Annotated in this window: 43 protein-coding genes and 3 pseudogenes (2 of these 46 cut by a window edge); 20 read left to right on the forward strand and 26 right to left on the reverse strand. The window is 44.9% G+C overall.

Annotated features, from left to right (window positions below; genetic code table 11):
* The 4 genes from ACUN2T_RS13385 to ACUN2T_RS13400 all read left to right on the forward strand — a co-directional run.
* On the forward strand, positions 1-3578 hold the 3' portion of the coding sequence (locus tag ACUN2T_RS13385; RefSeq protein WP_445493514.1) for a transporter substrate-binding domain-containing protein. Its footprint begins 31 nt before the window's first position; only the last 3578 of its 3609 coding nucleotides appear in the window; its start codon lies off the left edge, out of view; it ends in the stop codon at positions 3576-3578.
* 329 nt (positions 3579-3907) lie between these two features.
* Positions 3908-4489, forward strand: coding sequence for a nucleoside deaminase (locus ACUN2T_RS13390; protein WP_445493515.1), 582 nt, complete (start codon positions 3908-3910; stop codon positions 4487-4489).
* Between the two features lie 620 nt (positions 4490-5109).
* The gene (gene mcf, locus ACUN2T_RS13395; protein WP_445493516.1) at positions 5110-13869 is read left to right on the forward strand and encodes an insecticidal toxin MCF; all 8760 of its coding nucleotides are present in this window, start codon (positions 5110-5112) and stop codon (positions 13867-13869) included.
* Between the two features lie 230 nt (positions 13870-14099).
* On the forward strand, positions 14100-15431 hold the full coding sequence (locus ACUN2T_RS13400) for an aspartate aminotransferase family protein (protein ID WP_445493517.1): 1332 nt from the start codon (positions 14100-14102) through the stop codon (positions 15429-15431).
* A gap of 121 nt (positions 15432-15552) precedes the next feature.
* Here ACUN2T_RS13400 and ACUN2T_RS13405 read toward each other — a convergent pair.
* The 4 genes and pseudogenes from ACUN2T_RS13405 to ACUN2T_RS13420 form a co-directional block, all read right to left on the reverse strand.
* Positions 15553-15804: pseudogene (locus tag ACUN2T_RS13405) on the reverse strand (VapC toxin family PIN domain ribonuclease); the annotation flags it as partial.
* A 512-nt stretch (positions 15805-16316) separates the two neighbouring features.
* The gene (locus tag ACUN2T_RS13410) at positions 16317-17663 is read right to left on the reverse strand and encodes an ISNCY family transposase (RefSeq protein WP_445493518.1); all 1347 of its coding nucleotides are present in this window, start codon (positions 17661-17663) and stop codon (positions 16317-16319) included.
* A gap of 141 nt (positions 17664-17804) precedes the next feature.
* Positions 17805-17936 carry a hypothetical protein gene (locus ACUN2T_RS13415; RefSeq protein ID WP_445493519.1) on the reverse strand — a complete coding sequence of 44 codons (132 nt, stop codon included), beginning with the start codon at positions 17934-17936 and terminating at the stop codon, positions 17805-17807.
* A 114-nt stretch (positions 17937-18050) separates the two neighbouring features.
* Positions 18051-19226: a DmpA family aminopeptidase gene (locus ACUN2T_RS13420; protein ID WP_445493520.1), complete on the reverse strand. Its 1176-nt coding sequence runs from the start codon at positions 19224-19226 to the stop codon at positions 18051-18053.
* 590 nt (positions 19227-19816) lie between these two features.
* Here ACUN2T_RS13420 and ACUN2T_RS13425 point away from each other — a divergent pair.
* Positions 19817-21067, forward strand: coding sequence for a stiblene epoxidase (locus tag ACUN2T_RS13425; protein WP_445493521.1), 1251 nt, complete (start codon positions 19817-19819; stop codon positions 21065-21067).
* Between the two features lie 125 nt (positions 21068-21192).
* Here ACUN2T_RS13425 and ACUN2T_RS13430 read toward each other — a convergent pair whose 3' ends face one another.
* A complete protein-coding gene (locus ACUN2T_RS13430) occupies positions 21193-22887 on the reverse strand; it encodes a glycosyl hydrolase family 18 protein (RefSeq protein WP_445493522.1) in 1695 nt (564 codons plus the stop codon).
* 410 nt (positions 22888-23297) lie between these two features.
* Between ACUN2T_RS13430 and stlA the strand changes: the two genes are divergently transcribed.
* The 4 genes from stlA (at position 23298) to ACUN2T_RS13450 (ending at position 26513) form a co-directional block, all read left to right on the forward strand.
* Positions 23298-24893, forward strand: coding sequence for a phenylalanine ammonia-lyase StlA (stlA, locus tag ACUN2T_RS13435; protein ID WP_445493523.1), 1596 nt, complete (start codon positions 23298-23300; stop codon positions 24891-24893).
* Positions 24894-24990: 97 nt separating this feature from the next.
* Positions 24991-25740, forward strand: coding sequence for a bifunctional NADP-dependent 3-hydroxy acid dehydrogenase/3-hydroxypropionate dehydrogenase YdfG (ydfG, locus tag ACUN2T_RS13440; protein WP_445493524.1), 750 nt, complete (start codon positions 24991-24993; stop codon positions 25738-25740).
* Between the two features lie 116 nt (positions 25741-25856).
* Entirely contained in the window at positions 25857-26219 is a 363-nt protein-coding gene (locus tag ACUN2T_RS13445) for a DUF1283 family protein (RefSeq protein WP_445493525.1), read from the forward strand.
* Between the two features lie 21 nt (positions 26220-26240).
* On the forward strand, positions 26241-26513 hold the full coding sequence (locus tag ACUN2T_RS13450; RefSeq protein WP_445497877.1) for a DUF1161 domain-containing protein: 273 nt from the start codon (positions 26241-26243) through the stop codon (positions 26511-26513).
* A gap of 146 nt (positions 26514-26659) precedes the next feature.
* On the opposite strand, the gene bioD is transcribed toward ACUN2T_RS13450, so the two are convergent.
* The 3 genes from bioD to ACUN2T_RS13465 all read right to left on the reverse strand — a co-directional run bounded on the left by bioD (position 26660) and on the right by ACUN2T_RS13465 (position 29763).
* Positions 26660-27331 carry a dethiobiotin synthase gene (gene bioD / locus ACUN2T_RS13455; RefSeq protein ID WP_445493526.1) on the reverse strand — a complete coding sequence of 224 codons (672 nt, stop codon included), beginning with the start codon at positions 27329-27331 and terminating at the stop codon, positions 26660-26662.
* 176 nt (positions 27332-27507) lie between these two features.
* Entirely contained in the window at positions 27508-28725 is a 1218-nt protein-coding gene (mlc, locus tag ACUN2T_RS13460) for a sugar metabolism global transcriptional regulator Mlc (RefSeq protein ID WP_445493527.1), read from the reverse strand.
* A 123-nt stretch (positions 28726-28848) separates the two neighbouring features.
* Positions 28849-29763, reverse strand: a complete 915-nt coding sequence (locus ACUN2T_RS13465) for a LysR substrate-binding domain-containing protein (protein ID WP_445493528.1) — start codon at positions 29761-29763, stop codon at positions 28849-28851.
* Positions 29764-29909: 146 nt separating this feature from the next.
* On the opposite strand from ACUN2T_RS13465, the pseudogene ACUN2T_RS13470 reads away from it, so the two are divergent.
* A pseudogene (locus tag ACUN2T_RS13470) lies at positions 29910-31140 on the forward strand (MFS transporter).
* 245 nt (positions 31141-31385) lie between these two features.
* The gene (locus tag ACUN2T_RS13475) at positions 31386-32420 is read left to right on the forward strand and encodes a hypothetical protein (RefSeq protein ID WP_445493529.1); all 1035 of its coding nucleotides are present in this window, start codon (positions 31386-31388) and stop codon (positions 32418-32420) included.
* Positions 32421-32489: 69 nt separating this feature from the next.
* Here ACUN2T_RS13475 and ACUN2T_RS13480 read toward each other — a convergent pair whose 3' ends face one another.
* On the reverse strand, positions 32490-33023 hold the full coding sequence (locus ACUN2T_RS13480) for a hypothetical protein (RefSeq protein ID WP_445493530.1): 534 nt from the start codon (positions 33021-33023) through the stop codon (positions 32490-32492).
* A gap of 349 nt (positions 33024-33372) precedes the next feature.
* Here ACUN2T_RS13480 and ACUN2T_RS13485 point away from each other — a divergent pair, with 349 nt between their 5' ends.
* Together ACUN2T_RS13485 and ACUN2T_RS13490 are read left to right on the forward strand one after the other, a co-directional pair.
* Positions 33373-33591, forward strand: coding sequence for an antitoxin MazE family protein (locus ACUN2T_RS13485; RefSeq protein WP_445493531.1), 219 nt, complete (start codon positions 33373-33375; stop codon positions 33589-33591).
* The gene (locus ACUN2T_RS13490; protein WP_445493532.1) at positions 33588-33914 is read left to right on the forward strand and encodes a type II toxin-antitoxin system PemK/MazF family toxin; all 327 of its coding nucleotides are present in this window, start codon (positions 33588-33590) and stop codon (positions 33912-33914) included. Before ACUN2T_RS13485 ends, ACUN2T_RS13490 begins: the two co-directional genes overlap by 4 nt.
* A gap of 51 nt (positions 33915-33965) precedes the next feature.
* Here the strand turns inward: ACUN2T_RS13490 and ACUN2T_RS13495 are convergent, their stop codons facing one another.
* The 4 genes from ACUN2T_RS13495 to ACUN2T_RS13510 form a co-directional block, all read right to left on the reverse strand.
* The gene (locus tag ACUN2T_RS13495) at positions 33966-35504 is read right to left on the reverse strand and encodes an FAD-dependent oxidoreductase (RefSeq protein ID WP_445493533.1); all 1539 of its coding nucleotides are present in this window, start codon (positions 35502-35504) and stop codon (positions 33966-33968) included.
* 57 nt (positions 35505-35561) lie between these two features.
* The gene (locus ACUN2T_RS13500; RefSeq protein ID WP_445493534.1) at positions 35562-35930 is read right to left on the reverse strand and encodes a DUF805 domain-containing protein; all 369 of its coding nucleotides are present in this window, start codon (positions 35928-35930) and stop codon (positions 35562-35564) included.
* A gap of 303 nt (positions 35931-36233) precedes the next feature.
* Entirely contained in the window at positions 36234-37007 is a 774-nt protein-coding gene (locus ACUN2T_RS13505) for a nuclear transport factor 2 family protein (protein WP_445493535.1), read from the reverse strand.
* A gap of 15 nt (positions 37008-37022) precedes the next feature.
* The gene (locus tag ACUN2T_RS13510) at positions 37023-38453 is read right to left on the reverse strand and encodes a gamma-aminobutyraldehyde dehydrogenase (RefSeq protein ID WP_445493536.1); all 1431 of its coding nucleotides are present in this window, start codon (positions 38451-38453) and stop codon (positions 37023-37025) included.
* Between the two features lie 369 nt (positions 38454-38822).
* Here ACUN2T_RS13510 and ACUN2T_RS13515 point away from each other — a divergent pair, with 369 nt between their 5' ends.
* Complete coding sequence (locus ACUN2T_RS13515; protein WP_445493537.1) at positions 38823-40433, forward strand: ABC transporter substrate-binding protein; 1611 nt, start codon at positions 38823-38825, stop codon at positions 40431-40433.
* A gap of 98 nt (positions 40434-40531) precedes the next feature.
* On the opposite strand, the gene ACUN2T_RS13520 is transcribed toward ACUN2T_RS13515, so the two are convergent.
* On the reverse strand, positions 40532-41227 hold the full coding sequence (locus ACUN2T_RS13520; RefSeq protein WP_445493538.1) for a 3'-5' exonuclease: 696 nt from the start codon (positions 41225-41227) through the stop codon (positions 40532-40534).
* A 71-nt stretch (positions 41228-41298) separates the two neighbouring features.
* On the opposite strand from ACUN2T_RS13520, the pseudogene ACUN2T_RS13525 reads away from it, so the two are divergent.
* Positions 41299-41706 (forward strand): annotated as a pseudogene (locus tag ACUN2T_RS13525) (Tn3 family transposase); the annotation flags it as partial.
* A gap of 218 nt (positions 41707-41924) precedes the next feature.
* On the opposite strand, the gene hcaD reads toward ACUN2T_RS13525, so the two are convergent.
* Genes hcaD through hcaE form a run of 6 tightly spaced genes read right to left on the reverse strand, consistent with a single transcriptional unit; the run spans position 41925 to position 47098 of the window.
* The gene (gene hcaD / locus ACUN2T_RS13530; RefSeq protein WP_445493539.1) at positions 41925-43094 is read right to left on the reverse strand and encodes a phenylpropionate dioxygenase ferredoxin reductase subunit; all 1170 of its coding nucleotides are present in this window, start codon (positions 43092-43094) and stop codon (positions 41925-41927) included.
* A 1-nt stretch (position 43095) separates the two neighbouring features.
* Complete coding sequence (locus ACUN2T_RS13535) at positions 43096-44049, reverse strand: 3-carboxyethylcatechol 2,3-dioxygenase (protein WP_445493540.1); 954 nt, start codon at positions 44047-44049, stop codon at positions 43096-43098.
* Positions 44039-44881 carry a 3-phenylpropionate-dihydrodiol/cinnamic acid-dihydrodiol dehydrogenase gene (gene hcaB, locus ACUN2T_RS13540; protein WP_445493541.1) on the reverse strand — a complete coding sequence of 281 codons (843 nt, stop codon included), beginning with the start codon at positions 44879-44881 and terminating at the stop codon, positions 44039-44041. Before hcaB ends, ACUN2T_RS13535 begins: the two co-directional genes overlap by 11 nt.
* Positions 44881-45198: a 3-phenylpropionate/cinnamic acid dioxygenase ferredoxin subunit gene (gene hcaC, locus ACUN2T_RS13545; protein WP_350303988.1), complete on the reverse strand. Its 318-nt coding sequence runs from the start codon at positions 45196-45198 to the stop codon at positions 44881-44883. The genes hcaB and hcaC overlap by 1 nt, the downstream gene beginning before the upstream one ends.
* On the reverse strand, positions 45198-45740 hold the full coding sequence (gene hcaF, locus ACUN2T_RS13550) for a 3-phenylpropionate/cinnamic acid dioxygenase subunit beta (RefSeq protein ID WP_445493542.1): 543 nt from the start codon (positions 45738-45740) through the stop codon (positions 45198-45200). Before hcaF ends, hcaC begins: the two co-directional genes overlap by 1 nt.
* Positions 45737-47098, reverse strand: a complete 1362-nt coding sequence (gene hcaE, locus ACUN2T_RS13555) for a 3-phenylpropionate/cinnamic acid dioxygenase subunit alpha (protein ID WP_445493543.1) — start codon at positions 47096-47098, stop codon at positions 45737-45739. Before hcaE ends, hcaF begins: the two co-directional genes overlap by 4 nt.
* 136 nt (positions 47099-47234) lie before the next feature.
* On the opposite strand from hcaE, the gene hcaR reads away from it, so the two are divergent.
* From hcaR to ACUN2T_RS13570, 3 genes are all read left to right on the forward strand, one after another.
* The gene (gene hcaR, locus ACUN2T_RS13560) at positions 47235-48113 is read left to right on the forward strand and encodes a DNA-binding transcriptional regulator HcaR (RefSeq protein ID WP_445493544.1); all 879 of its coding nucleotides are present in this window, start codon (positions 47235-47237) and stop codon (positions 48111-48113) included.
* 114 nt (positions 48114-48227) lie between these two features.
* Positions 48228-49130 (forward strand): alpha/beta fold hydrolase, encoded by a 903-nt coding sequence (locus tag ACUN2T_RS13565; protein ID WP_445493545.1) that lies wholly within the window; start codon positions 48228-48230, stop codon positions 49128-49130.
* A gap of 68 nt (positions 49131-49198) precedes the next feature.
* Positions 49199-49981: a fumarylacetoacetate hydrolase family protein gene (locus ACUN2T_RS13570; RefSeq protein ID WP_445493546.1), complete on the forward strand. Its 783-nt coding sequence runs from the start codon at positions 49199-49201 to the stop codon at positions 49979-49981.
* Positions 49982-50099: 118 nt separating this feature from the next.
* Here the strand turns inward: ACUN2T_RS13570 and ACUN2T_RS13575 are convergent, their stop codons facing one another.
* The gene (locus ACUN2T_RS13575; RefSeq protein ID WP_445493547.1) at positions 50100-50492 is read right to left on the reverse strand and encodes a hypothetical protein; all 393 of its coding nucleotides are present in this window, start codon (positions 50490-50492) and stop codon (positions 50100-50102) included.
* Between the two features lie 649 nt (positions 50493-51141).
* Between ACUN2T_RS13575 and ACUN2T_RS13580 the strand changes: the two genes are divergently transcribed.
* Positions 51142-51897 (forward strand): FNR family transcription factor, encoded by a 756-nt coding sequence (locus tag ACUN2T_RS13580; RefSeq protein ID WP_445493548.1) that lies wholly within the window; start codon positions 51142-51144, stop codon positions 51895-51897.
* A gap of 121 nt (positions 51898-52018) precedes the next feature.
* Complete coding sequence (gene uspE, locus ACUN2T_RS13585; RefSeq protein ID WP_445493549.1) at positions 52019-52963, forward strand: universal stress protein UspE; 945 nt, start codon at positions 52019-52021, stop codon at positions 52961-52963.
* 79 nt (positions 52964-53042) lie between these two features.
* Here uspE and ACUN2T_RS13590 read toward each other — a convergent pair whose 3' ends face one another.
* From ACUN2T_RS13590 to ACUN2T_RS13610, 5 genes are all read right to left on the reverse strand, one after another.
* A complete protein-coding gene (locus ACUN2T_RS13590; protein WP_445493550.1) occupies positions 53043-54008 on the reverse strand; it encodes an urease accessory protein UreD in 966 nt (321 codons plus the stop codon).
* A complete protein-coding gene (gene ureG / locus ACUN2T_RS13595; protein WP_445493551.1) occupies positions 54008-54646 on the reverse strand; it encodes an urease accessory protein UreG in 639 nt (212 codons plus the stop codon). The genes ACUN2T_RS13590 and ureG overlap by 1 nt, the downstream gene beginning before the upstream one ends.
* Positions 54647-54672: 26 nt before the next feature.
* The gene (locus tag ACUN2T_RS13600) at positions 54673-55359 is read right to left on the reverse strand and encodes an urease accessory protein UreF (protein WP_445493552.1); all 687 of its coding nucleotides are present in this window, start codon (positions 55357-55359) and stop codon (positions 54673-54675) included.
* Positions 55356-55952: an urease accessory protein UreE gene (gene ureE / locus ACUN2T_RS13605; protein WP_445493553.1), complete on the reverse strand. Its 597-nt coding sequence runs from the start codon at positions 55950-55952 to the stop codon at positions 55356-55358. The genes ACUN2T_RS13600 and ureE overlap by 4 nt, the downstream gene beginning before the upstream one ends.
* A gap of 76 nt (positions 55953-56028) precedes the next feature.
* Positions 56029-57671: the 3' portion of an urease subunit alpha gene (locus ACUN2T_RS13610; RefSeq protein WP_445493554.1), read on the reverse strand. Its footprint extends 73 nt past the window's final position; 1643 of the gene's 1716 nt are visible here — the last part of the coding sequence; its start codon lies beyond the right edge, outside the window — the gene reads right to left on this strand; it ends in the stop codon at positions 56029-56031.

Genomic DNA, 57671 nt, shown 5'->3' on the forward strand with positions numbered 1-57671 from the left:
TAGCTGTATTGATACTCCTATTGCCATTATCTGGCCGGAGTCTCAATCTGTTTGAATACCGTAATGCGCAAGAATTGCCTTCAGACGGGCTACCGGTGGCGTTTTATTCGAATGTCGTCACTCAGGAATTTGCGCCATTACCCACCAAAGAGCAAGAGATTCTGGTCCCACACTTTCCAACACTAAAAGTCGGCATTCTCTGCTGCATCGGTGCGCCATTAGTGATCCATCGCTGGGATGGCAAGTTGGAAGGGATTTACGCTGACTATCTGCGCCTGATTGAAACCGTATTAAAAAGGCCGGTAGAGGTACGGCTGTTTGGTAACTGGGAATCAGCCTATGCAGCATTACAGCGTGGAGATATTCAGTTGTTATCGCATTCTGCTTCACCTCAATCTGGAAATAGGAAGGGTGACACTTACCCGATTCTGGTACAGCCGCTTGCCCTGATTGTGCGCAAAGAACACGTCAATATGCCGTTTGCACAAATGAATATTATGGCAGCACCCGGCAGTAACCCGAATACCATTGAGCAATTGCGTCAACATTACCGCAGTGTTTTGGTGGCGAAAAACCAGCAGGAGGGAGTACAAGCCGTGGTGGATGGTGAAGTCGATGCCTATCTGGACGGACAAAGCCAGATTGCCTATTTGCTGGCATTTCGTCCGTTTACAAAGCTGACTTACCGGCGGGATATTTCTCAGGGCGAGCGGTATGATTTTCTTGCCCACAACGGCGATGGCATCGTTGAAACAACAAATCTCATCCTGACTGCCATTCCTCACGAAATCAGAAATAAGGTTTATCAACGTTGGGTTTCTGGGCTGGCTCTGGGCGGCAATAACGACACCACAATATTTTCGTCACCAGAAAAAGCCTGGATTAAAAAAAATCCTGTAGTCAATGTCGCGATTAGCCGTACTGCGCCGCCTTACTCATTTCTAGATAAAGATGGGCAACTCGCTGGCCTGGATGTGGATATTTTACGCCTGCTGGGAGAGAAAAGTGGCATTACCTTTAATTTTATCCCGGCAGATGGCGCGGTGGGGGTCAAAAAACTGTTAAAAGATGGCGAAGCTCAAATGACTTCTTTGGTCAGTACGCCAGAACGTCGTCGCTGGCTCTCTTTTAGTCATCCCTATGGTACGGTGGAATGGGTGATGATCACTCGCAATGAACGTAATGCTCCCTATGAGTTTGAACAACTTAAACACCATCGGGTAGCAATTCAGCGTGGTCATGCTCTTCTGTCGGTATTAAAGCAATATCCGGAAATCTTCGTCATGGAAGTTGATAACGTGACGCAAGGTGTTGATATGGTGCTGGCCGGGGCAGCAGATGCAACTTTTGATAGCTTGATCAGTGCTGATTATCTGCAAGCAAGCCACTATGGTACCAATATTTCTATTCAGTTTTTTGAAGATTCATTGCAACCGGAACAATACGCCATCATACCCGCTTATCCTCAATTGGTTGATATATTAAATAAAAGCATTGATGCATTACCGCCAAATGAGCTGCGGGTGTTGCGCCTGAAATGGTTATCTATGGGAAATATAACACCCTATGCTGACAGTAAAATTTCTCCCTGGGCGAAATTGTGGGGAGGGGCGTTATTTGTCATTGCGTTGAGTTCAGCCTTTTGGGGGAGTTATCTCGCCCATCAGATCAGACGACGTAAAAGAGCGGAAAACAACTTACAGGATTTGCTGACGTATTGGGAAACCCTATTTAATAACATGCCTACGCCAATGTTTGTCTGCGATCCGACCATGTGCGTTACGGCAGCGAACCTCTATTTTCGCCGCGAGATGAACACGCTCGGATCTGATGTAATTGGTCGGAGTCTCTTTTCTCTGTGCTTTTTAAAACCTGCCGATGAGCAAGATATTAGTATGATTTTTCTGCGCTGTTTGGAAGGGGCGTCGGCGCATTTTTCCGATCGTAGCATTGCCATCCAAGGGCAGGACAGAGATGTTTATTTGTGGCTTGAAAGTTACAGCAATACCGAAGGCGTTGTTCAGGGAATAATTGGTGGCTGGTTTGATGTGACCGAGCGTAAATTGTTAGCGCAAGAACTACGTCAGGAGCGCGATAAGGCTGAACTTGCCAGTTTGGAGAAATCAGATTTTCTGGCACACATGAGTCATGAGATCCGCACTCCCTTGCAAGCAATTATCGGTATTCTCGATCTAGAGGTAAAACAGCAACCTCTGCCATCTGCGCCATTACATATCGCATGGCACGCTGCGATGTCTTTACAGGGAATCATCGGTGATGTGCTGGATTTTTCCAAGATAGAATCTGGACGTATGGTGCTGAATCTAAAACCGGAATCATTGCAGGATGTTCTGGGAAGTTGTGTGGTGGCATTTAGTCATCGCGCTAAGGAAAAGGGGTTGTTTTTTGCCCGACAATTCGATTTACCGTCTGAATATTACCATCTGCTAGATGCAACACGTGTCACTCAGGTAGTCAATAACTTACTGGGTAATGCTATTAAATTTACTGAACAGGGCGGTGTGCAAATCAGCGTCAGCTATCGGCATATTCCAGAGAGTAACCAAGATGAAATCACGCTGGTGGTTGCAGACACTGGTTGCGGCATCCCGGAAACCATGTATGAAGCTGTTTTGCTACCCTATGTACAAGTGACGCAAAACAATGGTGGTAAAACCGGCACAGGATTAGGGTTACCCATCTCAGTACAGTTAGTTGAATTAATGGGTGGCAGCCTGAAAATCACCGGTGTACCCAGTGGCGGCGCACAAGTTACAGTGCTGTTACCTCTTATGCGCAGTGTTATTGAGAAGGAAGCGGTGAGCGAAAAAACTGAAAATATTGAAGGAGAAATTCATGAATCGCTGAATATCTTAGTTGTTGATGACTTACCTGCCAATTTACAGGTGTTATCGTTGCAGTTAGCCCCATCGGGTCATCATGTTGTATTAGCTGAAAGCGGTGAACAGGCCATGAATCTGATGGAAGAGGGATATTTTGACCTCGTGCTGACGGATTGCCAGATGCCGGTAATGAATGGTTATGAACTGGCTCAGTTATTGAGAAAACATGAGCGACTACGGCAATTACCACCGTTTATTATTCTGGGGTGCACCGCGAATGCATTTTCTACTGAGCAAGCCCGTTGTCTGGACGCGGGAATGGATGGTGTCTTGACCAAGCCGCTGGTGCAAAGCAAATTGCTGGCAGAAATCAACCGTTATTACCGACAGGTGAATGATGAAATCACGTTGCAGTTTGATGAAATTCAGGCCCTGGCCCAGCGAGATGTTACTGTAGAGTACCAATTACTCAGTGCAGTGTGGCAAGGGATGTCGGAAGATATTGCAGAACTGAAACAACCGGAAAATCAACAACTACATGAAAAAGTTACGCACCACGCACACCGTATGAAAGGCGCTTTTGCTCTGCTGCAATATCAGCAAGGAATACGTATATGTCTGCGTATTGAAAAGGGTGAACGTTATGATGGAAAGACGATTGAGGCTTTGTTGACTCGTGCGGAATATTTCCAACAGCAGATTAAGCAGCAATTGGAAATATTGCAAAGTGAGTGATGTGTATCCCTGACGTAAATAATTCGCCCGCGTTATCCGGGCGATGCTCCTCCTATCTGCCCCATTGGAGCGGTAAGTTTATTTTACTAATATCATGGTAGTAAAAATATCCCTTAAGATTTTTGACAATTTCAATGACTGAATATAGGGTTTATATATCAGTGGAAAATTGATATGTCACAACATATATTTAATGTTATTAGAGTTAAATATAAAGCAATAATGTTATTTATTTTAAATCATATTATTGAGTTGTATATATTATTCAAACTGAAATTTTTATTTTTTACTCCATTGCAATAAGATTACAACCAAGAAAAGGATTAATCATGAATAAAACCAGAAGAAAATTATTGGCAACGCTTGGTATTATGAGTATCAGTATGTCTTTTATCACACAAGCAGGAGAGAAAAAAACACAGGTCATTAATAACATATTATCAAAACAGGAAATTACCGAACATGAAAAATATATGCGGGAGGCAATAAAAGAGGCCATAAAGAACCCAAATTATCCTTTTGGCGCTGTAATAGTTAACAGAAATAGCGGGGAAATATTAAGTCGTGGTGTGAATACAGGTAGAAGTAATCCTATCCTGCATGGGGAGATTCAGGCAATAAATCATTATGTTACTCAATATGGTAACCAAGGATGGGAGAATGTTGCGCTGTATACCACGGGAGAGCCTTGCTCGATGTGCATGAGCGCCTTAGCCTGGATTGGAATCCGTGAAGTGATATGGGCAACATCTATTAGTGTGATTCGTAATGCAGGGATCCGTCAGATTGATATTTCTGCCCATGAGATTGCAGAAAGAGCATCTTCATTTTACAGTCCGTTAACTCTAATCGGTGGGATCTTGGCAAATGAAACAGATAAGTTGTTTCTTGAACGTAAGAGAGGTCAGTAGTTGAAACTATTTTATACCCAGGATTTACACGTCGCCAACAAAACTGGATTGCCAATGTTGAATACATATGAGTGAAGATTTTTGAGCGGCTAATGACAAAGTAAGATCATATTAAGGGTGAAGGTTTGACCAGTAAGTTACAAATCCGCCTTGAAGGTTATCTGCTCGCCCAATCTTTTGACCTGAAATATCCAACCTAGAAAAATCAGCTATAACAATTCGCTAATAAATAACCTGCCTAAAATTCGTCATTATTTATTCAATGTCTTATAAAAAACGCAACAATATGACTGAAAAATATGTTTACATGGGAATAGTTATATCAATAAATAATTTAATATATTAATTATTAATATGTAAATATATGTAAGGATGATTATAATCCGGCGTTATCATTCATGATTCTGCAATATAACCGAAAAACAAAGGAGATAATTTATGACCACAACTACAGAGCAAATCAGCTGGTTTCCTCTTTCTTCTAGTCACAATACACATGCCAAATATGTTCGTACCTACGGTTATGGTCGTTAGGCCGGAGAGGATGTCAAATCCGTATCGATAGACATCCTTTCGCGGCGCGAAGGGCTTCGCTTAAAAACAGACAAAGGATCACTACAATGACTTTTATATCCAAAGACTTCACGCGCCTGCTTAATATCTTGATCGATCGACAGATCAAGACGGCAGGTCGTCAGACTGAATGGTTCAACATGAGCGCCGACGAGCGTGCCGACTACATCAGGCAGGTAGACGAACGGCTACAGGAAATACAGCAGAGCACCCTGAGTGTACTGGCTGCCCAGCATTTTCAGATGCAGGACAACCCTATTTCTGTCGGCGACCAGTTGCAGACATTGCAGCAAAGACGGCAACAGATGAACAATGTACCCAGCACGCAGGCGATCAACGCCTACAAACAGCAACTGGACCGCGACATCCGGTTATACCGCCGTCAGCAGACGGCCATCACGCACTTTGACAGCACTTGGGGCAAGGCTTTGACCATGCTCAATTCTGGCGACGCCAAAACCCTGAATGCGCCGACCCTAAGGAATGACGCAGCGGGCAAACAGGCCAATCTGAATACCAAGATCAGACATCTGGAACAGCAACTGATCACACAGGTGGCCAATTCCACGTTTAGTCAAGAATACGTGACGCTGTTTTCCGAGCTACAAGCCTATAAGGAGATCAATGCCCGCTACAACACCTTGCTCAATACACCTTCTACGGAAGAGGCCACAGCCCTCAGCGCGTTGACCAAGGTGCCGAGGGCCTCCGATGATCTACCGGTAAATATTTCACTGCTGATGATGGAGGAGCGTCCCGGTTACATCCGCATGAACGTCGCGCTGGTCAATGCCAGCACCGATGGCCGCTTCAAGGACTTCTTCCTGGAGAATGGTAGGCTGGTTGTGCCGACGGACGGGGTGCTCAACTTCTCCTTTGGTACCGCCGCCCGCTCCCTAGCCTGGCAACAACAATACCGGCTTAAGAGTGAACCGCCATCCTTTCGCTCGCCGACTTATGCGCCAATTCGCTCGGTGCTGGTCAAAACCAAATTCGTCGAAAAGTACTTTGCCAATCACTTGGTTTCGGAAAGCACCTTACGCGAAGGTTTCAAGGCGCAGTTGCTAAGTAACGGTCACAAGATGCTACTGACCAGCGTTGACCGCAAGGTGCCGAATCAGGTTGGGATTCAGGTATCCGGCCAGTCTCCGAATACCACCATCACCCGCGAGGTGCCATTGGCAAGTGCCTTGAGTGACCTAATCAACCAAAATGCTGATATCACCAGCTTCCAAACTATCGGCTTGGAGGGGTTCCGCCAGAACAGTTACCACCCGGACCGTGACGGGCTTTTCGTCAATATCCATGAGCTGGAACGCTCGGTTGGTTTTGCCAATCGCCAGTACTTGCTGGAAATGCCTCAGGGCAACAGCTATCTGTCCGCGACGCCCTTTGGGGTGATGAGCGTTGACGGCGACAAGGTCAGCAGCAGTCACTTGAGCAAAGCGCAGACTGACGCACTGTATCAATACAACGCCGCATTTTTCGAAAAACTGGAACAACTGCGTGACGGCGGTACAAAAGCAAGTCGCCTGTTCGAAGGCAGCAGCGAGCGCACGGCATTCGAGCAGCAGCTGGTGCGTTTGCTCGAACGCAACCATATTACCCCCGCTGGGGTGTTAGCGCCGGAGCATACCCTTGGCAGCATGCGCGATATCAAGGGCAATAACCTAAACAAAGTGCTGTGGGAACAGGCATTCGCCGCTTCGGTCTGGCAGAGCATTGATAATGATCCGTTGCTGTTCGGAATGGCGATGAACTTGGTAGAGAACCAGGCTATGGCTAAGGTCCTGCAAAGTGGCTATGTACAAAGTGACATCGCCCAAGCCAAGGGCCTGCTGGCACCGCTGTACGAACAATGGCGCACTCGAGCCGTCGAAGCGGAAACCCGTCGGGTCACCAGCGCCAATGCAGCACAGCATCCAAACAACCCGAAAGTACAGATTTTCGATAAAGCTACGGTTGAGCGCTCGCTGGATGACAAGCTGTTCACCCTGTTGTTAACTGGCCCCCAGGGCCTTGAGAGCGCCGATGCGCAGCTGCGTCCAGTGGTTAAGGAAGCACTGTTAAGCAATGAGGGCCGGAGCCTGCGCAAACAGGCCTTGTTTCATGCCTTGCGTCCGGTCGCTGATAGCCTTTCCAAGGCCGCAGTCCCGGTTAATCCTCATGCTATGCTGGGTGCAGGCAGAGTCATAATCAATAACCGGCTGAATCAACCCGACCCGTATCTGATCCTTAATACCAGCCCTGAGGAGCACGATGGCTCGTACCTGATCAAGGACGATAAGTATCGCAGCTACAACCAGTTCCGTCCGGACCCCAAGAATGACGCCACGCGCTACATGAATGATCTGGACATCCCGTTCGTGGGGGGGATTTCCGGGACCACCCAGACTGTCAGCAATGCTTTGCCGGAATTGTTCGGTGGCGCGTTGAGCATCAAGCAGTACTGGCAGTTCCAGATGACCAATGCGGCCTTCATGATCCGTAACGGCTATCACTCGTTCTTCGAAACCCTCTACGTTGCCGCGCGTTACGAACCGGAGAATACGGGCAGTATCGGCAAGGACCTGTTGCAAATGTTCGACAAGTACCGCGTTGAAGGCAGCAAGAGGGCGTTGCAGGGTGAACTGTATGACGGAGTGATGGCGCGAGTCTTGCCGATCATCAATCAGGGATTGCCCGCAGCTGACGAGTTCCATCCACCACGTTTTACCCGTATTGGTCCAAGGCCAGCGCTGCTGGGGCAGGCGGTGAAAGATCTCGAACTCAAGGCTGGGCTGGCGTCTGTAGGTGATGAACTTAAACCCCGTCAAGGCAGCATCGACACCCATCAATTTGCCGTCGATCCTGTACTGTTTGCCAAAACCCATACCATCAGTGCCGAGGTACTGGTCAAGTCGGGCCGCCTGCCGGCAGAGGGTAATGCCCAGTTAGTGAAGGTCGCGCCCAACCTGTATGAGTTAGAATACACCGGGCAAAGCGCCAATGATATATCCGCAAAAGTGCCAGCGTATTTCCTCGGTAACAACGGCCCGAACCAAGCCAATCCAGTACCTGCCTATGTGGACATACCCAAGAAAGCAGCAGCATCGGGCAGCTTCCTCTTCACGGGTACGTTATCGGGTTGCTCACTGGTAGTGACCAATCTCGACGCCAATACCTACCGGGTTTACCACGATGGCCGGATCAACAGCTCGCTGCTGTACGACAACGTGGTGATGGCGGTCGACTACAAGGATTACCAAGTATCCGGTACCGCCGAGGGCCTTGCGGCGGCGTACATGCAGTTCGTCAATGACGAATGGCAACTGGTGTTCCAGCGCCAAGAATATCAACGAGACGGACAGATAGTTTGGCTGGAACTGCGCGATGGTGCGGAGTCACTCTCGATCCAAGTCGCCGACCGTCAGGTGGTGGAGCGCAACCAGGCTGAGTTCGCCACTTACCGTGAGCAGGTTCATCAACAGCTGAAGAAGGTAGCGACGCAGTTTGGGGTGTCGGTCAAAGGGGTTGCCGACGGTGTCTACACAGAGGGCGCGTTTTCTCTTGAGCATCCGGCGATTGCCGCATGGACCCGGTTGCGCGAAGCGGTTCAGGCCAAGGTCAACGCTGACATCGACTTGGTGGCGGACAAGCGCTACCAACTCCAGAAAACACGACACACCTCAAGCGATACGGCCTTGATCGACCAGCAGATCAAGCAACTCAATCTTACACAGGACTACTACAGGGCGCGGTACGATACGGTATTGCGTGAAGCTAGCGCTGTCGAAAAAACCTGGCTCTGGCAGCAGATCAAGGCCAAAGACGGCAGTGTTGCGGTGGTAAGAATTGACGATACGGCCATTCAAGGCGAGGAGCATACCAGCAGCGTGGGCGAGCGTTATGCAACCTCCGAGACTTATCAGCTCGGGGCTCAGGGCACCGGGTTCAGAGATAGCTTGCGCAACTTCCGTGAGATTAAGATCCCTGGGGTAGATGACAAAATGTCGGCCCTGGAGATGAAGCGCCTGTTTCTTGATGGAAAACTCACCCACGAGCAACAGGGTGCCTTGAGCGGTCGCATCACCGAAACCAGCCAGGCCGAGTACATCGACAAGGTACTGCGGCAAACTGCGGTGTTCAGCGAGAACTTCCATGACGCTGGCAGTGTCTTCGAGCGCTTGGTGCCACAGGACTTTTATCTGTCGCTAGTTGGTGACCGATCTGGTGGCCGTTGCTACCCCTTGGTCAGGGCCATGGCCGTGGCATTGGGCAAGGGTGGTGAAGCGGGCATCGACAGCTTGGTACAAAAGCTGTTCTTCGCCTCTGCCGACCCGCAAGCAGGCAGTTCCACGCTGCTTAAGAACAGCCTGCTCAGGCTGCACGCCAATGTTGAAGCCGTTCAAGCCTCCACGGAGCTGGGCCAGTTCAATTTGTCCGAAGTCGTGTCGCGGCTGGCCGCAACGACCCGCACCTCAATATTCGCGCTCAATACCCAGAATCATTCAATGATGGTAGGAAGCGCTGTCACAGCCGAAAGCCGTCGCTACTACTTCTATGACCCAAACGTCGGGATCTTTGCTTTCGACAACACCAAGAGTCTGTCCAAGGCCATGGAGAAGCACTTGGTGGAGAGTAATCTGGCCGCGCACTACGGCTTGTTCGGCAGTAACTCGGCACCAGCTTTCAGCCTGATTGAGATCGATACCGGCAAGATGGCTGAGGTACCTGTGAGCAATGGCCTGAACGTGATCGATCTGACCCGGTTCGAGGAACTGGTCAATGTCATCTGGCAACGGCGTCAGGTCGAACAGGTGGTGAGTACACAAGAGCCGGTCACGGAAAACTTGCAACTGGGCACCGCACTGAAAACCTTTGATGCCGAGCAATGGGGCGCACGGTTCAAAGCCGCCAGCACCCGACTGGTGCAAAAACACCAACTGGACAACCACTGGCTACCGATCATCGCTACAACCGAATACCAAGGGGAAGGTCGCTACCGGGTCCAGTTCATCAACCGTGACCAACCCGAGCAGACCCGCTGGCTAGTCACCGACGATAGCACCTTTGTCGAATTTCGGCGCTTCGTCGATGAACACATAAGTGTGCTGAATGAGCACTTTACCCTAGAGCATGGCCGGATGCGGCCTCGCGGCGGGGTTGGCGAGGTCGCGCCGGTGGACGGGTTGAACGCAGGGTTTGCAGTCCAGACGCTGATCCAGTGGTTTGCTGACAAGAACCGTCACGATGCAGCAAGCGGAGTGGCTTCACCTGATCTAGCCACCGCGCTCAAGGTCCACAGCTACCTCAATTTTGTCCAGATGGCTCACGGTGGCGTACAGGATGTAGTCAAGGTCACCGCGCTGGTACGTACGGCGCTACGGGGTGAAGTGGTGGCCGCCGAAACCTCGCTCAAGGGCTTTGCCTTAAACCTAGGCCACACCGTCAACGAAGGCGCCGGTTTGTTATTTGGCGGCACCATGATCGGTCTGGATGCTTATGAGCTGGCCCATGCCGAGAACGATGTGCAAAAAGCCGTGTTCGGTACCCAGCTGGCGTTCGACTCGGCTAGCTTCGTCACCGGTGCAGCCGGGGTGGGCGCTGGGTTAATCGGTGCCTCGACAGCCGGGGCAGTACTCGGTGGAGCAGGGGTGATCCTTGGTGGGCTTGCAGTGGGCTTTACGGCACTGGCGCAGGCCTTTGGTGCAGTCGCCGAGGATGCCAAGGCGGTGGGCCGTTACTTCGACATGGTCGACAATGCGTACAAAAACAAGGGTTATCGTTATGACGACAAGAACAAGGTACTGGTGCCCCTTGCCGGGGCGGTGGTCAAGAGCATCGACCTGCGCAAGAACCAGATTGGCTTCGATAGCCAGTACATCTACCGTACCCATTCCGGCTCTACCGGTTCGGGGAAAATCAATTATTTCTTCTGGGTTGGTGACTTTCCGCGAATGGTCCACGACTATGACCAGGCAATTGAGGTGCGCAGTGGCATTGGTTACAAGGATGTCCTCCAGCCCCTCGAACATGGCGACAGCAATGTTGTGATCCTGCCGGGCACGCCCAAGTCCTACATCAGTTACGAATACATGCTGCTCCCCGGTGCCACCACACGCCACGACACCGGCTTTGACGTGATCCGCAGGCTTGAGGAAGACAAGCGGTTCGACTACGATTTCTACATTTTTCCGGGTGAGGAGACGATCCGCAGGATTCATCATGAATACATCGACACGCCGATCGAGGTGATGCTCGATCAACGCAACCGGCAACTGGTGGTGCCCGAGCTGCCCAAGGAGCTGCACGGCTTTCTGCGCTACGAGATCAAGGGAGCGGGGGGCGAGTACCTAATCGGCCTCAACAAAGGCACCCGAGTTAAGCTCACGAGCGATGTCGCCAGTAAGTGGATCATCGACAGTAGCCAACTTGCCAGTGACAACATCAGCGTGTCGAAGGACCAACTGGTGGTCGGCGGGGTGGTGGTAGAACTCGATTCGGCCCAGAACGGGCAGGTATTGATAGTCAACGGCAAGGGTGAGGTGCGCAAAGTCGATCTCGCCAGCCTGACAGCTCAAGTGGTAAGCGAAGATGCAAGCAAGTGGCAGGTGCCTGGCCAGAAAATCGAGCAGCATCTGAGTGATTTGGCCAAGGCGCATCAGTTGCACGGACAGTACGTGGTGGTGGAAAACTACCGCCACAATGGGCGTGATGTTGGTCGGGCTTTCTACGACGTAAACAAGGACCGCATGCTGTTTACCGACACCCGCGAGGAGCAGGCCAGACATGCCCAATTGGGTGCAGTGATGGGCGACCATGCCTATTTCTACGACGCCGACAACGCGGTGGCATGGCGGGTAGACATCGCCACCGGGCAGGTCGACGCGCAGTTTGAGCCATGGTTCAACAGGAATGCGGGCAAGATCAGTCGGCTATGGCAGGAGGATGATGCGGTTTACCTGGCGCGCCGTTATCAGCTAAAGGAGAGGGAGGCTGAGTTGAGCTATCGGATCTTCGGTGACCGAATGGAGTTGGTTAGTGCGGTGGGTGATAATGCGCTGCTCCAGCTTTCGGCACGCACCGGTCGGCATAGTGATGAGCTTAAAGTCATACTCCAGAGCTACGAGAACAATAGTACCAAACGTGAAACCCCGATGTATACGCTGGGTGCACGGCTGATCAAGCCAACCAGTGCGGCGCTGGTTACTGTGTTCGGCGTGGACGCGGCTGGCGTACCGCACCGCTACTGGATACGCACCAGCGACGGGACACTAATCAAGCCGAATCTGGCACCACCGGCGGATCAGATCTTGAATTTCGGGGCACACGAACAGACCCGCAGTGCCTGGAAGATCCCCGCCGACTTAGTGTTGGCGGGGAGCATGCCGCAGCCTGGAGGCAAGGAAGTGTTTTTCTTCTACAGTAAGGAGCAAAAAGCCCTATTCCGCCAGGAAGGCGCAGGGCAGGCGGTACTCGACGCCAACCAACCGAGCGCATTGCGGGTCACCATTCCGGCCTTGGTCAACGTGATTAATTTGAACGGTCACCTGGTCGCGATGACCGAGGACGGCCGTGTGGCCCAGCTTGATGCACTGGGACAATTTAGCTACGCAGCCGTCAACGAGCATTGGCTCAAGGGACGTACCCATTGGTGGCAGGACCTGCCCAGCGTCACTGGCAGCAGTGCCACCCTGGCTGTGTTCGGCGTTAAGGACACCGACGGCAAGAGCGTGCTGCCGGTGTGGTACCACAACGGTCAGGTGGTCGTGGCTTCCCTGCAAGACAAACATTTGCAGTTCCTGGGTTTTGAAGCGGACGGCTCCAGCGCGCGACTATTTGAACCCGGCAGCGGCAAGTTGTATCGTCAGCCGCCGATGACTGCCGATGCGCTGGCTGCCGCGTTTGGTACCGACGAAGTACTTGAAGTCTCGGCGCAGCTTCCCGCTGCCAGTGAGCTGACGCCTGAACTGCACCTCAAGGCGGCGGAGCAAGTCGATGTCGGGCTGCGTCTGACCACCGTCAAGGGCGAGATCCTGCTGCGAACCAATGACGGAAAATTACAGTTGGTTGCCGTCGACAAAGGTTGGAAACAGGACAACCTCGCCCGTCTGCCACAGGCACTTGCCGAGGTTGCCAGTCAGTGGCGAGCCAAAGGCGTGCTGACCTTGCAAAGCGATGATACGCAAGGCTGGTTCGATGTCGACAGTGGTCAGGTGTTCTCCTGCGGTGACATTCCTACCGCAGATAACCTGCGTTTTATCGGAATCGCTGTCGGGAAGAAGAGCGCTTACGTGTACAGCCCAACGGACCAAGTGCTGTACTGGGTCAAGGCCGCCGGTGCGCAGAAGCTGAATCATTACACTGGTGTCGAGCGCATGGGGTCGTCGCTGTTGCTTCAGGGCGGGAGCGAGGACGATATAGCCCCACCGTTGATCGCTGGTGTCGACAACGTGGTGCTGCATGGTGGTGCCGATAACGATACCTACCGCCTCAGCCAGGCGATATGGTCGCATTACCGCATAGTCGTCATTGACAACGATGACCCAGGCCAAGCCATGGACCGCTTGATCATACCGGTGGCTGATGCGGAAAAAATCTTCGTCAGCCGCCATGAGGATGACCTGATGCTGACCGACTCGGCCAATGGCACAGTCTTGGTGATACGCAAAGTGTTTGGTAGCCAAGCTGTGACGCACCGGCATCTGCAAATCAAGCTGGAAGGTTCTTCGTCGGTGATCAGCGTTGATTACTTAGTCAAGGGCTTTGCCAAGATGGGAGAGGCCAAGGGTGGCTTGTTCGAACTATCCTGGGCCACCCAGTAGCTTCATTATCTTGAGCTAGCAGGAAAAACTACAGGAAGGGCACAAAGCCCTTCTTGTCTCTAAAACCCGCATAGGACATCACGACTTAAGTGGTAAATAATAACTAAGGCTTGCGAGGTAATTACATACTAGGTCATGGTATATCTCCATAACAAATCGGGCAATTATTGTTGGCAAAAACTGGAGGTTGAACTAAACTCAAATTTTACTTTTGTGAGAGGAAGTTAACTATGTCTGAGACCCGTTTTTCTGAATCGTTAAACCTGAAATCTCACTGGATGCCATTCAGTGCTAACCGAAATTTCCACCGCGATCCGCGTCTTATCGTTGCTGCCGAAGGGCAGTGGCTGAAGGACGATAAAGGGCGCCAGATTTATGACAGCCTGTCAGGTCTTTGGACCTGTGGAGCGGGTCATACCCGGACAGAAATTCAGAAAGCAGTCGCTACCCAATTGAGTACACTTGATTACTCACCAGGCTTTCAGTTCGGTCATCCCTTGTCGTTCCAGCTAGCAGAAAAAATTGTCAATTTGACACCTGGTGATCTTAATCACGTCTTTTTCACCAGCTCAGGTTCTGAGTCTACAGACACCGCCGTCAAAATGGCGCGAGCCTACTGGCGAGTGAAAGGCCAGCCTGCAAAAACCAAACTGATTGGTCGTGTACTTGGCTATCATGGTGTCAATATTGCTGGTACCAGTTTGGGGGGGATTGGTAGCAACCGCAAAATGTTCGGACAATTAATGGATGTAGATCACTTACCCCATACGCTACAGACCGATATGGCGTTTACGCCAGGTATGGCGGAAACCGGCGGGGTGGAGTTGGCCAATGAGATGCTCAAATTGATCGAACTGCATGATGCTTCAAACATCGCGGCGGTTATTATCGAACCGCTGTGTGGTTCCGCCGGTGCGATTATTCCGCCTAAAGGGTATCTACAGCGTCTACGTGAAATTTGCGATCAGCATAATATTTTGTTGATTTTTGACGAGGTTATTACTGGCTTTGGTCGCATGGGGCGCTGGACCGGAGCTGAATATTTTGGTGTGACACCGGATATTCTCAACTTTGCCAAACAAATTACCAATGGCGCCATTCCTTTGGGAGGCGTAGTAGCAAGCAGTGAAATTTACGAGACCTTTATGTCTCAGCCACTGCCGGAACACTTTGTAGAATTTAGTCATGGTCATACCTATTCGGCACACCCTGTAGCCTGTGCCGCCGGGTTAGCAACCTTAGATCTGCTGGATAAAGACCATCTCATCCAGCGTTCTGCCGAGCTTGCCCCTCATTTCGAAACGGCCCTTCATGCTCTCAAAAACTGTCCAAACGTGACTGACATCCGCAACTGTGGCTTGGTGGGAGCAATTGAGTTGGCTGCCCGTGACGGTGATACCGCTGTACGTCCTTTTGATGCTGGCGTGGCGCTTTGGAAAGCGGGTTTTTACGTACGCTTTAGCGGAAATACGCTGCAATTCGGGCCTATGTTCAACGCGGAAAGGGCAGATTTGGATCGTCTCTTTGACGCTGTTGGTGAAACATTGCATCACATTAAATGATGATAGAACGTGCGTGAATACGGGTATGAAGCCCAATGAAGCGCAGCCTGAGCAGTAGCACTAAAGGTCGTGGTAATACTCTCTTCTCCATTCTGGTGGAGAAGAGAGGCTTTGAATTCTGTCAATGAATCGGCTGATAACTCGCATTAAGACGTTTAGCCTGTTTCTCAAGCCGCTTATCCAGCGTCCAAAGTCTTGCTCCTGGTGTTATCAGGGTTGATGCCAGCAATGTAATATCAACCAAACCACATCCAAGCCCGTACAATTTTTTATTTTCAATAAATGTCATCACTTCAGCAATACTGGCCTGATGGCTCTGTGGTAACAAACCTAGATCACCAAGCGTTCGCAGTCTTGGAACCGGAGGGGTACCCCTCAAGAGATTCACATTATGATTCAATTATGCATCAAAAATAGAATCACGGCAATTCACAAGAAAATAATAAGTTACTTATGACTTTAGGATAGATGATGATTCAGGTGATTATTATTTTATCGAAGATGATAAAGATTCATCAATTCAGAATGCAATATAAGCGTGATGATCAAGAGGGTTATTTTTGTAAGGCCGATAATTTAATTTGTCTTGATATCTGCTAAAACCTGTGATCTCTGTAAGCGTAGAGCTGAAAAGAATGATATTGAATTTCATGAGTTTTTGACTCTCGATCGCAAAGCGGGTTATGGCTCTATTTTTGGTGATAGCAAACACCTGAGACTGGACTTATGTCAGCACTGCGTTCTCTGAACAAACAAACTTACCGCACCAAAGTGACCAGCCAGAACGCCAGACTCTGCCATCCTTACCATTTGTTATTGCAAGTTTAAAATGTCACCTAATTCCCCAAAATAGAAATGTCACTTTTATTCAGGAGAATAGGGTGATTATCGCCTTAAGCTGGCTCTAAACTCCTCTGGGTTAGCTAATACTGGATTGATAGCTCTGAGTTGTTCTTGAACCCTTACTTGGGCTCTTCTTTTTGGCATTCTCTGGCTTCTATCTCGTTTACCTTGGCGTTCCATGTCATCCATCTTGTCTTGAGCTAGTTTTAGTACTGTTCCAAGCCGTTTGTTATCAACGATTTGCCCTTGGTCGATACAATCCAGTTTATCAAACACCTGATAACGTAATGAGCGGTGTCCATATTTAAAAGCTAACGTACCATCAGGATAGTCATAGACTTTGATATTTTCGCCAGCAAGGCGAGAGTTTTCTTCTGTTGGTTCAACAAGATATATCATCTTGTCATAGCGGAATGTGAGGGCTTTCGTGAGTTTACGCGTTTCTTGCCATGAGAAGATATCATCGATTTCCTCAGGGTTTTCAGTCACTGGACGATGGAGATTTTTCGGGTATCGAGGAGCGCGAGCAAAGCGTTGGTTAAAATCATTCACAAAGGTTTCTAGCCATGCATTGGCTTCTTCAATGCTGCTGATGCCTTCTAGTCGCATCTCTTTAATTAGTCGGTCTTGGAGCGTTTTATTAGCACGTTCTACACGACCTTTTGCCTGTGGACTGTTTGCACAAATTAATTCGACTCCAATATCATGGAGAACTCGACCAAATTGGGTTGTGCCTGTTGTGGCGCCATTTGGGTGATTCACGCGAAAAACGCCGTGCTTATCACTGTAGAATGCGAGAGGTTTTCCATGTTTTTCAATGTATTCTCGTGTTGCCAGCATATAATCAAAAGCAGATTCTGTTTCACCAAAGCGCAGATGCATTAAGCGCCCAGTAGCATCATCAACAAATACCAGTAAGCAACATTTTGGTGCTCGACCTTCAAACCAATCATGGTGAGAGCCGTCTAGCTGTATCAACTCACCAAGGCAATCACGACGGCTACGAGGTTGATAAACACGCGGTTTTCGCCGAACATAAGGGATCCAGAGACCATCTGCAATCATCCATTTTCTAATGGTTTCGACAGATACAATAATATTATGTTTTTCATGAAGTTTTTCGGTTGCGAGCGTTGGACCAAAATCACTGTAGTTCTGGTGAAGCAGCGCCATAACGCGCAGTTTAAATGCGTCAGGAAAGCAGTGGTTGCCTTGTTTTCCACGCTGCGCATGAACCAGCCCTGAAAGACCCAATTCACGGTACTGATTAACAAGCCGCTGTATCTGCCGTTCAGTCAAATTCAGTTGAGATGCCGCATCGCGCCGCCGTAATCGTTTTTCACAAACCGCCTGAATAACATTGATCCGACTTAATTCTTTATCTGACATAGTCACCAACATTTTGAATGTCCTTATCGCGGCAAAAAGTTTTCTCCTTTATGCCTCAAAAAGTGACATTACTATATTGGTGTTATAGCATTGGTGCGCATAATGTATATTATGTTAAATTGAGTTTGTCGGTCGCTTAGTTCATGGCCTGCCATTAAGCTCCGCTAACCTAGCAGAGCTTGCCGTCATATTAAGTGCGATAAATCCCTCTTCCAACCCATGAACCTCCATACCTTCTGGAATAGCCACCCCAACAGTCCCCCCATTAAGCATTACAGAATATCTTGGCCCAGCAAAGGCATCTGCTGAACCAAGAACCTTTAATCAAAGTCGATAACTCGTTTCTTTTCAAATCGAAGTTTCAGATCGAACCTGAACTAATATATTTTAGATGACACTCAGTACATTATATTTTTTTAATATTTCTTTAACTCTATCTTTAGGGATAGGATACGAAGTATTATCATTTCTCCCAACCATTTTTTTGGCGGCGATCATAGCATTAATTATTGCTTCTTCTGTTGCATTGATTGTTGCCTCATACAAAGGATCTAACTTGTCATTTGGCAGTATTTTTATTGTCCTTGCCTCCTCTCTAGAGAATGCATCATTATTTGCGGTTGAAAATGCAATAAATATCTCGCCACTAGTATTCCTAGCTACGCCACCTACTTTTGCAATCCCAAGAGATACTCTTTTAGCTATTTTTTCTAATTGGTGAGGTGCTAATGGTGCATCTGTGGCTACCACTGCTATTATAGAACCGGCATCCTTTATTTTTTTCTTGTCTCCATGATATACCGGCTTGAGATCTTTTATTTCTTTACCAATTGGAACCCCAGAAATAATCAAGTCATCCCTATCACCAAAGTTGCCTTGAACAAGAACGCCAATAGTATATCCTCCATCTTTTTTATCTAAAATTCTTGATGACGTACCTGTGCCTCCCTTAAACTTAAACAGGTTCATTCCAGTTCCCCCGCCGACATTACCTTCTTCTATCGCTCCTGATTTAGCACTATTCAACGCATGATATACATGTTCTTTTTTTACATGCATACCGTTTATATCATTTAATATTCCATCCCATGTTTCTGCAACCACAGGTAATAACCAAAATAAATCATCTTTTAGTGGTGATGTTAGATTATTATCAATCATCCAGCTAATTGTTGAGTCTCTAACAACACCAACACTATGAGTGTTGGTTATTAATATTGGTGTTTCCAAAAAACCACTTTCTTTGATCCATTGATTGCCTGTCATATCTCCATTTCCATTTAAAGAGAATGTACTCGAAAATACAGGGCTAAATTTCTTTCCTCTTGGTAATATAGCTGTTACGCCCGTTCTTATTGGACCTTTTCCAATCTCTAGTTTTCCATCACCTTCTATTATGGTTGAATAGCCAACTTCTACACCACTAACATCTGTGATCGCATTATATTTTCCCGTTATTCCAGAGAAAGGAATACCTAAATCTCTTGCTCTAGTCTCATTGGCTACAGCATTAGAGGCTATCGTTGTCGATATAAATAAGATTATAATATTCAATATTTTCATAAATACTCCTTGTTATACAACATTAACTTGATGCCGACAGGCAAAGACTGCTCAGTCTTTCGATTACGTTACGCTTTTCATAATGATTTTGAAAGTACAGAAGCAGGAATTGATGATAAGATACCAGTTTCCCTGCTACCTCTAACTCAAGTAGTAAAATCATTTCAAAACACATTTATAATCTTTTGGTAAAAATTTAATTTGAAAAAAGATAAATATTACATTATTTATTAAATAATTTTTAATTCATGTAGTTATAAATAAAATACTAAACAAGTTTAATATTTTCATTAAGGTAAAAAATTAATCACATGAAAAATCAGAAAATAAAAATATCAAAAAAAATAATTAACTAAGATAACTTAATAATTTAAACAATTTTTAAATATCATTTGGCAAACAATAAGATAGATCCACTTTAAGAAAATTTTTATTAATAAAGAAAAATATTTCTTGCTCGTTTTCTATGTAAAGTATATTTTCACGTCAAATACTATAATACAAGTAGTCGCCGTAAATGAATAATATCAGGTAAATATATTACCACGACTTATCCAGAATCGTTCATATACTACAATGGGGTAAATACGATGCATGTTGGTATCATTGGTGCCGGGATTGGTGGTGCATGTCTGGCACACGGCTTACGCAAAAATGGCATAAAAGTGACAGTCTACGAACGAAACCCTGCCGCGTCATCCGAGCTTCCCGGTTATGGCATTCATCTTAATACATTCGGCCAGCAGGCGCTGTACGAATGTCTCCCAGATGTAAACTGGCTAACCTTTAAAAAGGCGTCAAGGTACATTGGGGGGCAATCAAGATTTTATAACGAACGTCTGCGTCTCCTTGCCGTTCAGGGCGGTATTTCTCCAATGAACGGGCTGATCATTTCCGAGCAGCGCCTGTCAATCAGTAGAACTGAACTTAGAGATATATTAATCAAGGGACTTTCAAATACAATTCAGTGGAATAAAGCATTCGTTCGTTATGAAAATATTGAAAACGGAGGCGTCAGGGTTTTTTTTGCTGATGGAAGTCACGACGATGTTGATATTCTTATCGGTGCGGATGGCAGTAATTCAAAAGTACGTAAGCAGTACCTTCCCTCAATAGAAAGATTTAATGTAGGTGTGAGTATCATTGTGGGTCGTTCGCGTCTTACTCCAGCTCTTTCAGCCATGTTGCCACAAAATTTCCTAGATGGAACACCCAACAGTATCATACCAAAAAGCCCAGACTGGCTGTTTATCTCTATGTGGCGTGCTCCAGTTGATACTCATGTAGAAGCTACTTTGGCAGAAATAGATAATTTTGTCGTATGGGTCTACGTAGCAGCAACAGATAGTTTTCCTAATAATGTGACTAATTTTTCTGCTGAAGCTCTCTGCAATCTAGTCCGGTCCCGTATGATTTCATGGGATCCAAACCTGCATTCTCTGGTTAAGCAGAGTGATATGGAAAACGTGTCTCTGATACCTTTACGCTGCATGCCCCATCTTCCACCGTGGCAATCCAGCCCTATCACATTACTTGGGGATGCTATTCATAATATGACGCCAATGACAGGCGCAGGAGCGAACACAGCGTTGCGAGACGCACTTTTACTTATGCAAACGCTTACCCGTGTAGCGACCGGGCATGAAGAATTAGTCAAGGCAATTTCAGATTATGAGCAACAGATGCGCACATATGCTAATGAAATCGTTGGGATTTCGTTGCGCAGCGCACAAAACGCTGTAGAACATTTTGCCATTCCGCCGTTAAAAAAACGGCATTTAAGCCGAAAGCGCAATACAAATACATCTCTATATCATCGACACGACCAGCATTCTGCTTGAGTTGCAATACCTGAACTATCTTCACGTAAGAAGACACATTTATTTACAAGAGATAAAAAGGGCGAAATGAAGGTAAATAATCCGCCACCAGTACATATATCATACTGGTGGCTTCATTTAACTAATTATGAAATTTTAATCCAGGGATAAGCATCAGATGTTCCAGCACCATCTGGTTCGGTTCCCCTATTCCACCACTTAGCTTCCCAGTTTTGGTCTTTCCAGCTGACTCTATCACCAGCCTTATATTCCTTGTTTGCATCCCATGTCAGGTAATCACCGCTCTTACCTCGATCACCCGGATCAACATTGATGCCTTTGAAGTAGAATGCTGTCATATCTATTTTTTTCGTGATTATATCACAACCAAGACCTTCCCTAGCTGCATTGACTAATAAGCCACGGTCTTGATCCGCAGTCCATGTAAATATGCCCCCCAGATTCTTTTCCAGTGCATATTGAGCTTTGGCTTTAACAGAACGAGGAGTATCAATAGAAATATATAACTTGCTCTCCTTATTATAGAGGTAATCAGCATCTGCTATATCATCAGTACAAAAATCAAAATTATTCCTCCCTTTTTGACCTTCCAAATCCAGATAATTATATATAATGTCGTACCATTCTGTTGTTCCTGATTCAAATGAACCAGTTGTCGTAATTTTCGGTTCCTTTTTTGGAATATAGCCCGGATCATAACTGCCAGATAGTGGTGAGTAATTATCAATAACCGCATTTCTGGCATTACGTGAGTATGCAGCATAACCAATATTAATTGCAGAGGCAGGAACACCGATACTCAATAAATATTCAACCGCTTTTTCTACACTATTTTCACCTCCAGGATAATCACGAAGATTCGTGTGATGCATCAGTTTTTCGGCCCATGGAGTACCAAAGAAATCATAGGTCATAACATTAATACCATAGAGTCCAGCCTCTAATAATTCTGGTATTTTTGATTTCTCCATTTTTTCTGGCACTGCGGAACAGGCTATACTTATTTTTACATCCGAGCGCCCCGCTTCTTTAAAAGCAGCGGTTAAGTCTCGAATTAAACTAACATAATAATCGCCATCGTCTGGAGCATAGATATTACCGTCATTCCCAGCAACACCTGGGTATTCCCAGTCAATATCAATTTCGGTAAACATAGGGAAACGTCGGAATATATCAACCAGACTTGAACAGAAATAGGATTTCAGTGTTTCGTCTCTGACCATATTATAAAAGCCATTACTCATGGTCCAACCACCGACACTGAATGACATAATAAGGTCATGGCCTTGGGCTTTTGCAGCCTGTTGAACCTTAGCCAATCCACCTAATACGCCCATACTTTTAGATTGCTCGAAATCCCTTGGCATTTGGATATCTTGCCAACCAGAATAAGTGCAATTCTGATAAGACTGGCAATCACCCCAGGCATCTGTAAATGTGACTTCACCGTTATTGGTACGGGCAAATAGGGGTGCTTGCTCTTTAATTTGCTGCTTCTTTTCACCCTCATCACCTAATATTCCACAGAAACCAATAACTAATTTATCATACGCAAAAGGATTATCTAAAAGGTGCTGTAAATCTATTCCTCTACCACGGCTGGCGGGATCTTGATTCCCTTGTGATCTGCCATCATATTGCGACCAATCTGTATAATAGCCAAAAACTTTTGGCTTATTTTTCGTGTCATATTTATTATAAACTGGTAATGAAATCCTCCCCGATGTGTAACTGAAATTTATTGTTTCAGTTGATGGATTGAAATTGTCTATTTTATAAGATTGTTCACTAAGAGAATCCGTCTTGATTATTTTTGACATAAAATCACCTCGACTAGATATCAATTTGTTTTTCGATGAACATTCAAATTGTTTTACTTAGCGTGGTAACACAATTACATTCTAGCTTGTATTCTTAGGAAAACAAATAATTTCTATTTGTTTGATTGTCAATGATCAACCTAATTTTATGTCAACACATTGGATATTATCATTCATTTATTATAATTCGGTAAAACTAAAAGCAACAATATAAAATCAAAAATATATTATATCTTTATTGTTACACTCGCAAATATTAATGAAGTTTTGTAAATTAATTTTTACGATTCATTTGTTTTGATTTTATTCTCAAATAACTATTTTTTTATTTTATACCTATACTAACTTGTATCACTAAGGGTATTTGTTTCTTTAATTTATTATTATCACTTTTATATATGGAGCTTAAAATGAAATCTAAAGATGTTCAGCCAATCATTATTAATAATAATAACGTTATTGCCCTGGAAGACATCTATAATATTGCTATAAAACAAAAAAAAGTAGAAATATCAAAGGATGTCATTGAGCTTTTGAGCCGTGGTCGTGAAAAATTAGAGGAAAAATTAAATTCTGGCGAGGTTATATACGGGATTAATACAGGATTTGGCGGGAATGCTAACTTAGTTGTGCCATTTGATAAGATTTCAGAACATCAAAAGAATCTGCTGACTTTTCTTTCTGCCGGCACCGGGGACTTTATGTCCAAAACTTGTATTAAAGCGTCACAATTCACTATGCTACTTTCCGTTTGCAAAGGTTGGTCTGCAACCAGGCCAATTGTTGCTCAAACGATAGCCGATCATATTAATCATGATATTGTTCCTCTGGTTCCTCGCTATGGTTCAGTCGGCGCAAGCGGTGATTTGATTCCCTTATCCTATATCGCACGCGCATTATGTGGTATTGGTAAAGTTTATTATATGGGAGAAAAAATTAGTGCGGCTGAGGCAATTAAACATGCAGGGTTGACGCCATTATCACTACAAGCCAAAGAAGGCCTTGCCCTCATTAATGGCACCCGGGTAATGTCAGGCATCAGCGCAGTTGTTGTTATTAAATTGGAAAAACTATTTAAAGCAACAATCTCTGCTATTGCCCTGGCTGTTGAAGCATTACTTGCATCTCATGAACATTATGATGCCCGAATTCAGCAAGTAAAAAATCATCCCGGTCAGAAAGCAGTAGCGAGTACATTGCGTAATTTATTGGCAGGTTCGACTCAGATTAATTTATTGTCAGGGATTAAAGAACAAGCAAATAAAGCTTGTCGTCACCAGGAAGTTACCCAACTAAATGATACCTTACAGGAGGTGTATTCAATTCGTTGTGCACCACAAATATTAGGTATAGTGCCAGAATCTTTAGCCACAGCCCGAAAAATATTAGAGCGGGAAGTTATCTCTGCGAATGATAACCCACTGATAGATCCAGAAAATGGCGATGTTCTGCATGGCGGGAACTTTATGGGACAATATGTCGCCCGGACAATGGATGCGTTAAAACTGGATATCGCTTTAGTTGCCAATCACCTCCATGCAATTGTGGCACTTATGATGGATAACCGTTTTTCTCGCGGGTTACCCAATTCACTTAGCCCAACTCCCGGCATGTATCAAGGTTTTAAAGGTGTCCAACTTTCTCAAACTGCTTTAGTTGCTGCAATCCGTCATGACTGTGCTGCATCAGGTATTCATACCCTCGCGACAGAGCAATATAACCAGGATATTGTCAGTTTGGGATTACATGCTGCACAAGATGTTTTAGAAATGGAGCAGAAATTACGCAATATTGTATCAATGACAATTTTGATAGTTTGTCAGGCGATTTATCTCCGTGGCAATATTAGTCAAATTGCGCCTGAAACCGCGAAATTTTACCATGCGGTACGTGAAATCAGCCCTCCTCTGATAACTGATCGTGCATTAGATGAGGATATAAGCCGAATTGCAGATGCAATTATTAATGATCAACTCCCACTACCAGAGATTATTCTGGAAGAGTAAAAAGAAAATGACTGAAAATTTTCAGTGATATCTTGACTAAAAATGCAGAACCCCATTTACTGCAATAAAAACAGTATGAGTAAACAAGGGGTTTTGTATGATTATCTTTGTAACAGGAGCAACATCAGGTTTTGGTGAAGCGATCACCCGAAAATTCATTCAAGATGGCGCTAAAGTTATTGGAGCTGGCCGTCGTAAAGCACGATTAGAAAAATTAAAAGTTGAACTGGGTGATAATTTTTACGCTGTTCAACTTGATGTGACTGATCAGGCTGCTATCAACCAGGTCATACAACAATTACCAGAATCACTTCGTAATATTGATGTTTTAGTTAATAACGCAGGTTTGGCACTTGGATTAGAACCCGCGTATCTGGCTAACCAAAGTGACTGGGAGATAATGATTGATACCAATGTTAAAGGCGTCGTGAATATGACCCGTTCCCTGTTGCCTGAAATGGTGGAAAGAAATCATGGGCATATTATTAATATCGGTTCTACCGCTGCGAATTGGCCATATTCAGGTGGGAATGTTTATGGTGCAACTAAAGCTTTCGTCAAACAGTTTAGTCTGGGTTTACGGGCAGATTTACAGGGGAAAAATATCCGTGTCACTGATATAGAACCCGGTTTAGTTGGCGGTACCGAGTTTTCTTTAGTCCGCTTTAAAGGTGACGATAATAAAGTGAATAAAACCTACGATGGAACCCAAGCATTAACAGCTGAAGATGTCGCAGAGGCGGTTTTTTGGGTTGCTAACTTACCTGCACATGTCAACATTAATACATTGGAAATGATGCCGGTTTGTCAGTCATTTGCCGGACTTAGCGTGCATAGAAATATATAATCACATTCTTCTTGATAATTTGTTGAATATCTTCATGCTATCTTATAATTTATCTATCTGATAATTTCCTATTGTGCCATCGAGTTTGGCTCCACTCTCTTTCAAGAGGATAAAAGATGAATTTTTGTAATTCTTTGATATTAAAAGCTATGCCCTCTATCGCTCTGGCAATCCCTTTGTTATGGCAAGCGCCAGCACTGGCGGCAACCTGCTCTTCCGGGGGAACCTGCGTCACAGTAAATGGCAGCGGGGATACTGCGTTAAGTAAAGAAGCAGCCCGTCAAAGTAAAGAGCAATGGGATGAAACCAAGAATCTTCGTACCAAAGTTAATAAACGTGCCGAGAAGGAATTTGATAAGTTCGATAAAGCCATTGATGCTCGCGACGCATGTATGAAAAGTACCAATATCAATACTTATTGGGAACCCAATACCGAACGTTGCTTAGACAGCAATACGGGTATGCCTATCAGACCGTAATGTAAGGTGATGATAATGAAGATGAAAAAAGCACTTTTATTCAGTGCGTTGATCGTTACTGTGTCTCCATTTGCGCTTGCTGCACAAGCTTCATGTGAAAGCGTGAAAGAGCAGATTGCGCAGAAAATTATCCATAATGGGGTGCCGGAATCTGGCTTTAAATTGGAAATTATTCCTAATGACCAAACCGAACAAGCCGGTGGTAAGATCGTTGGTCATTGTGAAAATAATACCAAAAAGATTGTGTATACCCGGCAAGAAAGCCAATCCACAAACCCGTCAGTCACAGAATAAACTCTTGTTGTTTTTCTGGGGGATACGCGGAATTCAGAGAATTTAATAGAGCAAACCACCCGCTATGCGGGTGGTTATGATTTAGTGATCAAATATTACAGCCACAATATTTGTCAATTTTCCCCATCCAATATTTCGATCCTCTATTATTTTACAACTTGTTTTAATAAGGTGGAAATATCCAGATAACAGGATAGATCTTTTTCTTCTGGACGTAAGATATAAGGAATTTCACCTAACTGTGGTGCATTAATGTGACGGCGTAACCTATCCATCATTTTCGCATAATGAGATATACCAGGATTAATTCTATTTGCTACCCATCCTATTAACTGTAACCCATCATTTATGATTGTCTGCGCGGTTAAAATAGAATGATTTACACAGCCAGGTTGAATACCTACCACTAAAATGACTGGGATCTTTTCCTGAATCACCCAATTAAAGTAAAAAGTTTCATCATTCAACAACACACGCCAACCGTCGTTGCCTTCAATAATAACGAAATCTGCTTTACTGCTAAGATTATTTAATCCTTTTTTCATCTGATCGAAATCAACCCGGTTTTCTTCACAGTAACTGCTTTTCCAGATAACGGGGTTAATTTCTGCATACTTAAACTGAACGGGAGAAGATTTTTGTAAAATCAGACCATCTCGATTACGCATTCCTTCTTCTGTTTCATACCCTTCTATGGCTATAGGCTTATAACCTACGGCCGTTGTTCCGTCACGATTAAAAGCTTGTAATAATGCACGGGTAACAACTGTTTTACCGATGTTGGTATCTGTCCCCGTAACAAATAGGCGAGTTAACATAAATTCTGTTTTCCATAATGACAGATAAAATCCGGTTAATGAGCACTTAAGTTTAGAGGGTGTGGCTATAAGGGAGATTGCGTTAGCTCAATGTTTTGTTTAATTCCTGCGTATATGGCGTAAGAAAAAATTTATATAAAGCAAATATTACAATCAGAGAACATTTATCAGGTCTATTATCCTTTCATTAAATTGACCAACAATGAGCCATCATATAAAGCTTTTTTAACTGATGACACCGCAGATAATGTTCCTGAGTTATTGAATTCGGTTGCAACCACCTGAACCTGTTTACTATAAGCAGGCATAGAGTGTTTTTGAATGCATTCATTAATAATAGGATACAAAATTTGCTGTGAAGTATTAAGTGGAGAACCAATCAGAATTTTTTCTGGGTTAAATAAGTTCACCATAATTGCGACAATATGACCAATTTTCACCCCTATATCATGGATAATATCCATTGCCAAAGTATCTCCTTCATTCGCCGCTTGACAGAAGGATTCAATAGTCAGCGGTTCACAGTTAAGTAAAGAATCTGGTACCGATATTAACTGCTGCTTTGCTCTGGATAAAATGTGACTAATACCTGCAACTGTTTCCAGACAGCCCAAGTTACCGCAATAGCAACGTTCACCATCAGGTTCAGCTTGAATATGCCCTATTTCCATAACACTACCGTTGCCCGCATGTAATGTTTGTCCTGCAATGACAACGCCAATCCCAATATTTTCACCAATAACAACCTGGATAATATTCTGACAATTTTTTGCCGCACCATATAATAATTCAGCCATCGTCCAGGCTGTAATTTCATGTTGGAGAAATACCGGTAATCCAGTGCGACGATGCAGATATTCTCCAATTGACAATTCTTGAATCTGATAATAGGGAAAATTGTGGATTAAGCCTTTAATTGGATCAATAATCGCGTTTATGGTAATGCTAATTGCCGTCAGACGCTCAAGACAGGATTGATAACGGTCAAAAAATACGTCAATCTCATCAGTAATACAGTTCAAAAAGGATTTTCTATTGCTGGCCGGTAATGGTAAGACATCTTCAACAATTAATTTGCTGCTTAAATCACGAAGGCCCAATATTAAATTGCCCAGACTAATATTAACACACAAGAAATGCCAGCTTTCAGAATCAAGTTCCAGCCCGGTCGCCGGGCGCCCTCTAAATCCCAAATCCAGAAATTCTGTTTCCATCACTAAATGTGTATCGACCAATTCACGAACAATCTTAGTAATACTGGCTGGCGCAAGTTGTGCTTTTTTAGATAGCTCAATACGGGAAATTGGGCCATATTGATCAATTAACCGATAAACAGCACCAATATTAGTCTGTCTTATTTGATCAATATGACCTGGTTGTCCATCCATACTCACCCTTGTGTCCTTTAATTAATTTGTGCTTCAAAATAATTGTTGGCTGATTATGTCGATGTTTTAGGCAAAAGGTATCATTCTTTCAATCAATATGTGATATCAAGCACGAAATTTAGCCGATTTTTACTCATTTTTCTCATCCAGAATATTAGATATGAGTAGTCTTATCAGCCTGTTTGCCGCGGCTGATACCGGTCGGCTTTTATGATTGACTAACCAAACTTCAGAGAAAGATTGGTTATCAGCTAATGGAATATATTGAACACCATCGATTTTCATACGGGTAAAAGATTCAGTCACAACACTGATCCCAAGCCCAGCAGAGACAAGACCAAGAATAGTCATTGCCTCACCTGCTTCCTGCGAAATCATCGGTGTCACACCAGCCTGGGCAAATAAAGTAATGATTTCATCATACAAAGCAGTTCCAACTTCACGTTCAAAAAATACCAGTGGATGGCCCGCCAACATTTCGAGCTTTATTCCCTGCTGAGCATATTCTAATAAAGGGTGTCCATCATAAACAGCCAGCATAAAAGATTCACGAAATAGTAGCCGATGCTCCAGATTATCCGGTAATTGCGTATTACGCATGATCCCAATATCTAACCGCCCAGTCAGCAACGGAGCAATCTGGCGCTTAGTGTTCATTTGATGCATATGAATAGATACCTCTGGGTATCGCTCACGGAATTGCCGTAAACTCAATGTGACTTTATGCATAAAAGGTGTTGTAGAAGTGAAACCAATAGATATTTCACCTAATTCTCCTTTTTGCATTCTCGCTGCTTTTATCACTGCGGCATCAACCTGCGCCAGAATCTGATAAGCCTCCTCCAGAAACATGTTACCTGCCGGGGTCAGGCTTACATTCCGGTTATTACGCTCTAATAGCTGTGCGTTTATACTATTTTCAAGTGACTGAATTTGTTGGCTTAACGGAGGCTGTGAAATATTAAGCCGCTCTGCTGCACGACCAAAATGTAATTCCTCTGCAACTGCAACAAAGTAACGTAAGTGCCGTAATTCGATAGCCATACTCACCTTTAAGATCTAATACATATTATTATTAATGATTAATATATTAGACAAAATATTTTGCAATTCATATGCTTGATCTAGATAAAAATGAAAGTTACTTATTATGAGTTAAGTAAGGAAATCATGTGAGCACTACCCGTAGCATCAGCGAAAGCCCAACTCCCGATAATAATCTGGTCCAGGATATTAAAAATGAGGGAGATTATATTCAGAAGGCAGATCCTCTGTATATCAGAGTGACGTTGTCACTCTTTACCGTAGGATTAGCGACATTTGCCCTGCTCTACTTTGTTCAACCCATTTTACCTATATTATCGGAAGATTTTGGTGTTTCTCCGGCCACCAGCAGTTTATCTTTGTCGCTTTCGACTGGGATGCTGGCGTTGGGGTTATTGATAACCGGTCCTCTGTCTGATGCCATTGGTCGTAAAAATGTTATGGTAACCGCGCTATTTGCCGGCGCATTTTTCACTTTACTCAGTGCATTTATGACCAGTTGGCATGGAATTCTGATTACGCGCGCTCTGGTTGGCTTATCTCTCAGTGGCGTAGCAGCCGTTGCAATGACTTACCTTAGTGAGGAAATTCATCCTCACTTTGTTGCTTTATCAATGGGGCTTTATATCAGCGGTAATTCTATTGGAGGAATGAGTGGGCGATTAATATCAGGGGTGATAACTGATCATTTCTCATGGCGGGTTTCTGTCATCGTATTAGGCTTATTTGCCTTAATTGCTGCAATTATGTTTTGTCGTATGTTGCCTGAATCCCGTCATTTCCGGCCAAGTTCCCTCAAACCTAAATCTTTATTAATAAATCTGAGATTACATTTTCGTGATAAAGGGTTGCCATTATTATTTTCCGAAGCATTTTTGCTCATGGGGGGGTTTATTACGATGTTTAACTATATCAGTTATCGTTTACTGGACTTTTAGTCAATCAACTGTCGGTATGTTATCCATTGTCTATTTGGCCGGTACATACAGCGCGTCTAAAGTGGGGGGATTAACAAATCAGTATGGACTCGGAAAAATACTAATAGTGATGATAAGTATGATGCTAATGGGTACTCTTATTACCATGCTGCCCTCTACTGTCATGATTATGATTGGGATGATCATACTCACTTCCGGTTTCTTTGCCGCACACGCTGTCGCCAGCAGTTGGGTTGGCCGTCGCGCTCGTCGGGCTAAAGCACAGGCATCATCTCTTTATCTCTTTTGTTATTACGCAGGCTCAAGTGTAGCGGGTACTTTTGGTGGTATATTCTGGCTACAATGGGGTTGGAACGGTGTCGTTTTATTTATTACCATTCTCATCCTGTTAGCGCTGCTTCTGGGGATTAAGCTCGCTAAACTCCCAGAGGAAAAATAATCGAAAGTAACCATTTTATCCATAATTAATGGCGGATGACTATCCACTATGGGTGGAAATCCGCTTAATCTTATTATTACCACCTGCTTACCAGAACTTTACATTACACTCACGTTCACCAGTCAATACCCTCCACTATCTGATTTGTCAAAAATTGCTTTATTTTTTTCACTAAGCGCTAAAAAGCATGGGAATATGATCTGATCAGAAAAACAAACCAATATTTATTTAAAGGAAAAATTAATATGGGAGACTCCAGATTTGAAGGTTTCACCAAAGAGGAAATAAAACTGGCATATGAATTTGATATGCTCAACAAATCAATGGTCATGGCGAGACAGAATGTACATGCACTGCAAAAGCAATTGTATCGCCTTAGCGCTCCGCAAAAGCTATTGAATAAAATAGGGCGAAATGCACTGGTGGAAATTAAAGACACGATGATACGTTCAGTTCCCGCCTCAATATGTGCAGGGTTAGCTGGCGCTGCTTCGGCACCAGGCGGCGGTCCTGCTATCTCTTTTCTCGCCAGTGCCGCGGCAGGAAGCATTGGTGGAGAGTTGGCGAAGCCCATTACGTCAAGAACGGGTGTTCATACCCAGTTATATCCGACCTGTGCCAACAATACGACTAAAGATATTGAACGTGAGGTAATGGGGAAATTACAGGATAAATTGAGCGGCTACCCCAGACTACATGAGCTATATCGTACTTATGTGAACAAAGAATATGCGCAGGATTTTGTGCTGGATACTGCACTGGCAAACACACCTGATGTGATTGCCAGTTCTATTACCGAAGGTGTTAGTCACTGGACTGCGGGTACTTTCAGCTCCATGCTGCAATATGGCTCAATACCCGTTAGCTCAAAATTAGTATTTGGTTTGACTGCGGCAGCGGGACTGGATCCTCGTGGTATTTATAACAAAGGAAAAGATACATTTCGGGCAATGACTAACATGAGACCGGGCCCACATGCAGGTGGTAATCTAAAAACAAAGAAATTAGAAAAACTGCTGCATACTTATCAAGAATATTTACCCTATCTGGAGCAAAATTTACTCCGGGCAAGAGATTGCCTGTCCCAGTTGATAGCCTCGTTGAACAACAATCCGGATAGAAAGTTAAATGTCAGCGCATTCATGAATAAGTTCCCTGATCTTGCCTTATCACATAGCAAGGCCCGCGAAGCATCTAAAAATATTATCAGTATGCTTGAATTGCTGATTATGCTGGAAAAAGAGAGGGAGAATGCAGTAGTTAAGGAAACCAATTTATAAGGCAAATCCTCTTTTGGGTGTATTGACTCAGGTCAGCCACCCAAGAGGTGATTTCAATATAATATGAAACTAACTAATAATAACTTTAAAATCCGTAGGAATTAAATTTGCTAGAAAATTTGAACTGACTTTACTTTTCACCCGAAGAACAAGGTTTGGGAAAGCAGAATTCTTATCACTATAACTCAACTCACCATTCTTTATAAGATAAAAACTGGGATCAATGATATTTACACTGTATTCTCCACTCCCTGTATCACTGGAATATATGCCGAAATTATCAAAACCATTCTCAATATATGCCCCATTATTGAAAAACCAATCTTGAATTGGCTGTGCTCTTGACATTTCTGCTGTAGAGCTTAGTGGCGTGAGAAACTGCGCTTTAAACGTGAATGCAAGATAAAGATTTGTAATACCTGGATAACGAAATAAATTTCGAAACTCTGAAATTTTTTGACCATACAACCATATAAATCCCGGGGTCCAAATGCGAAAATCCAAATTTTCCGCATTCCATTTTTCTATTTTCTTATCAGATACCAATGGGAATTTCGCAACGATACTATTTGGAGCATATTTATTTATATAAACATTAGTCATAATTGCGTCTCATCTTTTAATTAACTTGCTTGGCTCAATAGCCCCACCTTGTTTATTATCTCTTTTTCACAGTATACAACCATAATCGGATTGCTGCTAATTATTTGCCAAAATTGCTTCATGTTTGCCACATTTCTAGAAAAATAACAGGGAAATTCTGAAATTTAATTAAGACAAGTACAAAATATTCACCTGCCGAAAAATTATTGTAAGCACCGATATCAATATTAAAATAATATACAGTAAGATTATCCCCATGTGCGAATAAAAAAGTGATGCACACAAAGTGTTGCATGTAACGTCTTTTTGGTTATATTATGAACATGGTTACATGTCACGAGGATGAAAGATGAATAAGGTTTCAGATCGTGTAAAAAAACACAGACAACAGCTTAGGAAGTCAGGATTAAGGCCCGTTCAAATATGGGTGCCTGATACACGCCTTCCTCATTTTAAAGAAGAGTGCCGGCGCCAAAGCCATCTGGCTACAGCAATACAAGACAAGGAAACGAATGCACTATTAGAAGGTGCGATGAATGAACTGGCTGATTCAGGAGACTGGGAGTGAAGCGGGGAGACTTAATAACTGTTGCTCTACAAGGGGCTTATGGCAAGCCCCGTCCTGCTCTGGTTACCCAATCTGACAACTTTGATGAACATCCCAGTATTACCATTCTGCCCGTAACCTCAACATTGATTGACGCACCACTCTTCCGGGTGACAATTAAACCTTTCCCTGAAACACATCTTGAAAAATTGTCACAAGTCATGATTGATAAAGCAATGACTCTCCCGAAAGAAAAAGCCGGAGCAGTATTTGGTAAACTGGATTACGCGACGATGCAGCAAGTGGATCGCTGTCTAGCCTTGTTTTTAGGTATCGCAAAATAAGAAAATTATCATCGTAGACTTCAAAGCGATCAACTCCCCACACCCTGCTGCTCAGAACGAAACCATCTCTGCCGGATTAAGCGTGCTTATCACTCCCAGAACACCCTTAGCCAACGGAATGGCTACCGGAGAGAGATAGGAACCCAGCGGGATACTCGCGTGTTCAATGCAAGTAAGCATGGTAAAATCGTCGTTGCGTCTGGTAAGATCGTCGCTGATAGCTTTGCCAATGCGCACCGTCTGCGCCACTCCATGACCACTCCAGCCATGTACCATATACACGGGTACGCTGTCGCCGCTCTTGCGGGCATCGGTGGCACCGTTCAAGGTCAGATCGCTGATCCCGCCCCAGGAATATTCTAGTTCGGTTTTTTCCAACTGCGGGAACACGGTTCTGATACGCTCAAGCAAATAGTTGTTCACATCACGCGGTGACCAAGAGTTGCCAGTACCCTGTCCACCGAACAGCAGGCGGTTGTTGCGCACCGCACGATAGTAGTCGACCTGTAACTGTGTATCGTAGACCGGCAGATCTGACGGGATCAGCTCTTTGACATCCACTGGTAACGGCGGCGTTACCGCCACGTAGGAGAAAAAAGGCACCGTGGTGGAAGGGCCGGAGATAAACTCACCCGTGGAGACATGCACACCCAGCACCACGGCTTTACTTGCCCTGATAGCCCCCCGCTCAGTTTCTACGACTGTGCCACCAGCATCCTGCCTGATGCCCTTTACTTTCGTGCTGTCATAGATTCGCCCACCCAGTCTGGCGAAACCATAAACTAGGCCACGCAATAGTGCCAGAGGCTGGACCTGCCCACCGATACTGTCGATATTTGCTCCATGGTAGATGCCCGAACGCAGATACTTTTCCTGTAGCTCGTGCGATCCGATAACTTTCATCGCCGTATCTCCCAGCAGACGCCGGGCATCGGCATTTGCCACCAGCGGCCCCATGTGGCCTGCGTGCACCGCAACAGTGATATGACCATATTTACGGTCACATTCGAAACTGTAACGCTCACGGAGTTCATCCACGAGATTCATCGTTTCAATAGAGGCAAAACGCCATAAGCGTTTAGCCTCATCGGATGAAAGTTTTTCCAGCATGGTTTCAGCTTCCCAGCGTGCGATCCCCGGGGTCATCTGTCCCCCGTTGCGGCCAGAAGCGCCAGAACCAATGTTATCCTTTTCAACCAGAATCACGTCCACGCCCGCTTCAGCAAGATGCAAGGCTGTGGAAGCCCCCAGCAACCCTCCGCCAATAACCACAACCTCACAGTTCTGGTCTCTAGGCAGGCTTCCAAAAGCTGACCAGTCAGCCAGAGAAGCTTCATAATAGTTGGCTGGCATGGTGTTAGCAGCAGCGTCTTTATGCCAGCTCCAGATGCGCGGATCTAGCCCCAACCGGCTGGCTCTATGCTGCGCATCCTCCAATAGTGTCGGTCGGAGTTTATCAACATTGATGGCCGGAACATCGGCACCAGTTAAGGTCCGGGCGAATAGGGATAAGTTGGGAAGGGATGAAAGCACTCCCGCCCCCGCGAGCGTCGCGACGGTAGAAATAAAGTCTCTTCTATTCATTGTCATTTCAGCACTCCTGTCATGATCTTGAAATCACCCGCTGGACTGGTCCGGGGAGTTTTCCTATGAGTGAGTCCGGCTATCTGAGCTGTATTTATTGCTGCCAGAGCTCCCTTTCAGACCGGCGAGAATTAGCAGGATAACGGTGCCGATAAACGGTATGAGATGCAGCAGTAACCACCAAGCGCGACAGTTGATATCGTGCAGGCGGCGAGCATTCACTGCTAGCGCGGGCAAAAACGTGAGCAGCAGATAGGCAGCGCTGAACCAGCCCATATAAATTTCAGGATTGGCAACGGCAAAGTAGCTTTCAAGGAAAGAGATAATAAATACAACCAGGATCTGGAACAGAACGAAATACCAGAATTCCTGACGCCGGGCTCGCCCCCTGAAGCATGCATAGTTCTTTAATACATTTAAATACCAGTGCATTGTTGTCCTCCCTTATGAAGCAGCAGGTTCTAGCCTGCCGCCCCGCCCCTCTTTACGGTTCAGTTAGGTCGAGCAGCACAGACTCCAGAATGTTGAGCGCTTCTTCAAAAACGTTAAATGGGCTTCAACAGGCAGACGCCCGATGTAAATAGCCCCCCAGAGCTGGAGTACCCCGGGTGGACTATTGTAATCGTGTAGGCTCCGTTGCAGACATAAGCAACAGGTGATATTTCCGCGTTGGTTCAACGGGAACCTGACACACGAAACTACCGCCATGACATCCGCGCCGGGTATCGATCAACTTTAAAAAATACCGTGGCGATGCAGCGCTTTCGCATCCTCTGGTACCGGGGTGATAGCATCCCAAAGTTCAGCTACTTTGCCGTTCTCAATGCGCCATAGCTCAAAGTAGCTATGACGCATTCCGGCGATACTCCCTTCCGAATGGGTCAGAACAAACTGCCCATCGGCTACCGTACGGTGAATTTTGGCGTAATGCAGGCCCTGTCCTTCATCCCTGAGTTGCTTAAGAAACGAAATGATCGCAGCCGTACCATCGGGAATATCGGGGCTGTGCTGGCGAAACAATTCACCATTGGTGGAGTGACCAAACGCTTCGTAGTGACCCTCGATCAGAGTACGTGTGAAAAAATTGACCACCAGTTCGCGATTCTTCTCCCGGTCATGACCATGGCCTGCTTCAGTCGGGCCGTCTAACTGAGTCCGACCACTGGCATTGGGTGCAGTCTGCGGTACTAGGCCGTCCCAGTGCTCTACGATTAAGCCGTCGGCAACCCGGTACAGATCGAAGCCGACCAACGGATGGTGGTCTAATCCCGTAAAACGACCGTGGATGGCGACCAGATCACCATCCTGTAGTACACGATACGTTTCGTGGTGCAGTTCAGGATGTGCCCAGACCCGCTCACGCAATCCGGCAAGACCATCTTTGACCAACGGGGAATGTTCGATGAAATGCGGCGCAAAATAACGCTCAAGCGCTCCTACATCACGATCAGTAAACAGCTCGTGGTGCGCACGCAACACCCAGTCGCGTGGAGATCTATTCTGAATCATTACGGATGTCCTGTGTCAGTCGTTGGAACTCATCACATGTTTGATACGCGTATATTCATCGAAGCCATAAGCGGACAGATCTTTACCGTATCCGGAACTCTTGAAGCCGCCGTGCGGTGCCTCTGCCGTAAGAGGAATATGGGTGTTGATCCAGACGGTACCGAAATCGAGTTCACGTGACAAGCGCAACGCACGGCCATGGTCGCGAGTCCAGACACTGGAGGCCAATCCGTATTTCACGTCGTTAGCTTTCTCTATGGCATCCTGTTCATCGCGGAACTTCTGCACCGTGATAACCGGCCCAAAAATCTCGGTCTGAATTGCTTCGTCGTGCTGTTCCAGACCGGTAATTACCGTAGGTTCAAAGTAATAACCCGAACGTTCAGCCTGACGGCCTCCTGTTTCGATACAGGCATAAACGGGCAGACGCGCAATGAACCCGTTGACCTGCTCCAACTGACGAGCATTATTGAGCGGCCCATACAGCGCCTCTTCATCTTCCGGATAGCCAAAGCGGGTGGCTTTAGCTGCCGTCACCAGTTTGGCGACGAAGGTATCGTAAACAGATTCATGCACCAGCACACGCGAGGCTGCCGTACAATCCTGACCCGCGTTGAAGTACCCTGCGATAGCAATGGTTTCCACCGCTTTATCCATATCTGCATCGGCGAAAACAACCACTGGCGCTTTGCCACCTAGCTCCAAATGTGCTCTGGTGAGATTAGCCGCCGCCGAAGAGGCAACCTGCAAACCTGCACGTACAGAACCCGTGATGGAAACCATCGCTGGCGTCTTGTGTGAAACGACCAGAGCGCCCGCGCTGGCATTACCCAACACCACGTTGAACGCACCGATAGGGAAGAACGGAGCAGCTAGTTCAGCCAGCAACAGAGTACTTTCGGGCGTGGTATCGCTCGGTTTGAGTACCACAGTATTACCCGCTGCCAGCGCAGGCGCTATCTTCCATACTGCCATCATCAGCGGGTAGTTCCACGGCGTAACTTGACCCACCACGCCCAGTGGCTCACGCCGGATGCTGGTTGTCATATCAGGAAGATATTCAGCCGTCGCTTTTCCTTCCAGAAAACGGGCGGCGCCAGCGAAGAAACGGATATGATCCACTGACGTCGCAACTTCTTCAGAGGCAATCAGATGCTTGAGCTGCCCCGTATTGCGGCTTTGCGCTTCAATCAAACGTTCAGCGTTGTTTTCCACCGCATCGGCTAATGCCAGCAACGCTTGCTGACGCGCTGACGGTGTGCTGCGCCCCCAGATCTTGAATGCCTCTTTAGCCGAGGCATAAGCTTCATCAACATCTGCTACAGCCGCGTTAGGAGAACGCGCACAGGTTTCGCCAGTGACCGGGCTTACCAGGTCAAAATATTCGGAACCTTTAGAATCAACATACTGACTATTAATGAAATGCTTGAGCGTTGATACCGCCATGGTTACCTCCTGATGAATTAGATAATATAAAATATAACGTATAATTTAATATATTCAATTGTTACTCTCCTGTTAATTTTGTTGAAACTAAAAAGTGAAAACAAAAGAGTAATTAGATACATAGATATAACTTGCGACACTCGTGCTCAGGAAAATATGCTGATCTGTGAGCAGGATCGAGGATTTCAGATTTTACAGGCCGGGTAATATAAGCAAACCAATAGATTCAATCTGATCTGCTGATTCTGGCTCTGTAAAGAAAAGATTTAGCTGGCTATTCCTCGGCAAGGTTATTTACAATGGAGTAAATATCAGATATTGCTCAATTTGCAACATCAATATAAAAAACGAAGCCTTATTGGAGAAATCATGATGAAAAAGACAATAAAAAATATATCTTTATTCACAGGAATTATATTTGGAAGCTTAACATTATCTTATGCAGCAACTATTCCACCTGGTACACAACTGGCAGCTAACCAGAATATTGTCCGTCATAATGGCACAGAGCCTGCATCTCTTGATGTCCATAAAGTTGAAAGTGATGTTGAATTTGACATTATTCATGATTTCTTTAGTGGATTAATTGATACAGGCATTGATGGTAAGTTAAATCCCAGTTTAGCCATCAGTTGGGAAACCAAAGATAATAAAGTTTGGTTATTTCATTTAAGAGAAGGCATAAAATGGTCTGATGGTTCTCCTATTACTGCCCATGATGTGGTTTTTAGTTGGCAACGTTTAATTGATCCTCACATGGCATCTCCATATGGCAGCTATATTGAAAACATGTATATAGCCAATGCCAAAGATATTCTTGCCGGAAAGAAAAAAGCCGATGAATTAGGTGTCAAAGCACTGGATGATATGACGGTAGAAGTAACATTAGAGCAGCCGTTATCCTATTTCTTACAGATGGTGGCACATCCGGTTATGGTGCCTATCAGTCAAAAAGCGGTTGAAAAATATGGTGAGAAATGGACTCAACCGAATGTGTTTGTCGGTAGTGGCCCGTTTAAATTGGCTGAATGGATCGTCAATGAGAAAGTCATTGGTATCAGAAATCCACAATATTGGGATAATGCACATACCGTTATTAATAAAGTCACCTATCTTGCCGTAACATCAGAGACAGCGGTGGTGAACCGCTATTTAGCAGGAGAAATAGATATAACAAAAAATATTCCATCAGTTTCATTTAATTCCTTAAAAACTAAGTTAGGTAGCCAGGTTCACATTTCACCTAAATTAGGTGTTTATTATTACGAATTTAATAACCAAAAAGCACCTTTTAATGATATCAGAGTCAGACAGGCATTAAATTTAGCTTTAGATAAAACCATCATTTCAAATAAGGTATTAGGCCAAGGTCAAAAAGCCGCTTATAATAATACCCCGCCGAATACTGGAGGAATGAATTTAAAACAACCTGATTATGCATCATGGACACAGGCGAAAAGAATTGAAAAAGCCAGGAAATTATTGAATGAAGCGGGTTATAACAGAAATAACCCGTTGAAATTTAATCTTCTTTATAATACATCAGAGGATCATAAAAAGATTGCAATAGCCGCCTCCTCAATGTGGAAGAAAAATCTAGGGGTAGATGCTGTTTTACAAAATCAAGAATGGAAAACAATGTTAGACACCATACATCAAAGTAATTTTGATTTGGTGAGACATGCATGGATAGCTGATTACGATAATCCAGCCTCGTTTTTAAATAATTTTGTGACCAACAGCTCTAATAATACATCATCATATAGTAATGATATTTATGATGATCTGATGCAAAAAGCCAAAGCAACAAACGACATGAAATACTTCCAGCAAGCACAAGATATTCTTACCAGAGATGTCCCGTCAATTCCCATTTATTACTATGTTAGTGCCAGGCTGGTAAAACCTTATATTGGTGGATATTATATCAACCTGCTCGGTTTTGTATCATCGAAAGATCTTTATATTATCGAACATTAACAGGACAGTATTTAACTTATTGTGTCACTTAAATAAACATTACGGTTTTAAACAGTTTGATTCGTTTTGAACCGTAATTAAAATATTTGATTGGCAACCTACTCTATTTCACTAATGAAGCGGGACTTCTGCTGAAACCTAAGATCACCCCAAGGCATCATTCTCTGCTTAGGATAAGACACGTACAGCCAACGCTTCGCTCTCGTCACCGCAACAAAAGCGTTATTGCGTTCCTCTTCGAGCTCTTTGGCCGTCCTAGCCCTGTAATCAGGAAAAACCCCTTCGCACATCCCTATCAAAAATACAATATCCTTTTCCAAACCCTTCATCGTATGCACAGTACTTAGAGTTAGGCCTTCATCTATACTACTTTCAGAAAGTTGACCTAATGCCAATGCATTTCTAAATGCCACCAATGAATCACCTAAGCCCTTACGCTTGAATCGGGTCCACGTACCACTAAACTCTTTAAGCTCTTCGATACTCAGCTTAACGTCTTCTATTTTATCGTCCGAAACACCGTTGTGATTTTCAACTAACGATGTGAGAAGGTCATTAAACTCCTTTACTAGCTTGGGAATTTTAGGGTTTTCAATATCTAAGTTATCGATAGTAGAAAGAAGTTTTTCGAATATCGCAGAGTACTCATCTACTGCTGATGAAATTTGAGCTGCCATTTCTCGCAATACATTAGTTGTCCAGTTGGCTGGCTCAGAGATACTCAGTACTTGGCATAACTTTTTCCCATCCACCCAATATTTAGAATTCAACTTCACTCTAATGGCATAGTCCAAGACCTTTCCGAATCTAGTTGAGGGCTCAAGCTGCCTCTCTCCTTTTCTCAAAGAGTAAGGTATCGAATTAAACACTACGGGACTCCATCTTTGTGCTGGAAGGGCTGCTGGAGCAGCAAACGGGCCTTAATCCGGTGGAGATCATGACCGATACCGCTGGTGCCAGCGATATGGTGTTCGGCTTATTCTGGCTGTTGGGGTATCAGTTTTCACCGCGCTTGGCTGACGCCGGTGAGTCCGTATTTTGGCGCGTGGACAAAGACGCGAACTACGGCGTATTGAATGACCTGGCCCGCAGTTGCGCCAATCCGCAAAAGATAGAACATCACTGGGAAGACATGATGCGCATCGCGGGTTCGCTCAAGCTGGGTACCGTACAGGCCTCTGAGCTGATCCGATCACTATTGAAAAGCGAGCGTCCTTCCAGTCTAGCGCAAGCCATCATTGAAGCTGCTGGCCGGATCAACAAAACCCTGTACCATTTTCGTTCCGCTGGACTTCAAACCCCATTAAATAGAAAAACAGACATTATGGGTATAAATTAGCACATTATCGTGCCATGGTTATCTTGTGGAATAGATTCATGTAATTACTATCGGTGACCACTTGGACAGTCACCGATATTCGATAATAAAACACAGTTCATCACCAGTCATACCATCATTACTTATCTCTATAAAATTAACTTGTTCAAACATTACATCTCAATAATCGTAGGATTAGCGAGTAATTTCCGTAAATTCCGCATTTCTCTTCCCTGATTAATCGCGACAGCACCCACTAAAACTTCATTTTCTGTCCCCAACAAAACGGCTTTATCTGATTGCAAGTCACCTTGAATATGCCATTTCTCAGCCTGCATTTTGCCAACCATTTGGATATTAATGCCCCACTGATCTGTCCAAAACCACGGAGCTCCCGGCTGTGGAGGCTCCAGTCCCATCATTGCATGTGCAGCAATAGTTGCCTGGCGGTTAGCATTTTCCCAAGTTTCACGACGTTGGAGATCCCCTGTTAAAGGCTCTCTTTGAAGGCAAACATCCCCGGCTGCAAAAATATCCGGTTCAGACGTCTGGCAACGGCTGTCAATGACGATACCACCATTGGTAACCAAACCGGCATCAGCAGCGAGCCTGTCCCTGAATTCAGCGCCGATACCATAGATAATGATATCCCCGATCACCCTTTCTCCAGTGTTTAGCATAAGAACTAATTCATTCCCCTGCCTTTGTGCGGAAACAATATTAATATCAAGGAAGAATTGCACCCCTTTTTCCTGATGGCGATTTAAAAGATAATCCTGCAACAAAGGAGGTGCGCAGCGCCCCATAATGTTATTCGCCTGTTCAATAACCGTCACCTTCGCGCCCATTTCACAGGAGGTTGCTGCCAGTTCCAGACCAATAACACCCCCGCCGACAATCAAAACCCGTTTACCTTTTTTCACCGCCTGGCGTAAACGTTGCGCATCATCCAATGTTCTTAGGGTATAAACATTTTCACCCAGTTGATCGAGTAGCGGAAACCGTCTGGCTCTTGCGCCCATGGTGAGCAGGAGTTTTTCATACCTGAGCTTGTCGCCATTCTCCAAAACGACACAATGTTTTGCCGGAATAATACGGCTGACCGGCTGACCCATGCGTAAATCTATCCGGTTTTTCAGATAGAAATCTTCGGAGAACAAATATTTCGGTTCTTCTTCCGGGTTCATTAAATACTCTTTTGATAAAATAGGCCGCTCATAAGGTGCATGATATTCTTTACCAATTAAAATAATATCGCCATAAAACTGTTGCTGCCTTAAGGTTGCGGCGGCCATCGCCCCCGCTTGCCCTGCTCCGACAATAATAAAAGTCTGATCTCGCATATTATGCTCCCATCTGATTCACAGGTTGAGCACTGACCATTGCCATTCCAGCCAGCCATTCCTTAATAGGTTGGTAATAATGCCGCTGGGCTTTATATTCGCCATAAACAGAAAGCGCCGCAAAAGCGGCAATCCAGCAGCGGATTTCCTGTCCTCCGTTACCGCCCTGAATAGCAATCCCGCCATGCGTTAATGAAGAAAGGCGCCGTATATCGCCACTGCAAAAAATATTCAACAGTTCTTCATCCCACTGAGGGTTCAACGGAGCAACGACATTTTCACCACGCGCTAACGATTCTCCAACCGCAATCACTCGGCTTTGCCGGCTTTGACGTGCTTCTTTTGTCGGGTTTCTCCCGGCAATCAGGCCCTCTTCAACTTCCGGCGAAACCTGTCCAATCTGCGATATCGGTGGATCATGTGATAAACCACCAGAACCTAGCAACAATACCCGCTGATCTGTTTTAAACAAGAATTGTCCAATCGCACGACCAAGCGCAACGGTACGGCGGCATGTCGGTAATGGACTGGCGGCACAGTTAATAAAGACTGGGACAGTTGGATAGCGCTGTAAACCCTGACAAAGCAACATCAATGGTTGAACAAAACCATGATCAGCCTGCATACGCCAAGATTGGGCAACATCAATACCGGTGTCGTATAAAGCAGAAATGAGCTCCTTCGCGGTGTTTTCAGGCACATTGAGTGGTCCGTTGCCAATATCCCAGTCCCCTACTGCATTCGCTCTAACCCCAACACAAAATGCCGGCATCAGATCATAAAAAAAACCATTGAAATGGTCAGGGGCGAAAATCACTATCAATTCTGGATCATAGTCTTTCACCTGTTCAGCCAATTGTTGAAAAACCTGTCTAACATGCTTTTCTGTCGCTCCAGGTGGAGAACAAAAATCCATCAAAGGTGTGTGTGAAGTACAGATCAATTTAATGGTCATCTGAATTCCCCTTTTTATTCGGTGACATGATTCCCGCCGTGATCCGGCGAACTCCGCGAATACTTAACCCAGCATCAGCCGTTATCATGACACCGGTTAAGGTACGGTTGTTTGTACGGGAAGCGAGCATGACATATGGGCCAGTGAAATCTTCCGGCTGAGGCGTGAATTGTAAAGGTAAAGCTGCGCCAATACTTTCCAGAGGCAGACTGTCTGTGATGCATTTATCCTGCTGGGATAATGTGGCCGGGCCACGGAGATCACTCGGCATGCCACACGGCGCGACACCATTAACTCTGATAACCGGTGCCAGTTCATACGCTAATTGGCGGATCATCCCAACTGCGCCATGCTTGCTGGTGGTATACAACACACCGCCACCACCAGAAAACCATGATGAACTCGACAACGTAAAAATCATGCTGCCTTCTGATGCTGTTAGCGCAGATAATGCCGCTTTGGCCCCCAGAATGTACCCTTTCAGGTTAATACCCATCAGTTCATCAAATCCTTTGTCAATCTGTTCTGCTGACGCGTCAAGCAGGCTGGTTTTGTGATCCCAAAGCCCGACATTACCGACAAAGCAATCCAATTGACCAAAATACCGGACAGTTTCAGCAACTGCCCGCTCATTGTCTGCAAAAGAGGTGACATTCCCCTGAACAACACAGATATCTTTGCCGAAACAATGTGCCAGAGCTGTCGCTTTTTCCGCAGATAACTCCAATACGCCAACTTTGGCACCTTCCGCAATAAAACGTTCTACTAAAGCCAAACCTAAACCGGAGCCACCACCGGTTAATAAAATGACTTGATCTTTAATCCAACTCATTATTGCTCCTCCGAAACAGTGATATAAATTTTTCCATCTTCAACAACAACAGGATACGTCTTCAATGGATCTGTCGCAGGAAGACAAAGCGCCTTCCCGGTTCTAAGACAAAAACTGGCCGTATGCAGTGGGCATTCAACTGTCGCATTGTCTTCCAGATACCCTTCGGATATAGAGGCATTACCGTGACTGCACCGGTCACCCACAGCAAAGAATTCTCCGTTGTAGTGAAACAGCGCAATATCCGGTGTGTATTCCACCTTACGCGCTTCTCCATCGGGCAATTCTTCAACAGTACATGCAAATAACCGGCTCATCAGAATAAGACACTCAGGTTATGGAAAGTTAAGACGGCCTGATCCAAAGTAATTTCACGTCTACAAACCAGCCAGCTACCCGTATTCAGATTGCGGCGAACACAATCCAACCGCTTACCGACATAAAAAGCTTCATCTTTCTCTTTTTGTGAACGGTACAGCAGATAATTGGACTGAACATGAAATTGGTCTGGCAAATCTGTTTCAATAATCACCAGATTTGTCAGTAGATGACGAGTGCGGGATGGCGGTTCTTCTGCCCATGCCATACCGGTTTCTAACCGGGCAATCCGGCGTTCAAGCTGAAATTTATTATCATTGAATAACCAAGTGGTTGGAGGCTGGATACTTTTGCGGCGGTCGCGGGTTTGGGCGTTAACAATGGTGCGCATAGTATAGCGAAGATCTTCTGATAACAGTTTAAGCCAGTCGCGAAATTTCCAGTCATCCAGTAATGCTGCTTCGTAATACAGGAACTGACTTATTTCATAATGCAGTTCTGGCGATACTCGTTTTTCTTGATTGACGATTAACTCTTTCATTTCACCCACTCCTGCTGATAAGCCCGGCTTTTTTCCTCTATCTCATCCCAAGTTTCACTGGTCAGTAAGTCAGCCCAGCGTTGATACATGCCACGGGCGACAGTTTCGGAAAAAACATAGTTGGTCACGCCTGGAATACCGTCGTCCCGCACTCTTTCTTGTCCCAACCCCATTTCCATACATAACGGGCTGTTACGGGCTTTGTAGCCTCTGAGTACCTTCTGGATTTCCACCCAATTTTCTGAATCATCCTGTTCAAGAAAACCTGCCGGACCAAATGCACGGGTTGCACTATTTTCAAAAGCCTCTTTTACCTCTGGAGAAGCCGCTTTGTCTGCAATGCAAAATGCCCAGACTTCCACTTGGTCTGGTCCCCGTGGATGCCACACTCGCATTGTCGCTGTACCGTTAAGCCAGGAAAGTGTCGGGAAAATATTGTTGTGGCCCGCAAGACGCAGAGCCCTGACTTTCCCCAGTCGTTGCTCTGCTTCGGCGTAGGTTTCACGATAGTAATGGGCGACAGCACCATCAACCCAGACGTTGGCATCAGGTTTTTCAGTCAGGAAAAATCCACTACCGTGACCGTTCTGAGCAAATTGCACTGCATCTTTAGCCGTTTCCCAGACCGGCCGGGAAGTCTGACCGGCGCCTAACGCTTTTTCGTTGTCGCCCTCTTTTACAGCTAAAACCTGTACAGCAGAGGCATGACTAAATAAAGCGTGGTATTGATCGCCAGCAAACTGTTCAGCAGGTAATTTCCAGTTACAGTTGATGATCCACTTTTGTACCCCGCCGATAACTTCTGTTCCTCCCTCGCGACGGTCAAGCACGCCATCAAGATACCAGGCCATATCACCAAGATAACCAATTAAGGAAGGGGCTGTCGTATCCCAGTTACCGAAAATTAAACCCTTATAACTTTCCACACGCGGAACTTCCTGAAGTCCCCATTTCTCTTTGCAAAGCCCGTGTGGATAGGCGCACGATTCCAGTGGAACGTCAACTAATCGCCCATCAACACCGTATGACCAACCGTGATAAGGACAAGTAAACGCACGGGTGTTACCACTATCCGCGTAACAAACCCGCATTGAGCGGTGACGACATTGATTTAGAAAGGCTTTAACGGAACCGTCCTTCTGCCGGACAACAACAACACTGTCCTCTCCCATATAAGTATTAAAAAAATCTCCCGGACGCGGGATTTGACTATGATGAACCAAAAAGAGCCAACAACGACCAAATATTCTTTCGAGTTCTAATTGATAGAGCTCAGGGTCAATATAAATCTGAGGAGTTACACGACCGGCTCGGGCATCAATCAGGCGGTAAATATCTGAGTTTTTGCTCAATGTCATATTATTGATCCTCATGTAAAAGAAAAGTTGACTTTTTGCCAACATGCAAAATGAATGCTATTAATAGATTAATAATTTGTGAAATACATTGTTTGTTTAAATTGAGACTTTTTTTCGATATGTAGAGGAAACGGCAATGGAATTAAGACACTTACGATACTTTATTGCAGTAGCAGAAGAATTAAACTTTACTAAAGCCGCAAAAAAATTGCATACCGCGCAACCTTCATTAAGCCAGCAAATAAAAGATTTAGAAGACTATATTGGATCTACATTATTAGAAAGAAATAAACGCAAAGTCTCTTTAACCAAAGCCGGGGAAGTTTTCTTACAACAGGCTAGGATTATTCTTGACAATGCAGAAAAAGCAAAAAAAATGGCACGCAGAGCAGCACAAGAACAAATTGTGCTGACCATTGGATTTGTCCCATCAGCAGAAGTTAAAGTTTTACCTGAGGTTATCCCAGTGTTTCGTCTTTCTCATCCTGAAGCTAAAATAGAACTGATTAGTTTATTTAATCCAGGGCAAGAAGAGAAATTACTACAAGGTGACATTGATGTTGCTTTCATGCGCTCGCCAATAAAGAGTGATTATATTGATTTTAAAGTTATTCTTAATGAACCATTAGTCGTACTGATGCCCGCTAATCATAGGTTACGATATTGTGAGAAAATTTCAGTCGATGACTTGCATGGTGAGAACTTTATTATTCCTGATCCAACACAGTCCGGTATATTACAACAGATTATAGAAAATTATTTTGCTGAACATAATGTCTCTCCGAACATTATTCAAACAGCTAACAATATGTTATTAATTTTAAACATGGTCAGCCTGAATTTAGGATGTGCAATAGTGCCATTCTATATTACCAGCATAATGACCGATGCTGTTGTTTGCCGACCATTGTCAGGATACTCACCGACAATAGAGTTAATAATGGCATGGCGAAAAGACCACACATCAGAATTATTATCACATTTAATAGACATTGTTGAAAATAAATATCTATAGAAAATAAGCATTATCGTTTTTAAATTTCAGATTAGACATATTAAGTATTAGTTAATATTGCTCGCTGTCGTTATATTAACATTAAATTAACCTGAAACAAGTAAGGAAAATATCATGATGTCAATGACAAACCTTCAACATAAACCTGTACAACTTGAATTACGATCGCTTTGGTCAGCCATTGCTGGTGGTGAAGTTCATCTGCACCATATTAATGTAAAAGGGATAAAAACCCGTGTCCTTGAAGCGGGCAGTGGCCCTGAAACCCTAATTTTCTTGCACGGCATTGGCGGCCATCTGGAAGCCTATATGCGCAATATTCTGCCTCATGCCGCACATTTTCGCGTACTGGCAATTGATATGTTGGGACATGGCTTCACTGATAAACCTGTCCGCTCTTATGAAATTATCGATTATGTGGAACACTTACGGGATTTTATTGAGATATTAAATCTAAAGAAAATTCACCTTTCCGGTGAATCTTTAGGTGGATGGGTCGCTGCCCGTTTTGCGGCAAAATATCCCCGCTATATTCACCGTTTAGTGCTGAATACAGCGGGAGGTATGATTGCCGATCCAAATGTGATGGAACGCTTGCGCACTCTGAGCCTGAATGCAGTGAAAAACCCGGATCGGGAAGCCACCCGCAAGCGTCTTGAATTCCTGATGGAAGATCCTACCAGGGTGACAGAAGACTTGGTTGAATCCCGTTTTGCGATTTATCGTCAGCCGGATATGTTACCTGCAATGGAAAACATTATGTGCCTGCAAGATATGGATACCCGCCTGCGTAACCTTCTGACCGAAGATGAACTGGCAAAAATTAAGGCCGAAACGCTGGTGCTATGGACAACTCATGATCCAACCGCTGCGGTTTCCGTGGGTCAGCGCCTTGCCGGGCTTATCAAAAACAGTCGTTTTGTCGTAATGGAAAAATGCGGTCACTGGCCTCAATACGAGGATCCAGACACGTTTAATCAAATTCATATCGATTTTCTGCTGAATGGCAACAAATAATGTCGCTTGCAGACAAGTGATATTCCCCCGGAATATCACTTCTGTCGCCGGATCAGGAGCAACAACCAATGAATAACGTGATAAACCATTTTGGCGAAAAATTGTTTCAATCATGGCAGAGTCATCAGGCCATCAACCCGATTTCTGATGAATACCCAAAACTGACACTACACGATGCCTATCTCATCCAGCAAAAAGTTATTGCCCGTCGTCTGGAAACAACCGATGAACGCATTGTCGGTAAGAAAATTGGTATCACCAGCCAGACAGTGATGGATATTTTGAATGTAGATCAGCCAGATTTTGGTATTTTGACCTCGGATATGTATTACGAAAATAACGCCACGGTGCCCATTGAACAGTTAATTGCGCCTAAGGCTGAAGGTGAAATTGGCTTTATCCTGAAACGCAACTTGCGTGGTCCGGGTATTACCGCAGAAGATGTACTGCAAGCAACAGCTTATGTCGTGCCCTGCATCGAAATTGTCGATTCCCGTATCCGTGATTGGAAAATAAAAATCACGGATACAGTTGCCGATAATGCCTCATCAGGTTTATTTGTCATTGGTGATGGTACTTGTCTGCCATCAGAAATTGATTTAGCCACTGTGACCATGACGTTGGAAAAAAACGGCAAACTGATTGATACCGGCACAGGTGCCGCCGCACTTGGGCATCCTGCCAACGCCGTCGCCTGGTTGGCAAATATGCTGGGAACGTTGAATATGACGCTACACCAGGGCGAAATTATTCTCTCCGGTTCCCTTGCCACAATGATACCGGTTAATGCCGGTGATCAATTGAAAATCAACTTACCGGGCCTGGGATCTGCCGGGATAAATTTCGTCTGAAAAGATGAGTCTGGAGAATACAATAAGCAGAAAATAGAACAAAGTGGACTTAGCCAAGAAATATCATCCCAAATCCAGCTAAGCCACCTTTTTCTCAAACTGATAAATTATCCCTTAATTATGCCATTTCAAGCCCAACAATAGGGTTTCCGCTCTCTTGAGATAATACAATAGAGATAAATAAGACTTTATTTCCGCCACCTCGATTATTTCCCGGGATTTCCGCTGCAGAATCATAAACCAGTTTACCTACACTATACTTAATTGCATTTTTATGCGCGGGACGATAGTAATCTTGGTAAACGTAAACGACATCATATCCACCCTCTACAAATATCTTAATTGCCTTCCAATCCTCGCCTTGATGACCAATCCATGGGACCCATAAATCCCCTTGCCAGCTCAAACCACTTAAAATTTCAATACGTTCATCATTTTTTTCACCATTCAAAATAACAACTTTATTGGTGGTTCCATTCACAATATTTTTAATATTTGTCACATAAGCCATATAATATCTCCTTCATTAATATCATTCTTTAGTAATGTAAATTCAATGATTCAATAAATATCACTTTTCTGCATTAACACTTTCAGCGGCGAAAGAACATGATAAAAAAATTCATTTTTATCATTAACACAAGACAAATCAAAAAAAACACTATTCATTATTTAATTTTATAAGAACTTTATAAAAAAACAAACCATATGGACGTATTATTTATAAGCTATTTTGCAAAATAACAGAGATTACCAGACTCAAATTCAGCGCGCCTTGAACACTCACGGTGAATTATTTATCGAAAAATTAATAATTACATGAATATATTATTTCTCTGTCATCAATCGTTATCGCAGGAAATGTAAAAACACAAGGTTATTAGTCGCATATTGTCGATAATGTCACAAATATTTATGAAAGAATCTCAGCACATTGCCTAATATCACAATGTCTTGTTTTCCTCGGCAACGGATACTGAATATAGTCTTACGATGACAATGACGGAGCATCAGCTTTATACCATGTAATAATTTCTTATAATCAAGATAAAAGTAATAATATTTCTCCGAATAAATTGCAGAAAGCTATTATAGCTCTTATCAGAATCATCAATAGATGCTAAAGTTGAGTTATATCAATATTTCAATGAGCATACCCTATGATCCAGGAAAAACGTGTTATTCGTCGAATCCAGTCTGGTGGTTGTGCGATCCACTGCCAGGATTGCAGCATTAGCCAGCTGTGCATCCCTTTCACCCTGAATGAACACGAGCTTGACCAGCTCGATAATATCATTGAGCGTAAGAAACCTATCCAGAAAGGGCAAACTTTGTTTAAAGCAGGAGATGAGTTGAAATCTCTTTATGCTATCCGTTCCGGAACCATTAAAAGCTACACCATCACGGAAGAAGGTGATGAACAGATCACAGGTTTCCATCTCGCAGGGGATTTAGTCGGTTTTGACGCCATCCTCAATACTCAGCATCCAAGTTTTGCTCAGGCCCTGGAAACATCAATGGTTTGTGAAATTCCGTTTGAAACACTGGATGACCTGTCCGGTAAAATGCCTAATCTTCGCCAGCAAATGATGCGCCTGATGAGTGGAGAAATTAAAGGCGACCAAGAAATGATATTGTTGTTGTCTAAGAAAAACGCTGAAGAGCGATTAGCAGCATTTATCTATAATCTCTCCCGTCGTTTCGCTCAACGTGGTTTCTCACCAAGAGAATTCCGTTTAACCATGACTCGCAATGATATTGGTAATTACCTTGGTCTGACTGTTGAAACCATTAGTCGTCTGCTTGGACGCTTCCAGAAAAATAATACTCTCGGCGTAAAAGGTAAATACATCACTATTGAAGATATGGATAAACTGGCCGACTTAGTCGGGAAAAAATCTGTTTCAATTACCTGATCTTAAAACCAGATCATTTTAATTTTTTGATCTGGTTATCCTCTGACCTGTTCGGTTTGCCTATATTGGTTTATCTTTAGTATTGAAGCGTATTTTGTCTAGCCTCTATGAGGGTACTATTATGGCAAACTATCAAAACCTTTTAGTTGCAATTGATCCAAGTCAGGACGATCAGCCGGCATTAAGACGTGCGGTTTATATAGTGCAATGTAGCGGTGGCCGGATTAAAGCTTTTTTACCTATTTATGATCTCTCCTATGAAATGACAACCTTGCTCTCCCCTGAAGAAGCCACGGCTATGCGTAAAGGTGTTACCAGCCAGCGCATTGCCTGGCTTAAACAGCAAGCGCACTACTATCTGAAAGCCGGTATTGATATTGAAATAAAAGTGGTATGGCACAATCGGCCTTATGAAGCCATTATCCAGGAGGTCATTACCGGTGAACACGATTTGCTTCTGAAGATGACACATAAGCATGACAAGTTAGGGTCCCTGATTTTCACCCCGCTTGACTGGCAGTTACTACGCAAATGCCCATGTCCGGTATGGATGGTAAAAGATCAGATATGGCCAGATCAAGGTTCTGTTCTAGTTGCAGTTAATTTATCTAATGAAGAATCGTACCATCATGAACTGAACCTAAAACTGGTCAGGGAAACCCAGGAACTGGCACACCAGATAATGCCTGATCCCGAAATTCATTTGGTCAGCGCTTATCCTGTCGCACCGCTGAATATTGCTATTGAACTACCGGATTTCGACCCAAGCATTTATAACCATGCGCTGCGTGGTCAACATCTTATCTCAATGAAAGAGCTTCGCCAGAAATTCTGCATTGATGAGAAATACACCCATATCCATGAAGGATTACCAGAGCATGTTATTCCTGAAATGTGTGATGAGATGAACGCGGGTATTGTCGTTTTTGGTATCTTGGGCAGAACAGGATTGTCTGCTGCTTTTCTGGGAAACACCGCAGAACATGTGATCGACCATCTAAAATGTGACCTTCTGGCTATCAAACCTGATGGTTTTGCATGTCCTGTCAAAGCAGCTAAAGAGTAACAGTAACAAAATGATAAGTATCCATTTGGTGTTAAAACCCGGAACAGATTTTATGTCCCGGGTTTTATTGACAAGCGTTTTAACGCCAGATAAACGGTTCAGGCAGTGTAACGCCAAGGATCTCCTCGCGTGCTATGCGCCAGAAAAGACGAATACCTGCTTTAACTTGATGAGTTTCTTTTCCCAACACTTTGAAGATTAGACCGCATTGATTAGGTAAACGACTAGCACCACTGGCTATGCCGGTTTCGGCATCGTATTGCGGCATGATACGCGCCAGAATACGATCATGGTGAACCGAAGGTGTCAGTAAAATCACATTACCGAACACATGAAATGGCCCCATCACCCCTACACTGTTTAACGGTTGTTTTTTAGGCTCTAACACATAACGTTCAGCAAATAATATTGTGTCTTCAAAATCCGTCGCCGTAATCCGTGATGAGTAAACGTCAAATTTAAACCCCTGATCGGCTGGATGGTATTTGCGACCAGACATGATTATCTCGGAATAAATTAACGTGGCAGTTGGATGAATGGTTATCTGGGTATCAGTAATAAACCGGGAGCCACTATGAGGTATAACCGGATCGGGCATCATTTCCAAATAACCGCCCTGCTCTATCTGAATAGTTTGCGCCTGAGCTGCATAGTTGTTCACCATTGAATGGATCTTCGTAGCCGACGGGGTGGTGACATGACCACATGCATCCTGTGCAACATGAATGTCGAGCGCCAGCCTGTCCCCCTGCAATATACATCCCGACGTGGAGATCATAAATACACACGGCATCTGCGGCAGTGCCTCATCCCAATACAGCGCCCGTTGCACCAGATAAGGAACCCGGCGTTCCATGCAGGCCAGAATACTGCGGCCACCACGCCGGGCAAACCCCAATCGCAGATAGCCACTTTTACCTATATCACCGCTTGCCATCTGGGGAGGTTCATCCTGAAACAGGGCGAGCTCCGGCGCGTTGAAACCAAGCTCACTAACCCGTTTATGTGCTTCACCAATGATTCTCTGCGAGCAGGTAGAGGTCATTATGTCGCCTGTGACGAATGAGTAAATAAGAAATCACGCATGATCATATTTACCAGCGTTTCAACGCCTTCACCCGTTTTGCAGTTGGTGAGGATATAAGGACGCTGACCACGCACGACCTGAGTGTCACTCTCCATCACCGCCAGACTGGCACCAACATAAGGCGCCAAATCGATTTTATTGATCACCAGAATATCCGCCTGTACCAGTCCAGGCCCGTTCTTGCGCGGAATTTTTTCCCCGTCAGCCACATCAATCACATAAATATAAAAGTCCGCCAATGCCGGGCTAAAAGTGAGAGTCAGGTTATCCCCACCACTTTCAATTAACACGACATCGGTGTCTGGAAAACGAGCCTCCATTTCCTCGACTGCGGAAATATTCATACTGGGATCTTCACGCACCGCTGTGTGCGGACAAGCGCCAGTTTCTACCCCGAGAATCTTCTCCTCATCCAAAATGCCTTTCAGTGTCCGTTTGACCTGTTTAGCATCCTCAGTGGTAACAATGTCATTGGTGATAATCAGGGGTTTTATTCCGCGCTGAATCAAAATAGGCGTGATCACTTCAATAACCGCCGTCTTACCTGAACCTACCGGACCGCCAATACCAATTCGGGTAATTTTTTTCACAGACATTTCCTCACTCGATTAAGACGTGGTTGTTAATTACTGAACAACCGGGTAAACGCACCGACGTGCAGTGCAGCCAATACATCGGTCACAGGTGCATAAGATGTCATCTGCTCAATTCCGCCCTTTTCCGCCTCATCACAAAACAGTTCAATATCCTGATTCAGAGAGAACAAGATACGCTGAATTTCAATATGGGTAATGCGCATCAGACGTATGGCAGCACTGAGTATCGTCATTGCGACACCATATTGATGTATAACAATGACTTCACGCGGAGCAGCACCTAATGCACTCATGACGACTGCCAGGGTAATCGGATAAGTGCCTGCGGCAATATCGCTCTTTATTTGAGCCAACCACCATGCAATCAACGATTCACCGGTTACCTCAACCGCCATTTCCGCTAACTTTTTCCCCATCCGCGTTACCATAGTGCGACTTTCTTCATTCAACTTGCGGTTAAACACTGCCCAATCATGGGAGATGGTGGCGTCACGCTGTCCACTATTCAATGCCTGACAAGCCGCAACCACTGCCCGGCCATCACCGCTAACCGCCTGTAACAACGCCGTCCGGGTAAAATCGCTTAACGTTGCCACGTCATGCACGATTTTACTCTGAATAGCTGATTCCAGGCCGTTTGAAAAAGAAAACGCACCTACCGGCAATACGGAATCTGCAAACTGCATAATTCTGATTAAGCGGAGCGCATTCATTTTAATTTGATCACATGCTGGTTCAGAAACGTGTTCTCAACATGAACATGTGTCGCGGAATCCTCTGCACCACCAAATAATAAGCGTGCCTCAGCGTTGTTAAGGTAAGGCAGGATCTCTTCGCCTTTGACAAAGGAATAAGGCAACGCATGAAAACCATGCGTTTTCATTACCGAATCCATTACCTTGGTTGATACTGTCAGTGGAATATAGATCTGGTTATTTTTAATCACTGACTTCCAATGCTGGTTGCCTAAAGCATGACCAAGTTCAAAACTGGTTTTCATTACGGTCTCTGAATCTAACGACAATAATGACTTCAAATGAATAACCATCACATCACGCAGGCTCATCTGGACAATAACGGCCAACCCTTTAATTTCATCCCACAACAAAATATCGCCGTCCGACAATATTTGATTGCGGTCAAGAGAAATACCCAAATCCAACCCGTTAAGCGTGGATTTGCGACAACGGCTTTTTTGCGCTTCCCATTGCGAAAGTACTAAGATATCCGGCGAGATGCCTTGCAAGCGATCTCGCCAGGAAGCATCTTTTTTGGCATTACCAAGAATCTGTTCGATAACAATCATAAAATAAATCCTCTGAACGCATGGATCGGTTAATCCGGCCAGAAAAATATTCTCTGACCGGACAGCAAAAAATATATCAACTAAAGAAATAGCGCTGATTGAGCGCTACTGTCCTGACGGGTTTTACCGTAGCATATTCACCATTCACCTTGACGGCAAAGGTTTCGGCATCCACTTCAATGGTTGGTGTTTCAGCATTACGCACCATATCTTTCTTGGAGATAGCCCGGCAGTTGCGCACCGCCATAACCTGGCGTTCCAAACCCAGTTTCTCTTTTACCCCTTGTTCCATCGCCGCCTGGGAGACAAACGTCACACAGGTTTCCTGAAGGGTTTTGCCCAACGCACCAAACATCGGACGATAAAATGTCGGCTGTGGTGTCGGCAATGAGGCATTCGGATCACCCATCACTGCCCAGTTAATCATACCGCCTTTGATGACCAGTTTAGGTTTTGCACCAAAGAAACGTGGCTCCCACAACACAAGATCGGCCATTTTTCCCACTTCAACTGAGCCCAGAACGTGGCTTATTCCCTGCGCAATTGCCGGGTTAATCGTAATTTTGGCGACATAACGTAAGACACGGAAATTATCGTTATGTGCCACATCTTCCGGCAACTTGCCCCGCGCCGCTTTCATGGCATGGGCCGTTTGCATCACCCGCAGCCAGTTTTCGCCTACCCGCCCCATGGCCTGGGAGTCACTGGAAAACATCGACAACACCCCCATATCGTGTAAAACATTTTCTGCGGCAATGGTCTCTGGGCGTACACGGCTTTCCGAAAATGCAACATCAGCCGGTACCTTAGGATTAAGGTTATGGCAAACCATAATCATATCAAACAATTCCGCCTGACTATTGATACCGTAAGGTAACGTGGGATTAGTTGAGCTGGGTAACACGTTCATCTGACTGGCAACTTTGATAATATCCGGCGCATGTCCGCCACCCGCACCTTCGGTATGGAAAGTATGAATGGTACGGCCTTCGAAAGCGTCGATAGTATCTTCGACATAACCACCTTCATTTAAACTGTCAGTATGGACCGCTACCTGGATATCCATTTCATCCGCTACACGTAAAGCATGACGTAATGCAGAATTGGTTGCACCCCAGTCTTCATGTACTTTCAGCCCGGCAACACCCGCTTTGATCTGTTCTACCAGCGGCATAGCCACCGCCGCATGACCTTTCCCCAAAACACCGACGTTAACCGGTAAACCTTCAAAAGCACGCAACATACGATGGATATGCCAAGGACCGGCGGTAACAGTCGTGCCGTTAGTTCCATCAGTAGGACCAACACCACCACCAAAGAAAGTCGTCACACCATTGGACAAAGCATGTTCAGCCTGTTGGGGAGAGATAAAATGAATATGGGTATCAATGCCGGCAGCCGTGAGGATAAGATGTTCACCGGATATCGCATCAGTACTGACACCAACCACCATGCCAGGTGTAACGCCATTCATCATACTGGGGTTACCGCTTTTACCTATCCCGACGATGCGCCCCTCTTTTATGCCGACATCGGCTTTAATAACGCCTTGGCGTGCATCCAAAATAGTAACGTTGGTGATCACCAAATCCAATACATTTTCACTGGTCATGCGGTTATCGGCACCCATGCCATCACGCAGCGATTTACCTCCGCCATAGACCGATTCATCACCATAACCGCGCAGATCTTTCTCAATTTCAATAAACAGATTGGTAT

The organism is Photorhabdus machadonis, assembly GCF_052657765.1.

Coding starts and splice junctions, on each gene's coding strand:
- ACUN2T_RS13390 (WP_445493515.1), top strand. CDS start 3,908: ATGAATAAAACCAGAAGAAAATTATTGGCAACGCTTGGTATTATGAGT.
- mcf (WP_445493516.1), top strand. CDS start 5,110: ATGACTTTTATATCCAAAGACTTCACGCGCCTGCTTAATATCTTGATC.
- ACUN2T_RS13400 (WP_445493517.1), top strand. CDS start 14,100: ATGTCTGAGACCCGTTTTTCTGAATCGTTAAACCTGAAATCTCACTGG.
- ACUN2T_RS13410 (WP_445493518.1), bottom strand. CDS start 17,663: ATGTCAGATAAAGAATTAAGTCGGATCAATGTTATTCAGGCGGTTTGT.
- ACUN2T_RS13415 (WP_445493519.1), bottom strand. CDS start 17,936: ATGCTTAATGGGGGGACTGTTGGGGTGGCTATTCCAGAAGGTATGGAG.
- ACUN2T_RS13420 (WP_445493520.1), bottom strand. CDS start 19,226: ATGAAAATATTGAATATTATAATCTTATTTATATCGACAACGATAGCC.
- ACUN2T_RS13425 (WP_445493521.1), top strand. CDS start 19,817: ATGCATGTTGGTATCATTGGTGCCGGGATTGGTGGTGCATGTCTGGCA.
- ACUN2T_RS13430 (WP_445493522.1), bottom strand. CDS start 22,887: ATGTCAAAAATAATCAAGACGGATTCTCTTAGTGAACAATCTTATAAA.
- stlA (WP_445493523.1), top strand. CDS start 23,298: ATGAAATCTAAAGATGTTCAGCCAATCATTATTAATAATAATAACGTT.
- ydfG (WP_445493524.1), top strand. CDS start 24,991: ATGATTATCTTTGTAACAGGAGCAACATCAGGTTTTGGTGAAGCGATC.
- ACUN2T_RS13445 (WP_445493525.1), top strand. CDS start 25,857: ATGAATTTTTGTAATTCTTTGATATTAAAAGCTATGCCCTCTATCGCT.
- ACUN2T_RS13450 (WP_445497877.1), top strand. CDS start 26,241: ATGAAAAAAGCACTTTTATTCAGTGCGTTGATCGTTACTGTGTCTCCA.
- bioD (WP_445493526.1), bottom strand. CDS start 27,331: ATGTTAACTCGCCTATTTGTTACGGGGACAGATACCAACATCGGTAAA.
- ACUN2T_RS13465 (WP_445493528.1), bottom strand. CDS start 29,763: ATGGCTATCGAATTACGGCACTTACGTTACTTTGTTGCAGTTGCAGAG.
- ACUN2T_RS13475 (WP_445493529.1), top strand. CDS start 31,386: ATGGGAGACTCCAGATTTGAAGGTTTCACCAAAGAGGAAATAAAACTG.
- ACUN2T_RS13480 (WP_445493530.1), bottom strand. CDS start 33,023: ATGACTAATGTTTATATAAATAAATATGCTCCAAATAGTATCGTTGCG.
- ACUN2T_RS13485 (WP_445493531.1), top strand. CDS start 33,373: ATGAATAAGGTTTCAGATCGTGTAAAAAAACACAGACAACAGCTTAGG.
- ACUN2T_RS13495 (WP_445493533.1), bottom strand. CDS start 35,504: ATGACAATGAATAGAAGAGACTTTATTTCTACCGTCGCGACGCTCGCG.
- ACUN2T_RS13500 (WP_445493534.1), bottom strand. CDS start 35,930: ATGCACTGGTATTTAAATGTATTAAAGAACTATGCATGCTTCAGGGGG.
- ACUN2T_RS13505 (WP_445493535.1), bottom strand. CDS start 37,007: ATGATTCAGAATAGATCTCCACGCGACTGGGTGTTGCGTGCGCACCAC.
- ACUN2T_RS13510 (WP_445493536.1), bottom strand. CDS start 38,453: ATGGCGGTATCAACGCTCAAGCATTTCATTAATAGTCAGTATGTTGAT.
- ACUN2T_RS13515 (WP_445493537.1), top strand. CDS start 38,823: ATGATGAAAAAGACAATAAAAAATATATCTTTATTCACAGGAATTATA.
- hcaD (WP_445493539.1), bottom strand. CDS start 43,094: ATGCGAGATCAGACTTTTATTATTGTCGGAGCAGGGCAAGCGGGGGCG.
- ACUN2T_RS13535 (WP_445493540.1), bottom strand. CDS start 44,049: ATGACCATTAAATTGATCTGTACTTCACACACACCTTTGATGGATTTT.
- hcaB (WP_445493541.1), bottom strand. CDS start 44,881: ATGAGTTGGATTAAAGATCAAGTCATTTTATTAACCGGTGGTGGCTCC.
- hcaC (WP_350303988.1), bottom strand. CDS start 45,198: ATGAGCCGGTTATTTGCATGTACTGTTGAAGAATTGCCCGATGGAGAA.
- hcaF (WP_445493542.1), bottom strand. CDS start 45,740: ATGAAAGAGTTAATCGTCAATCAAGAAAAACGAGTATCGCCAGAACTG.
- hcaE (WP_445493543.1), bottom strand. CDS start 47,098: ATGACATTGAGCAAAAACTCAGATATTTACCGCCTGATTGATGCCCGA.
- hcaR (WP_445493544.1), top strand. CDS start 47,235: ATGGAATTAAGACACTTACGATACTTTATTGCAGTAGCAGAAGAATTA.
- ACUN2T_RS13565 (WP_445493545.1), top strand. CDS start 48,228: ATGATGTCAATGACAAACCTTCAACATAAACCTGTACAACTTGAATTA.
- ACUN2T_RS13570 (WP_445493546.1), top strand. CDS start 49,199: ATGAATAACGTGATAAACCATTTTGGCGAAAAATTGTTTCAATCATGG.
- ACUN2T_RS13575 (WP_445493547.1), bottom strand. CDS start 50,492: ATGGCTTATGTGACAAATATTAAAAATATTGTGAATGGAACCACCAAT.
- ACUN2T_RS13580 (WP_445493548.1), top strand. CDS start 51,142: ATGATCCAGGAAAAACGTGTTATTCGTCGAATCCAGTCTGGTGGTTGT.
- uspE (WP_445493549.1), top strand. CDS start 52,019: ATGGCAAACTATCAAAACCTTTTAGTTGCAATTGATCCAAGTCAGGAC.
- ACUN2T_RS13590 (WP_445493550.1), bottom strand. CDS start 54,008: ATGACCTCTACCTGCTCGCAGAGAATCATTGGTGAAGCACATAAACGG.
- ureG (WP_445493551.1), bottom strand. CDS start 54,646: ATGTCTGTGAAAAAAATTACCCGAATTGGTATTGGCGGTCCGGTAGGT.
- ACUN2T_RS13600 (WP_445493552.1), bottom strand. CDS start 55,359: ATGAATGCGCTCCGCTTAATCAGAATTATGCAGTTTGCAGATTCCGTA.
- ureE (WP_445493553.1), bottom strand. CDS start 55,952: ATGATTGTTATCGAACAGATTCTTGGTAATGCCAAAAAAGATGCTTCC.